At 67.0% G+C, this 55,903-nt stretch carries 54 protein-coding genes and 2 riboswitches (1 of these 56 cut by a window edge); of the genes, 34 read left to right on the top strand and 20 right to left on the bottom strand.

All coding sequences use genetic code 11. The features are described 5' to 3' along the window. The 10 genes from nthA to cobJ form a co-directional block, all read left to right on the top strand. Window positions 1-558 carry the 3' portion of a nitrile hydratase subunit alpha gene (gene nthA / locus V8324_RS08610; protein ID WP_336419525.1) on the top strand. 51 nt of this gene lie to the left of the window's left edge, so only the last 558 of its 609 coding nucleotides appear in the window; its start codon lies beyond the left edge, outside the window; the stop codon is at window positions 556-558. Then, window positions 555-1,214, top strand: coding sequence for a nitrile hydratase subunit beta (gene nthB / locus V8324_RS08605; protein ID WP_336419524.1), 660 nt, complete (start codon window positions 555-557; stop codon window positions 1,212-1,214). Before nthA ends, nthB begins: the two co-directional genes overlap by 4 nt. Beyond that, window positions 1,201-1,530, top strand: a complete 330-nt coding sequence (locus V8324_RS08600; RefSeq protein ID WP_336419523.1) for a nitrile hydratase accessory protein — start codon at window positions 1,201-1,203, stop codon at window positions 1,528-1,530. The genes nthB and V8324_RS08600 overlap by 14 nt, the downstream gene beginning before the upstream one ends. Window positions 1,531-1,667: 137 nt before the next feature. Then, a riboswitch (cobalamin riboswitch) is annotated at window positions 1,668-1,881 on the top strand. 85 nt (window positions 1,882-1,966) lie between these two features. Continuing rightward, window positions 1,967-2,341, top strand: a complete 375-nt coding sequence (locus tag V8324_RS08595) for a DUF1636 domain-containing protein (RefSeq protein ID WP_336419522.1) — start codon at window positions 1,967-1,969, stop codon at window positions 2,339-2,341. Between the two features lies 1 nt (window position 2,342). Continuing rightward, window positions 2,343-3,398: a cobalamin biosynthesis protein CobW gene (gene cobW, locus V8324_RS08590; RefSeq protein WP_336419521.1), complete on the top strand. Its 1,056-nt coding sequence runs from the start codon at window positions 2,343-2,345 to the stop codon at window positions 3,396-3,398. 16 nt (window positions 3,399-3,414) lie between these two features. Next, window positions 3,415-6,705: a cobaltochelatase subunit CobN gene (gene cobN, locus V8324_RS08585; RefSeq protein ID WP_336419520.1), complete on the top strand. Its 3,291-nt coding sequence runs from the start codon at window positions 3,415-3,417 to the stop codon at window positions 6,703-6,705. Further along, window positions 6,702-7,874, top strand: coding sequence for a precorrin-3B synthase (gene cobG / locus V8324_RS08580; protein WP_336419519.1), 1,173 nt, complete (start codon window positions 6,702-6,704; stop codon window positions 7,872-7,874). Before cobN ends, cobG begins: the two co-directional genes overlap by 4 nt. 3 nt (window positions 7,875-7,877) lie before the next feature. Further along, the gene (locus V8324_RS08575; protein WP_336419518.1) at window positions 7,878-8,507 is read left to right on the top strand and encodes a precorrin-8X methylmutase; all 630 of its coding nucleotides are present in this window, start codon (window positions 7,878-7,880) and stop codon (window positions 8,505-8,507) included. Next, window positions 8,504-9,244 carry a precorrin-2 C(20)-methyltransferase gene (locus V8324_RS08570; protein WP_336419517.1) on the top strand — a complete coding sequence of 247 codons (741 nt, stop codon included), beginning with the start codon at window positions 8,504-8,506 and terminating at the stop codon, window positions 9,242-9,244. The genes V8324_RS08575 and V8324_RS08570 overlap by 4 nt, the downstream gene beginning before the upstream one ends. After that, on the top strand, window positions 9,241-9,993 hold the full coding sequence (gene cobJ, locus V8324_RS08565) for a precorrin-3B C(17)-methyltransferase (RefSeq protein ID WP_336419516.1): 753 nt from the start codon (window positions 9,241-9,243) through the stop codon (window positions 9,991-9,993). Before V8324_RS08570 ends, cobJ begins: the two co-directional genes overlap by 4 nt. Here cobJ and V8324_RS08560 read toward each other — a convergent pair. Next, the gene (locus V8324_RS08560) at window positions 9,966-10,721 is read right to left on the bottom strand and encodes a cobalt-precorrin-6A reductase (RefSeq protein ID WP_336419515.1); all 756 of its coding nucleotides are present in this window, start codon (window positions 10,719-10,721) and stop codon (window positions 9,966-9,968) included. The two genes, cobJ and V8324_RS08560, sit on opposite strands and share 28 nt — an antisense overlap. Between V8324_RS08560 and cbiE the strand changes: the two genes are divergently transcribed. The 6 genes from cbiE to cobF are packed head-to-tail and all read left to right on the top strand — an operon-like array spanning window position 10,720 to window position 15,872. Then, the gene (gene cbiE / locus V8324_RS08555) at window positions 10,720-11,922 is read left to right on the top strand and encodes a precorrin-6y C5,15-methyltransferase (decarboxylating) subunit CbiE (RefSeq protein ID WP_336419514.1); all 1,203 of its coding nucleotides are present in this window, start codon (window positions 10,720-10,722) and stop codon (window positions 11,920-11,922) included. The genes V8324_RS08560 and cbiE overlap by 2 nt on opposite strands. Next, entirely contained in the window at window positions 11,919-12,299 is a 381-nt protein-coding gene (locus V8324_RS08550) for a cobalamin biosynthesis protein (RefSeq protein ID WP_336419545.1), read from the top strand. The genes cbiE and V8324_RS08550 overlap by 4 nt, the downstream gene beginning before the upstream one ends. Then, window positions 12,296-13,090, top strand: coding sequence for a precorrin-4 C(11)-methyltransferase (cobM, locus tag V8324_RS08545; protein WP_336419513.1), 795 nt, complete (start codon window positions 12,296-12,298; stop codon window positions 13,088-13,090). The genes V8324_RS08550 and cobM overlap by 4 nt, the downstream gene beginning before the upstream one ends. Further along, a complete protein-coding gene (locus V8324_RS08540) occupies window positions 13,083-14,411 on the top strand; it encodes a cobyrinate a,c-diamide synthase (RefSeq protein ID WP_336419512.1) in 1,329 nt (442 codons plus the stop codon). Before cobM ends, V8324_RS08540 begins: the two co-directional genes overlap by 8 nt. Beyond that, a complete protein-coding gene (gene cobA / locus V8324_RS08535) occupies window positions 14,408-15,145 on the top strand; it encodes a uroporphyrinogen-III C-methyltransferase (protein ID WP_336419511.1) in 738 nt (245 codons plus the stop codon). The genes V8324_RS08540 and cobA overlap by 4 nt, the downstream gene beginning before the upstream one ends. After that, window positions 15,138-15,872, top strand: coding sequence for a precorrin-6A synthase (deacetylating) (cobF, locus tag V8324_RS08530; RefSeq protein WP_336419510.1), 735 nt, complete (start codon window positions 15,138-15,140; stop codon window positions 15,870-15,872). Before cobA ends, cobF begins: the two co-directional genes overlap by 8 nt. A gap of 6 nt (window positions 15,873-15,878) precedes the next feature. Here the strand turns inward: cobF and V8324_RS08525 are convergent, their stop codons facing one another. After that, entirely contained in the window at window positions 15,879-16,553 is a 675-nt protein-coding gene (locus V8324_RS08525) for an energy-coupling factor ABC transporter permease (protein ID WP_336419509.1), read from the bottom strand. 37 nt (window positions 16,554-16,590) lie between these two features. Then, window positions 16,591-16,801, bottom strand: a riboswitch (cobalamin riboswitch). A 172-nt stretch (window positions 16,802-16,973) separates the two neighbouring features. Here V8324_RS08525 and V8324_RS08520 point away from each other — a divergent pair. Then, on the top strand, window positions 16,974-18,374 hold the full coding sequence (locus V8324_RS08520; protein ID WP_336419508.1) for a hypothetical protein: 1,401 nt from the start codon (window positions 16,974-16,976) through the stop codon (window positions 18,372-18,374). Window positions 18,375-18,399: 25 nt separating this feature from the next. On the opposite strand, the gene V8324_RS08515 is transcribed toward V8324_RS08520, so the two are convergent. The 3 genes from V8324_RS08515 to V8324_RS08505 all read right to left on the bottom strand — a co-directional run bounded on the left by V8324_RS08515 (window position 18,400) and on the right by V8324_RS08505 (window position 21,032). Continuing rightward, window positions 18,400-19,971, bottom strand: coding sequence for an SLC13 family permease (locus V8324_RS08515; protein WP_336419507.1), 1,572 nt, complete (start codon window positions 19,969-19,971; stop codon window positions 18,400-18,402). A 122-nt stretch (window positions 19,972-20,093) separates the two neighbouring features. After that, window positions 20,094-20,348, bottom strand: a complete 255-nt coding sequence (locus tag V8324_RS08510) for a GlsB/YeaQ/YmgE family stress response membrane protein (protein WP_336419506.1) — start codon at window positions 20,346-20,348, stop codon at window positions 20,094-20,096. A 72-nt stretch (window positions 20,349-20,420) separates the two neighbouring features. Then, on the bottom strand, window positions 20,421-21,032 hold the full coding sequence (locus V8324_RS08505) for a GcrA family cell cycle regulator (protein WP_336419505.1): 612 nt from the start codon (window positions 21,030-21,032) through the stop codon (window positions 20,421-20,423). Between the two features lie 176 nt (window positions 21,033-21,208). Between V8324_RS08505 and V8324_RS08500 the strand changes: the two genes are divergently transcribed. Continuing rightward, window positions 21,209-22,042 carry an ABC transporter permease gene (locus V8324_RS08500; protein WP_336419504.1) on the top strand — a complete coding sequence of 278 codons (834 nt, stop codon included), beginning with the start codon at window positions 21,209-21,211 and terminating at the stop codon, window positions 22,040-22,042. A gap of 400 nt (window positions 22,043-22,442) precedes the next feature. Here V8324_RS08500 and V8324_RS08495 read toward each other — a convergent pair whose 3' ends face one another. The 6 genes from V8324_RS08495 to V8324_RS08470 form a co-directional block, all read right to left on the bottom strand. Further along, window positions 22,443-23,300 (bottom strand): fumarylacetoacetate hydrolase family protein, encoded by an 858-nt coding sequence (locus tag V8324_RS08495; RefSeq protein WP_336419503.1) that lies wholly within the window; start codon window positions 23,298-23,300, stop codon window positions 22,443-22,445. 138 nt (window positions 23,301-23,438) lie between these two features. Continuing rightward, the gene (locus V8324_RS08490) at window positions 23,439-24,950 is read right to left on the bottom strand and encodes a sugar ABC transporter ATP-binding protein (protein ID WP_336419502.1); all 1,512 of its coding nucleotides are present in this window, start codon (window positions 24,948-24,950) and stop codon (window positions 23,439-23,441) included. Further along, window positions 24,947-25,948, bottom strand: coding sequence for an ABC transporter permease (locus V8324_RS08485; protein WP_336419501.1), 1,002 nt, complete (start codon window positions 25,946-25,948; stop codon window positions 24,947-24,949). Before V8324_RS08485 ends, V8324_RS08490 begins: the two co-directional genes overlap by 4 nt. Before the next feature lie 14 nt (window positions 25,949-25,962). Then, on the bottom strand, window positions 25,963-26,937 hold the full coding sequence (locus V8324_RS08480) for an ABC transporter permease (protein WP_336419500.1): 975 nt from the start codon (window positions 26,935-26,937) through the stop codon (window positions 25,963-25,965). Between the two features lie 267 nt (window positions 26,938-27,204). Continuing rightward, the gene (locus V8324_RS08475) at window positions 27,205-28,155 is read right to left on the bottom strand and encodes a sugar ABC transporter substrate-binding protein (protein ID WP_336419499.1); all 951 of its coding nucleotides are present in this window, start codon (window positions 28,153-28,155) and stop codon (window positions 27,205-27,207) included. 103 nt (window positions 28,156-28,258) lie between these two features. After that, a complete protein-coding gene (locus V8324_RS08470) occupies window positions 28,259-28,459 on the bottom strand; it encodes a hypothetical protein (RefSeq protein ID WP_336419498.1) in 201 nt (66 codons plus the stop codon). 7 nt (window positions 28,460-28,466) lie between these two features. Between V8324_RS08470 and V8324_RS08465 the strand changes: the two genes are divergently transcribed. The 9 genes from V8324_RS08465 to V8324_RS08425 all read left to right on the top strand — a co-directional run bounded on the left by V8324_RS08465 (window position 28,467) and on the right by V8324_RS08425 (window position 37,795). Beyond that, entirely contained in the window at window positions 28,467-30,206 is a 1,740-nt protein-coding gene (locus tag V8324_RS08465; RefSeq protein ID WP_336419544.1) for an extracellular solute-binding protein, read from the top strand. Between the two features lie 18 nt (window positions 30,207-30,224). Then, window positions 30,225-31,034, top strand: coding sequence for an SDR family NAD(P)-dependent oxidoreductase (locus V8324_RS08460; protein ID WP_336419497.1), 810 nt, complete (start codon window positions 30,225-30,227; stop codon window positions 31,032-31,034). A gap of 94 nt (window positions 31,035-31,128) precedes the next feature. Continuing rightward, window positions 31,129-32,427 (top strand): M24 family metallopeptidase, encoded by a 1,299-nt coding sequence (locus tag V8324_RS08455; RefSeq protein WP_336419496.1) that lies wholly within the window; start codon window positions 31,129-31,131, stop codon window positions 32,425-32,427. Window positions 32,428-32,429: 2 nt separating this feature from the next. Beyond that, window positions 32,430-33,194: an SDR family oxidoreductase gene (locus V8324_RS08450; RefSeq protein WP_336419495.1), complete on the top strand. Its 765-nt coding sequence runs from the start codon at window positions 32,430-32,432 to the stop codon at window positions 33,192-33,194. A gap of 10 nt (window positions 33,195-33,204) precedes the next feature. Next, window positions 33,205-33,948, top strand: a complete 744-nt coding sequence (locus V8324_RS08445; protein WP_336419494.1) for an SDR family oxidoreductase — start codon at window positions 33,205-33,207, stop codon at window positions 33,946-33,948. Then, the gene (locus V8324_RS08440; protein ID WP_336419493.1) at window positions 33,936-35,069 is read left to right on the top strand and encodes an alpha-hydroxy acid oxidase; all 1,134 of its coding nucleotides are present in this window, start codon (window positions 33,936-33,938) and stop codon (window positions 35,067-35,069) included. The genes V8324_RS08445 and V8324_RS08440 overlap by 13 nt, the downstream gene beginning before the upstream one ends. Window positions 35,070-35,193: 124 nt before the next feature. Beyond that, a complete protein-coding gene (locus V8324_RS08435; RefSeq protein ID WP_336419492.1) occupies window positions 35,194-35,391 on the top strand; it encodes a hypothetical protein in 198 nt (65 codons plus the stop codon). Between the two features lie 324 nt (window positions 35,392-35,715). Then, entirely contained in the window at window positions 35,716-37,116 is a 1,401-nt protein-coding gene (locus V8324_RS08430; RefSeq protein WP_336419491.1) for a selenium-binding protein SBP56-related protein, read from the top strand. A gap of 7 nt (window positions 37,117-37,123) precedes the next feature. Continuing rightward, window positions 37,124-37,795: a hypothetical protein gene (locus V8324_RS08425; RefSeq protein ID WP_336419490.1), complete on the top strand. Its 672-nt coding sequence runs from the start codon at window positions 37,124-37,126 to the stop codon at window positions 37,793-37,795. A gap of 13 nt (window positions 37,796-37,808) precedes the next feature. Here the strand turns inward: V8324_RS08425 and V8324_RS08420 are convergent, their stop codons facing one another. Beyond that, window positions 37,809-38,729: a calcium/sodium antiporter gene (locus V8324_RS08420; RefSeq protein ID WP_336419489.1), complete on the bottom strand. Its 921-nt coding sequence runs from the start codon at window positions 38,727-38,729 to the stop codon at window positions 37,809-37,811. 211 nt (window positions 38,730-38,940) lie between these two features. Between V8324_RS08420 and V8324_RS08415 the strand changes: the two genes are divergently transcribed. Beyond that, complete coding sequence (locus V8324_RS08415) at window positions 38,941-39,525, top strand: carboxymuconolactone decarboxylase family protein (protein WP_336419488.1); 585 nt, start codon at window positions 38,941-38,943, stop codon at window positions 39,523-39,525. A gap of 7 nt (window positions 39,526-39,532) precedes the next feature. Here V8324_RS08415 and V8324_RS08410 read toward each other — a convergent pair whose 3' ends face one another. Then, window positions 39,533-39,916 (bottom strand): metalloregulator ArsR/SmtB family transcription factor, encoded by a 384-nt coding sequence (locus V8324_RS08410; protein ID WP_336419487.1) that lies wholly within the window; start codon window positions 39,914-39,916, stop codon window positions 39,533-39,535. A gap of 268 nt (window positions 39,917-40,184) precedes the next feature. On the opposite strand from V8324_RS08410, the gene V8324_RS08405 reads away from it, so the two are divergent. Then, window positions 40,185-40,817, top strand: coding sequence for an ATP-dependent Clp protease proteolytic subunit (locus V8324_RS08405; RefSeq protein WP_336419486.1), 633 nt, complete (start codon window positions 40,185-40,187; stop codon window positions 40,815-40,817). A gap of 148 nt (window positions 40,818-40,965) precedes the next feature. After that, window positions 40,966-42,237, top strand: coding sequence for an ATP-dependent Clp protease ATP-binding subunit ClpX (gene clpX, locus V8324_RS08400; RefSeq protein WP_336419485.1), 1,272 nt, complete (start codon window positions 40,966-40,968; stop codon window positions 42,235-42,237). Window positions 42,238-42,506: 269 nt separating this feature from the next. Here clpX and V8324_RS08395 read toward each other — a convergent pair whose 3' ends face one another. Both V8324_RS08395 and V8324_RS08390 read right to left on the bottom strand, forming a co-directional pair. Next, window positions 42,507-42,833: an SH3 domain-containing protein gene (locus V8324_RS08395; RefSeq protein WP_336419484.1), complete on the bottom strand. Its 327-nt coding sequence runs from the start codon at window positions 42,831-42,833 to the stop codon at window positions 42,507-42,509. A 208-nt stretch (window positions 42,834-43,041) separates the two neighbouring features. Further along, complete coding sequence (locus V8324_RS08390; protein ID WP_336419483.1) at window positions 43,042-43,812, bottom strand: sulfite exporter TauE/SafE family protein; 771 nt, start codon at window positions 43,810-43,812, stop codon at window positions 43,042-43,044. A gap of 144 nt (window positions 43,813-43,956) precedes the next feature. On the opposite strand from V8324_RS08390, the gene V8324_RS08385 reads away from it, so the two are divergent. Together V8324_RS08385 and V8324_RS08380 are read left to right on the top strand one after the other, a co-directional pair. Further along, window positions 43,957-45,642 (top strand): acyl-CoA dehydrogenase family protein, encoded by a 1,686-nt coding sequence (locus V8324_RS08385; protein ID WP_336419482.1) that lies wholly within the window; start codon window positions 43,957-43,959, stop codon window positions 45,640-45,642. A gap of 210 nt (window positions 45,643-45,852) precedes the next feature. Continuing rightward, entirely contained in the window at window positions 45,853-47,034 is a 1,182-nt protein-coding gene (locus V8324_RS08380) for an MFS transporter (RefSeq protein ID WP_336419481.1), read from the top strand. A gap of 23 nt (window positions 47,035-47,057) precedes the next feature. Here the strand turns inward: V8324_RS08380 and V8324_RS08375 are convergent, their stop codons facing one another. From V8324_RS08375 to V8324_RS08365, 3 genes are all read right to left on the bottom strand, one after another. Further along, window positions 47,058-47,756: a fumarylacetoacetate hydrolase family protein gene (locus V8324_RS08375; RefSeq protein ID WP_336419480.1), complete on the bottom strand. Its 699-nt coding sequence runs from the start codon at window positions 47,754-47,756 to the stop codon at window positions 47,058-47,060. 59 nt (window positions 47,757-47,815) lie between these two features. Continuing rightward, complete coding sequence (locus V8324_RS08370) at window positions 47,816-48,568, bottom strand: alpha/beta fold hydrolase (RefSeq protein ID WP_336419479.1); 753 nt, start codon at window positions 48,566-48,568, stop codon at window positions 47,816-47,818. 75 nt (window positions 48,569-48,643) lie between these two features. Further along, on the bottom strand, window positions 48,644-48,889 hold the full coding sequence (locus V8324_RS08365) for a hypothetical protein (protein ID WP_336419478.1): 246 nt from the start codon (window positions 48,887-48,889) through the stop codon (window positions 48,644-48,646). 244 nt (window positions 48,890-49,133) lie between these two features. Here V8324_RS08365 and thrS point away from each other — a divergent pair, with 244 nt between their 5' ends. Further along, on the top strand, window positions 49,134-51,080 hold the full coding sequence (thrS, locus tag V8324_RS08360; RefSeq protein ID WP_336419477.1) for a threonine--tRNA ligase: 1,947 nt from the start codon (window positions 49,134-49,136) through the stop codon (window positions 51,078-51,080). Between the two features lie 310 nt (window positions 51,081-51,390). On the opposite strand, the gene V8324_RS08355 is transcribed toward thrS, so the two are convergent. Then, window positions 51,391-52,665 (bottom strand): DEAD/DEAH box helicase, encoded by a 1,275-nt coding sequence (locus V8324_RS08355; RefSeq protein ID WP_442970496.1) that lies wholly within the window; start codon window positions 52,663-52,665, stop codon window positions 51,391-51,393. Window positions 52,666-53,051: 386 nt separating this feature from the next. Then, window positions 53,052-54,017, bottom strand: a complete 966-nt coding sequence (locus V8324_RS08350; RefSeq protein WP_336419475.1) for a DUF3179 domain-containing protein — start codon at window positions 54,015-54,017, stop codon at window positions 53,052-53,054. A gap of 183 nt (window positions 54,018-54,200) precedes the next feature. Between V8324_RS08350 and guaB the strand changes: the two genes are divergently transcribed. Further along, window positions 54,201-55,649, top strand: coding sequence for an IMP dehydrogenase (guaB, locus tag V8324_RS08345; protein ID WP_336419474.1), 1,449 nt, complete (start codon window positions 54,201-54,203; stop codon window positions 55,647-55,649). Window positions 55,650-55,903: the final 254 nt, after the last annotated feature.

Below are 55,903 nucleotides of genomic sequence, written 5' to 3'. Positions count from 1 at the left end.
CGGGTGCGCGCGCTGGAGACGATCCTGACGCGCAAGGGGCTGGTCGATCCGGCGGCGATGGACCGCATCATAGAGGTCTATTCCGAAGAGGTCGGCCCGAAGAACGGCGCGCAGGTCGTCGCTCGCGCCTGGGCCGAGCCGGAGTTCGCCGAATGGCTGGCGCGCGACGCCACGGCGGCGATCGGATCAATGGGCTTCACCGGCCGGCAGGGCGAGCACATGCAGGCGGTGTTCAACACCGACCAAGTGCACAACCTCGTGGTCTGCACGCTGTGTTCGTGCTACCCGGGGGCGGTGCTGGGCCTGCCGCCGGTCTGGTACAAATCCCCCGCCTACCGCTCGCGCGCGGTGATGGAACCGCGCGCGGTGCTGTCAGAATTCGGCGTCACCCTGTCCCGTGAAAAGCAGGTGCGCGTCTGGGATTCCACCGCCGAACTGCGCTACCTGGTGATCCCGCAACGCCCTGCCGGCAGCGACGGCCTGTCGCAGGCCGAGCTCGCGGCGCTGGTCACCCGCGACAGCATGATCGGCGCCGGTTTGGCACAGGTGCCGGCATGAACGGCCCGCAGGACCTTGGCGGGCAGATGGGCTTCGGCGCGATCGCCCCCGAAGGCCCGGCGGAACCGCTCTTTCATGCGCCATGGGAGGCGCGCGCCCTGGCGCTGACGCTGGCCTCCGGTGCGTTGGGGCGCTGGACCATCGACGAAAGCCGCCACGTGCGCGAAAGCCTGCACCCGGCGGTCTATTACAATTCCAGCTATTACGAGATCTGGACCCGCGCGCTGGAACGCCTGCTGCTGGCCCACGACCTGATCACCGAGGCCGATCTCGCGGCGGGAACAGCCGCGCCCGGTGCGGCACACCCCCGGCAACTGGCCCCCGAGGCGGTGCGCCCGGCGCTGGCCCGCGGCACGCCCACCGACCGGCCCTTGCAGACACCGCCAAGCTTTCGCCCCGGCGACCCGGTGCGCGCACGCGTCGTGCATCCGCGCGGCCACACGAGGCTGCCGCGCTACGTGCGCGGCGCGCACGGCGTGATCGAGGCCGATCACGGCGGGCATGTCTTTCCCGACACCAACGCGCATGGCCTCGGCGAGGCGCCGCAGCGGCTTTACACGGTGGTCTTCGAGGGGCGCACCCTCTGGGGTCCGGATGTAGAGCCCGGTCTGCGGGTCTCTGTCGATGCTTGGGAAAGCTACCTTGACCCGGCCTGACCAGCCCTTCGAGGCCCCTTGGCAGGCGCAGGCCTTCGCGATGACGGTGGCGCTGCACGAGCGGGGCGTGTTCACCTGGCTTGAGTGGACCGAAACGCTGGGGGATGCGCTGGCCACCGCAGATGATCGCGACAGCAAGGCCTATTACCAGTGCTGGCTGCGGGCGCTGGAGATGCTTCTCGACCGCAAGCTGGGCACGACGGGCCTGGAACGCGCGGCGCTGGCGAAGGCTTGGCACCGCGCCGCGCACGCGACACCGCATGGCCAGCCGATCCGGCTGGAGAACGCCCGCGACGCCGACCCGCCCGAGGCATGACGGGGTCGGACATGAGGGTTTTGCGCTGTAAGCATCACGCAGGGTTACCCGAACCGCCGGCAGATCGCGCCCGACCGCCGCGAAAGGCGGCGCGCACCGCGTCAACGGATCTCTTTGCTTGACAGGCACGGGCGCTGCTGTAGGGAGAAGGGGCTGGTGCCTGATGTATCAGGTGAAAAGGGAATGTGCGACGCCCGCCTGCCGGGTCAAAGCGCAGCCGCCCCCGCGACCGTGACCGGAGAGGTCGCCCACAGCCACTGACGCCGCGCGGCGTCGGGAAGGCCGGGCGACCGGCAGGGATCCACCCTGACATCCGCAAGCCGGGAGACCTGCCAGCACGACGATCGAAACCGGGCGGGGTGATCCGGTGTCGGACAGGCGGCGGAAACGCCGCCCCTCCGGTACATGCCCTGTCCCCGAATTGCAGAGGTGTCGCATGCCGCGACCATCATCGCGCGTGGAGCTGCTGGTCTGCACCCGCTGCCGCCGCGAGCAGGATATCCCCGAGGGCGAAGAGCGCCCGGGCGCCGCCCTTTACCGCCAGCTCGCCGGCACGCCCATCGACGGGGTGACCGTGACGCCGGTCGAATGCCTGTCGAACTGTTCGCACGGATGCACCGTCGCGCTGCGCGGCCCCGGCCGCTGGACCTACGTATACGGCCGCTTCGACGCTGACACGCAGGCCGACACCCTGCGCGAGGGGGCCGCGAAATACGCGGCCACCCCCGACGGCCTGGTGCCGTGGCGCACCCGCCCGGAACATTTCCGCAAGAACTGCATCGCCCGAATCCCGCCATTGGAGGACATCTGACATGCCCGGCATCGAGAAACTTCCCGTCACCGTCATCACCGGCTTTCTCGGGTCGGGCAAGACGACGCTGATCACCCACCTGATGCGCAATCCCGGCGGGCGCCGGCTGGCCGTGGTGGTCAACGAGTTCGGCGATATCGGCGTCGATGGCGAGATCCTGAAGGGCTGCGCGATCCCCGATTGCCCGGCCGAGAACATCATGGAGCTTGCCAATGGCTGCATCTGCTGCACCGTGGCCGACGATTTCATCCCGACGATCGAGGCGCTGATGGCGCTCGATCCTCGGCCCGACCACATCCTGATCGAGACCAGCGGCTTGGCGCTGCCGAAACCGCTGCTGAAGGCATTCGACTGGCCCGACATCCGCAGCCGCATCACCGTGGACGGCGTCATCGCGCTGGCCGATGCCGAGGCGGTGGCGGACGGGCGCTTTGCCCCGGACGTGGCGCGCGTCGACGCACAGCGCGCCGCGGATGACAGCCTCGACCACGAAACCCCGCTGTCGGAGGTGTTCGAGGACCAGATTTCCTGCGCCGACATCGTGCTGCTGACCAAGCCCGACCTCGCCGGCCCGGACGGCGTTGCCCGTGCCCGCGCCGCGATCGCCGCCGCCGCCCCGCGCGACCTGCCGGTGATCGAGGTCGCCGAAGGAACGGTCGACCCGCGCGTGATCCTCGGGATCGGGGCAGCGGCCGAGGACGACATCGACGCGCGGCCCAGCCATCACGACGGTGCCGACGACCACGAGCATGACGATTTCGACAGCATCGTGATCCCGATCCCGGAATTTGCCGATCCGGCGGACCTCGTGGCGCGCATCACGACGCTGGCCGCGCGCCATAACATCCTGCGGGTCAAGGGCTACGCGGCGATCACCGGCAAGCCGATGCGCCTGCTGGTGCAGGGCGTCGGCGTAAGGGTCCGCCACCAGTACGACCGGCCGTGGCGCGCAGACGAGGCGCGGCAGGGCCGGCTCGTGGTGATCGCCGAGCATGACGATATCGACGCGAATACGATCCGCGAGATCCTCGTGCCCGACGCGACCGTAGCGGGCTGAGGGGCCGGGCGCCGCCATGCATGTGATCTTCCGCGAAAGCCACGGGCTGGACGAGACCGACACGCCCACGGATCTGGGGCAAAGCCCCGCCGATCTCGTGGTGCTGTCGCTGTCTGACAGTGACCTAGGGGCGTTCGCCGCAGCCTGGCATCGCGGCGGCGGACCCGATGCGCGGATGCCCTCGCTGCGGCTGGCCAATATCGCGGCGCTGAAACACCCGCTGTCGGTCGACACCTATATCGAGGCGACATTGCGCCATGCCAAGGGGATCCTCGTACGGCTGATCGGCGGCACGCCCTACTGGGAATACGGCCTGCAACAGGTGGCAGAGTTGGCGCGCGCGCGCGGTATCGCGCTGGCGGTGCTGCCGGCGGACGGGCGGCCCGACGCAAGGCTCGACGAGGTCTCGACCGTGCCGCTCTCGACTCTGCGGCGGCTCGCGCATCTCTGCGACGTGGGCGGGGCGGTCGCGACACAGGCGGCGCTGGCGCAGATGGCGCTGGCCGCCGGGCTTTACGCCGGGCCGGTCAAGGGCGCGAAATCGCTGCCGCAGGTGGGCGCGTGGACGCCCGAGGACGGGGTCGCCTGCCCGGTGCCCAGCGTGCTGGGCGCGACCGGCCCGCTGGTTCTGGTCACCTTCTACCGCTCGTATCTGGTTGCGGCGGATCTCGCCCCGGTTGAGGCACTGTTCAAGGCGCTGCGCGCGCGCGGGTTCCGGGTGCTGGGGCTGTTCGCCCCCTCGCTGAAGGCGCCGGATGCGCGGATGTGGCTGCAACGCCAGGTCGCGCATCTGCGCCCGGCGGCGATCGTCAACGCGACCTCGTTCTCGGGGCGCGGCGACGCCGGGCGCTCACCGCTCGACGCGGGCGGGGTGCCGGTCTTCCAGGTGGCGCTGGCCACCTCCAGCCGTGATGCCTGGGCCGAGGCCGCGCGCGGCCTCTCGCCCGCCGATCTCGCGATGCACGTGGTCCTGCCAGAGGTGGACGGCCGGCTTTTCGCCGGCGTCGCGTCCTTCAAACAACCGACAGAGCGGGATCCACATCTCGAATTCTCGCGCTTCGTCCATCAGCCCGTGGCGGACCGGGTCGAGGCAATCGCGGGCCGCGTCGCGGCGTGGCACCGGCTGGCGGCGACCCCGGCGGCGCAGCGCCGCCCGGCGCTGGTTCTGTCGACCTATCCCGGGCGCGACTGGAACATGGCGCATGCGGTGGGCCTCGACGCGCTCGCCTCGGCCGAGGCGATGCTGGACGACCTGCGCGACGCCGGCCACACCATCCCCGATGTCGCGCCTTTGGCCCGCGCTCTGCCCGAGGCCCGAATCCTTTGGCCAATGGAAGACTACAAGGCCGCGCTCGCGACCCTGCCGCAAACCCTGCGCTACGATCTGCACGCCGCCTGGGGCGCGCCGGAAACCGACGCCGACGCCACCGCCGACGGCTTTTTGTTCCGGGCCCTGCGGCGCGGACAGGCGCTGGTGGCGCTGCAACCCGAACGCGGCACGCCGAAGGCCCGCGAGGACGAGTATCACGACCTGGGCCGCGTCCCGCGGCACGCCTATGTCGCCTTCTACCTCTGGCTGCAATCGCAGGCGCAGGCGCTGGTGCATGTGGGCGCGCATGGCACGCTGGAATGGCTGCCGGGCAAATCCGTGGCGCTGTCGCGGGACTGCTGGCCTGAGGCGCTGGTGGGCGACCTGCCGGTGATCTACCCGTTCATCGTCAACGATCCGGGCGAGGCCGCGCAGGCCAAGCGCCGCATCGGGGCGGTGACGCTGGGGCATGTGCCACCCCCCATGAAGGCCTCGCAAACGCCGCAGCGGCTGACCCGGCTCGAGGCGCTGCTCGACGAGTTTTCGAATGCCGACGGGCTCGACCCGAGGCGCCGCGACCGACTGATCGGCGATATCCGGGCCGAGGCGCAGACGCTGGGCGTCGAATCCGAGCTCGGGCTCGACACCGCGTCCTGCCCCGCCGAGGCGATCACCCGGATCGACCGCTTCGTCTGCGACGTCAAGGAAAGCCAGTTCGGCGACGGGCTGCATGTCTGGGGTCGCGCGCCCGAGGGCGCGGGTGGCACGTTCGACACGCACGCCTCGGTCGCAGGCGAGCGGCAGGCGCTTCTCGATGCGCTCGACGGGCGGTGGATCGCGCCCGGTCCGTCGGGCTCGCCGTGGCGCGGGCGCACGGATGTGCTGCCCACCGGGCGCAACCTCTTCACCACCGATCCACGCAGCGTGCCGACGCGCGCCGCCTACCGACAGGGCCAGTCACTGGCCGAGGAACTGATCCGCCGCCACCTGCAGGACGAGGGGGACTGGCCGTGCGGGTTGGTCGTCGATCTCTGGGGGTCGGCGACGATGCGCACCGCCGGCGAGGAATTCGCGATGGCTCTGGCGCTTCTGGGCGTGCGGCCGGTCTGGGACGAGGGGTCCGAACGCGTCTCGGGCGTCGAGGTGCTGCCGATCGCGGAACTCGACCGCCCGCGCATCGACGTGACCTTGCGCGTCTCGGGCCTTTTCCGCGACGTCTTCCCGACGCTCTCGGCGCTGTTCCAGCAGGCGGTGCGGGCGCTGTCCGCGCGCGACGAGGCGCCCGACTGGAACCCCTATGCCGGCCTTGAGACCGCACGCGTCTACGGCCCCGAACCCGGGCGCTACGGCGTGGGCCTCGGCGCGCATCTGGCCGAGTATTCCGACGCGGGCCGCGAGGCGGCTGGTGCTGCGTGGCTCGCCGCGTCATCCTGGGCGCTCGACGGGGATCACAGCCAGAAGGACAGCGCCGGCCTGCACGCCCGCATCGCGGCGGCGGATGCCTTCGTGCATCCGCAGGACCTGCCCGAGACCGACCTGCTGCTGGCCGAGGATTACGCGAGCCACGAGGGGGGCTTTGCCGCCGCGCAGGCGATCACCGGGGGGGCTGCACGGCTCTACCACCTCGACAACACAGACCCGGCCCGCCCCCGCGCGCGCGGCCTGACCGAGGAAATCGCCCGCGTCGTGCAGGCGCGCGCGGCCAATCCCAACTGGATCGCCGGCATGCGGCGTCACGGCTTTCGCGGCGGGGCCGAGATCGCGGCGACGCTGGAAAACATGGCCGCCTTCGCGCATCTCGCGGGCGTTGTCCCTGCGCATCTCTTCGATCTCTACCACGAGGCGACGCTGGGCGACGCCGGCGTCACCGCCTTCCTGCAAGAGGCCAATCCCGAGGCGCTGCAGGCCATGCGCGCCCGGTTCGCCGCCTTGCACGAGGCCGGGCTGTGGCAGTCGCAGCGCAATTCGATCCTTGCCACGCTCGAGGTCGAGACATGAGAGCGGCACGGATCCGCGGCTGGTGCCCGGGCGCGCACCGCCCCATGGCCTCGGGCGACGGGCTGGTGGTGCGGGTGCGCCCAGCTTTGGGGCAGCTGACCCCCGATCAAGCGCGCGGGCTGGCCGATCTGGCGGCGCGCCACGGCAACGGCATCGTGGAACTGACCAGCCGCGCCAACCTGCAGATCCGCGGCGTGACCGAGGCCGCGCACGCGCCGCTAATCGCCGGGCTTGCCACGCTCGGCCTGCTCGACCCCGATGTAGCGGCCGAGGGGCGGCGCAACATCGTGCTCGATCCGTTCCGGTCGCATGCGAGCGACGACCGGCAGACGCAGGTGGCCGAGGGGCTGGCAAAGGCGCTGCAGGATCCCGGTCTTGCCGGCTTGCCCTCGAAATTCGGCTTCGTGGTCGATGCCGGTCCCCGGCGGCGGCTTTCGGGCGTCAGCGGCGACCTCCGCATCGAGGCGCAGGGCGACGACCTCATCCTGCGCGCCGATGGCCACGCGACCGGGCGGCGTGCGGCCAGCACCGCCGAGGCCGTGGCCATGGCCACGGATCTCGCGCATTGGTTCCTCGCCTCGGGCGGCGTCGGGCCGGACGGGCGCGGGCGCATGGCCCGCCACCTTACCGCGGGCGCGGTACTGCCGCCGGAGCTGACGGGCGATCTTGTGCCCAACCCGCCGGGGCCGCCCGCGCACCCCGGGACGGGGCCGGACGGGGCCTGTGTCGCCGCCGCGTTCGGACAGCTCGAAGCCGATGCGCTGCGCGCCCTCGCCCGCGCGGGGGCTTCGGTTCTGCGTATCACCCCGTGGCGCATGGTCTTTCTGCCGGGGATCGGGGATCTCGGGCAATTCTCGGACACCCCCGGACTGCTCACCCACCCCGGCGACCCGCTGCTGCGCGTCACCGCCTGCACCGGGGCGCCGGGCTGCAACCAGGCCAGTGTCGAGACGCGCGCGCTGGCCCGCCGCCTTGCCCAAGCGCTGCCGACGGGCAAAACGCTGCACGTCTCGGGCTGCGCCAAGGGCTGCTCGCATCCCGCGCCGGCGGATCTGACGCTGGTGGGTCGCTGCGGCGCCTTCGATCTTGTCCGCGGCGGGCGGGCATGGGATGACCCCGCGCGACGCGGCCTCGCGCCAGCGCAGATCACGCAAGCGGTTCGGGAATAGACCATGCCCTACACCTATGAAACCGACGGCGCCGCGATCTACGCGGAAAGCTTTGCCACGATCCGGGCCGAAGCCGATCTTGCGCGTTTCGACGCCGACTCCGAGCAGATCGCGGTGCGCATGATCCATGCCGCCGGGATGGTCGGGCTCGAGGCGCATATCCGCGTCTCGCCCGGCATGGTCCCCGCCGCGCGCACAGCACTCGAGACCGGCGCGCCGGTGCTGTGCGACGCGCGGATGGTAAGCGAGGGCGTGACCCGCAAGCGCCTGCCCGCAGGCAACCCGGTGATCTGCACGCTGCGGGACGGCGAGGTGCCCGCGCTGGCCGCAAAGCTCGGCACGACGCGCTCGGCCGCAGCGCTCGAACTGTGGCGCCCGCACCTCGCGGGCGCGCTGGTCGCGATCGGCAATGCACCCACGGCGCTCTTTCACCTGCTGGAGATGCTCGAGGATCCCGCCTGCCCGCGCCCGGCGGCGATCATCGGCTGTCCGGTGGGCTTTGTCGGCGCCGCCGAATCGAAGGCCGCGCTTTGGGCGGCGCAACCGGCGCCCTGCGTCATCGTCGAGGGCCGACTGGGCGGCAGCGCGATCACCGTCGCCGCCATCAACGCCATCGCGAGCCGCGCGGAATGAGCGGCGCGACCCTGCCCGGCACGATCCACGGCGTCGGCCTTGGCCCCGGCGACCCCGACCTGATGAGCGTGCGCGCCGACCGGCTGCTGCGCGGCGCGAGCCACGTGGCATACTTCCGCAAGGCGGGCCGCCGCGGACGCGCGCGCAGCAGCGTCGAGGGGATGCTACGCGCCGATGCGGTCGAGATCGCGATGGAATACCCCGTCACCACCGAGATCCCGCTGCACGACCCCGCCTATGCCGCGTGCCTGTCGGCCTTCTATACGGACGTGGCGTCGCGTCTGCGCGCCCTCGCCCAGAACGGCACCGACGTCGTGGTCCTGTGCGAAGGCGATCCGTTCTTCTACGGCTCGTTCATGCATCTCTACACAAGGCTGCGCGACGACGTGCCCGTCAAGGTCGTGCCCGCCATCACCGGCATGTCGGCGGCCTGGACGGCAACGGGGCTGCCGGTGACCTGGGGCGACGACGTGCTGACGGTGCTGATGGGCACCCTGCCCGAGGCCGACCTCACCCGCCGCATGGCCGATGCCGATGCCATCGTTGTGATGAAGATCGGGCGTCTGCTGCCCAAGGTGCGCGCCGCCCTCGCCGCCGCCGGCCGGCTCGAGGCCGCGTGGCTGGTGGAATGCGCCAGCATGGCCGAGGAGAAGGTCATCCCGCTGGCTGAGGCCGGCGACCGCACGGTGCCCTATTTCTCGATCGTCATCGTGCACGGGCAAGGGCGACGGCCATGAGCGGGACGCTGGTCATCGCCGGCCTCGGTCCGGGCGACGACGCGCTAGTCACGCCAGAGGTGTCGGCGGAGCTCGCCGCGGCCACGGATATCGTCGGCTACATCCCTTATGTCGCGCGCGTTGCGGATCGTCCGGGGCTGGTGAAGCACGCCAGCGACAACCGGGTCGAGATCGACCGCGCGCAACACGCCCTGTCGCTGGCGGCCGAGGGGCGCCGCGTCGTGGTCGTCAGTTCCGGTGACCCCGGCGTCTTCGCCATGGCCTCGGCGGTGTTCGAGGCGGTCGAGGCCGGCCCGCGGCAATGGCGCGACCTCGACATCCGGGTGCTGCCCGGCATCACCGCGATGCTCGCCGCCGCCGCCCGCGCGGGCGCGCCGCTTGGGCATGATTTCTGCGCCATTAATCTCAGCGACAACCTCAAGCCGTGGGCGGTGATCGAGAAACGGCTGCGCTTGGCAGTCGAGGCCGATTTCGCTATCGCGCTCTACAACCCCCGCTCGACCGCGCGGCCTGAAGGGTTTGCGCGCGCACTGGATCTATTGCGGCAGACCTGCGCGCCCGACCGCGTGATGATCTTCGCGCGCGCCGTCTCGACCCCCGAGGAAGCGCTGCGCGTCGTGCCGTTGTCGGAGGCCGCGCCCGAAATGGCCGACATGCGCACCGTGGTGCTGATCGGCTCGTCGGCGACCCGGGTCATCGCGCGCGACGGCCCGCCACTGGTCTACACCCCGCGATCGGTGCCGGTATGAGCCAACCAGTCGAGCGCCGCCGCGACATCATGCACCTCGGCCCGCGCCGGGGTTTCCGGGCGGTCGATCATCACCACCGGCAGGCCGAGCGCGCGCGCCGCGGCGATCTTGGCATAGGCCCCGCTGCCGCCGGAATTCTTGGACACCACCAGTTGCGTGCCATGCCGCACGATCAGCGCGCGGTCCGCGTCTGCGGTGAACGGCCCGCGATCCACCACCACCTCGGCCTCGGGCAGGGGCAAGGGGCCGTCCGGCGGATCGACCAGCCGCAAAAGGTAGGCGTGCTGCGGGTTGGGCGCGAAATCGGCCAGATGCATGCGCCCCACGGCCAGCATCACCCGCGTTCGCGGGCGGTCGAGCGCCGCGACGGCCCCCGCGATGTCCGCCACCCGGATCCAGTCATCGCCCGCTTGCGGCGTCCAGGGCGGGCGCGTCAGCGTCAGCAGGGGCACGCCGACCTCGGCACAGGCAGCGGCGGCATTGCGGCTCATCTGCGCGGCGAAAGGATGCGTCGCGTCGATCACATGGGTGACGCGTGCGGCGTGCAAATAGGCCTTCAGCCCCGGAACCCCGCCGAACCCGCCGACGCGGCGCGGCAGGGGCTGGTCGGCCGGGTGCGCCACACGGCCGGCGAAGGACAGCGTGGCCTGAAGGCCGCGATCCGCCACGGCGCGGGCCAGCGCCGTTGCCTCTGTCGTACCGGCGAGGATCAGAAGGTTCGGGCGCATGGCTGATCTTCCGTGGCTGACGATCCTGGGTCTGGGCGAGGATGGCCCCGACGGGCTGCCGCCCGCAAGCCTGCGCGCGCTGCACGAGGCGGAAATCGTGATGGGGCCGCCGCGTCACTTGTCGCTGCTGCCAGATCTGGATGCAAGCCGGGTCGAATGGCCGGTGCCCTTTGCCGACGGGTTGAAGATCCTGCGGGAGTACCGTGGGCGGCGCGTCGTGGCGCTGGTCTCGGGCGATCCGTTCTGGTTCGGCGCGGGATCTGTGATCGTGCGCGCGTTTGAGCGAACCGAATGGCAGGCGCTGCCCGCACCCTCGACCTTCTCGCACGCCGCAAGCCGCCTTGGCTGGCCGCTCGAAAGCACGCTGTGCCTCGGGCTGCACGCCGCCCCGCTGGCGCGGCTGCGCCCACATCTCGCCCCCGGCGAGCGTATCATCGTACTGCTGCGCGACGGTGCGGCGGTGACAGATCTGGCGGCGTATCTTTCGGATCAAGGTTTTGGCGACAGCCCTCTGACAGTGCTCGAGGCCCTTGGCGGCCCGCGCGAGCGGATCACCGATGCCCGCGCCGATGCCCTCCCGGATACCGCCTTCGTGCGTCCCGTCGCGGTCGCCATCGAGGTTGCGGGATCGGGACCCGCCCTGCCCCGCGCCTCGGGCCTTTTGGACGATTTCTTTGCGTCGGACGGGCAGATCACCAAGCGGCCGGTGCGCGCGCTGGCGCTATCGGCGCTGGCCCCGCGGCCGGGCGAGGTCTTGTGGGATATCGGCGGCGGCTCTGGCTCGATTTCCGTGGAATGGTGCCTGTCGCATCCGCGATGCCGCGCCACCAGCATCGAGACGCGCAGCGACCGCGCGGCACGAATCCGCGAGAATGCCGAGACCTTCGGCCTCGACCACCGGATGAGGGTCGTCGAGGGCACGGCGCCCGAGGCCCTTTCGGGGCTGCCGGCCCCGGATGCGGTGTTCATCGGCGGCGGCCTGTCCGAGGCGCTGCTGCTCGACCTGTACGCGCGCCTTGCCGCCGGCACGCGGCTTGTCGCGCATGCGGTAACGCTTGGCTCGGAATCGGTGCTGACCGACTGGTCCGGGCGGCTCGGCGGCGACCTAATGCGGATAGAGCTGGCGGATGCCGCGCCGCTGGGACGGATGCGCGGCTGGACGCCGGCGCGCCCGGTTGTGCAATGGCGGGTCGTGCTGTGATCGCGGCGGGCTTCGGATTTCGCGCGGCGGCCACGACTGCCAGCCTGCGCGATGCGCTGGACCTTGCGCGCGCGAGGACGGGCGCGGGCCCCACCCTCGTCGCGCTAGCCACCGCCGCCGACAAGGCCGGGGCCGCGCCGCTTTGCGCACTGGCACAGGCCCTCGGCCTGCCGATACACGCTGTTGACACCGCGCGCCTGACGGCACAGCACACCCCCACCCGGTCACACGCCTCGCAGGCGGCGCACGGCACCGGCAGCGTGGCCGAGGCCGCGGCGCTGGCCGCAGCCGGACCAGAGGCCCGGATCGTCGCCCCGCGCGTGATCTCCGGCGACGGGATGGCGACCTGCGCACTTGCGGAAGGAAAAGACCCATGACGGTACATTTCATCGGCGCAGGCCCCGGCGCGCCCGACCTTCTGACGCTGCGCGGGCGCGACCTGATCGCCGCCTGCCCGGTCTGTCTTTATGCCGGATCGCTGGTGCCCGAGGCGGTGTTGGGCCATTGCCCGCCGGGCGCGCGGGTGCTCAACACCGCGCCGATGGACCTCGACGCGATCATGGCCGAGATCGCCGCGGCCCATGCGGCGGGCCAGGACGTCGCACGGCTGCATTCGGGCGATATGTCGGTCTGGTCGGCGATGGGCGAACAGATCCGCCGGCTGAAGGACATGGGCATCGCCTACACCGTCACCCCCGGAGTGCCGTCGTTTTCGGCCGCCGCCGCCACGCTCGGGGCCGAGCTGACCCTGCCGGGCGTCGCGCAATCGGTGGTGCTTACGCGCACGCCGGGCCGCGCCTCGTCGATGCCCGCGGGCGAGACTCTGGCCGCCTTCGGCGCGACCGGCGCGACGCTGGCCATTCACCTGTCGATCCAGAACCTCGACACGGTCACCGCCGATCTGATCCCGCATTACGGTCCTGATTGCCCGGTGGCGGTGGTCTGGCGCGCGAGCTGGCCGGATGAGCGGGTCGTGCGCGCCACGCTCAGCACCGTCGCGGACCAGATGCCCGAGGGCATCTCGCGCACCGCGCTGATCCTTGTCGGGCGGGCGCTGGCGTCGTCGGATTTCGACGAAAGCCGACTTTACGCCGCCGATTACGACCGCCGCTACCGGCCGCAATCGGCCGACAGCCCCTGGGCCGATTGGAGCGAGCATGATGACTGAGACCCAAGGCGCATGGCCGCCGGGCCTGATGGTGTCCGCCCCGGCCTCGGGGACCGGCAAGACCACGGTGATGCTGGGGCTGCTGCGCGCCCTCAGCGATGACGGGGTGTGCGTGCAGCCCTTCAAGTCCGGCCCCGATTACATCGACCCGGCCTTTCACCGCGCGGCGAGCGGGCGGGCGTCGTTCAACCTCGAAACCTGGGCGATGAACCAGGCGCTTTTTAGCGCCATCGCGCATCACGCCAAGGGGGCGGATCTGTGCCTCGCCGAAGGGTCGATGGGGCTGTTCGACGGCGTCGCCACGCGCGGGCTGGCCGGGTTCGGCTCAAGCGCGGAGACCGCCAAGGCGATGGGCTGGCCGGTGATCCTCGTGCTCGATGTCAGCGGGCAGGCGCAATCGGCGGCGGCCTCGGCGCTCGGCTTTGCCACCTACGACCCCGATCTGCGCGTGGCCGGCGTGATTCTCAACCGCGTGGCCAGCCCCCGGCACGAGCGGCTGACACGCGCCGGGATGGACCGCGCGGGCGTGCCGGTGCTGGGCGTGCTGCCGCGGCGCGGCGACCTGACCCTGCCCGAACGCCATCTCGGCCTTATCCAGGCGGTCGAGCATCCCGATCTCGACGCGGCGATTGCCGGCTATGCCGAATTCCTGCGCGCGCATGTTGATCTGGACGCCATCCGCGCCGCCGCGCGCGGCGGCGCCGCGCCGGTCGAGGGCCGGCTGCCCGCCCCGCCCGCACAGCGCATTGCGCTGGCGCAGGACGCCGCGTTTTCCTTCACCTACCCGCATATCCTTGCCGGCTGGCGCGACGCCGGGGCCGAGATCCTGCCATTCTCGCCGCTGGCCGACGAGCCGCCCGATCCCTCGGCGGATCTGGTCTGGCTGCCGGGCGGCTACCCCGAACTGCATGCCGGGCGTCTCGCCGCCGCGACCACGTTCCTGACCGGGCTGCGCACCCATGCGGCGACGAAACCCGTGCATGGCGAATGCGGCGGCTACATGGCGCTTGGCGCAGGCCTGATCGACAAGCAGGGAACCCGGCACGAGATGGCGTGCCTTCTGGGGCTGGTCACCTCTTACGAAACGCGCAAGTTCCACCTCGGCTACCGGCGCGCCGTGCTCGCCGCCCCGATGCCGGGCCACGCGCCGGGCGCGGTCCTGCGCGGGCACGAGTTTCACTATTGCAGCATCGTCGATCAGCCCGACGCGCCACTCGCAAATGTCGCCGATGCCGACGGCACGGAGGTCCCAGAGACCGGGTCCTGCCGGGGCCACGTGACCGGCACGTTCTTCCACCTGATCGCGGAGGAGACGACGTGAGCGGCACGGGTTTCGTCAGCTTCGTGGGTTCGGGTCCGGGCGACCCGGAGCTTCTGACGCTCAAGGCCGCGGACCGGCTGAAACGCGCCGACGCGGTGCTTTACGACGACCTGTCGTCGGGGCCGATCCTGTCCTACGCACGGACCGGCGCAGACCTTGTCGGGGTCGGCAAGCGCGCCGGTCGCCCCTCGCCGCGGCAGCACCATGTCAGCCGCCTGCTGGTGGATTACGCGCGCGGCGGGCAGCGCATCGTGCGGCTGAAATCCGGCGATGGCGGGCTTTTCGGACGGCTGGAGGAAGAGCTGATCGCGCTGCGCGAGGCCGGGATCGGGTTCGAGATCATCCCCGGCATCGCCTCGCCCTTCGCCGCCGCCGCCGATCTGGGCATCCCGCTGACCCGGCGGCTGACCGCGCGGCGCGTGCAATTCGTCACCGGCCACGATGCCGGCGGGCAGTTGCCCGACGACCTGAACCTCGACGCGCTGGCCGATCCGCGCGCCTGCACTGTGGTCTTCATGGGCAAGCGCACCTTCCCGGCGCTCGCCGCTGCGCTGATCGCGCGGGGCCTGTCGCCCGACACGCCCACCATCCTCGCCGAATCCGTGGGCACGCCCGAGGCCGCCTCGCGGCGCAGCACGGTCGCAGCATTGGCCGCGGACCTGTCTACCGGGATTGGTACGAAACCTGCCCTCATATTGTACGGCTCGCTGGCCGGGCAGGACGGCGATGATTGATCTGTGGCTGATCGGGATCGGCACCGGCAACCCCGACCATGTCACGCTCGAGGCGCGCGCGGCGCTGCGCGACGCGGCCCTCGTGCTGGTGCCCCGCAAGGGGCCAGACAAGGCGGATCTGGCGGATCTGCGCCACAGCATCCTGCGCGCCTGCGACAGCCCCGCACGCGTTGTCGAGTTCGACATGCCGGTCCGCGACGAAAGCCTGCCCTACGCCACCCGCGTCACCCGCTGGCATGACGAGATCGCGGCCATCTGGGCCGACACCATCGCGGCGGCCCAGCCCGAGGGCGCCGTGGCGCTGCTGGTCTGGGGCGATCCGGGGCTCTACGATTCGACGCTGCGCATCGCCGCGCGGCTGGACCCCGCGCCGCGGCTGCGCGTGCTGCCGGGGATCACCGCGCTACAGGCGCTGACCGCCGCGCACGCGATCCCGTTCAACAGCGTCAACGGCGCCGTCACGGTGACCACCGGGCGTCGGCTGACCGATCACGGCTGGCCGGGCGAGGCCGACACGGCTGTCGTCATGCTGGACGGCAATTGCGCGTTCCGGCATCTCGACCCGTCGGGCATCCATATCTGGTGGGGGGCCTATCTCGGCATGCCCGAGCAAGTGCTCGAGGCCGGCCCGCTTGCCGAGGCCGGACCGCGCATCATCGATAAAAGAGCCGTGGCGCGCACGCGCCACGGCTGGATCATGGACACTTACCTGATGCGACGGGCCTGACGCGGCTTACGCCGCCGGGTGATGCAGGCGGTTGACGAAGAGGCCGCTGCCCTCGAACCGCCGCAGCGTCTTGGCCACTGCCAGCGCGCCCAGATCGATAATCGGCTCGATCAACACGATCAGCATGTAGGCCGCGCCGAAGCTCGCCACGTCCGACCAGACGGCAAAGCCCTGTCCGTAGAAAACCCAAAACGCCACCCACAGGACGATTCCGCCCTGGAACGCCACCGACAGCCGCAGCACCTCGTTGTAGCTCAGATCGACATAGGCCTTCTTGGCCGGGATCGTGCGCTTGGCGATCTCGTGGATGGCGAAAAGCGGGAACAGCAGCGTCGAGAGGTTCACGGTGTACATCATCAGGTCGCTCGGCGCAAAGATCATCCCCTGGATTGCCATGCCCGCGGCCATGCCGACCGCCGCCGGCCCGACGCCGAGGATCAGCAGCATGGTCGTGCCGACGATCATGTGCACCTCACTGACGCCCATCGGCGGGTGCGGCAGGACCTCGAAGCAGAACAGCGTGATGACCACGGCGATGATCGTGCGCAGGACGAAGGATCTCGGGTTGTGGTCGGACAGGTCGTCGGCGACCAGTTTCAGTGACCAGCCCGCCGCGGCCGCGGCCGTGCCATATGACAGCGCCATCTTCGCGCCGTCCACTATCCCGGGTTCGATATGCATTTATGTCTCTCCTTGCCGCCCCACCCGGCGGCTGCGTGGTTGCGTTGCGTGACCGGCAGGTCTCCTGGCTTGCGCATCATCGCCCGGACTGGCCTTCCCGGATCTCTCCAGTGGCATGTTCAGCCGGGCTCGTCGCTCACAGTTGCGGGGGCAGCCGCGGTCTTGACGCATCAGCGCATCGCACCGCATTCCCTCTTTTCTTCCCCGGCCGGATATCGAACGGGGAAACCGTTCACGCCCCAGTGATGCGGCTTCTGGGCGCGCGCGTCAATTCCAATTTCGCGTCCTCGCGCATGCTGCGACCCCCGAGACACGGGTGGCCACGCTGGTCCCGCCAACGATCGGCACGCCCGCCCTGCCCTTGCCGCCGCGCGCTTGCGCAGTCACAAGGAACGGATACGAGGCGCGGGGTGTGCAGGAATGGTCAAGCGGCTACGCCATCAGGTCGATCGCCTCTCGGGGATCGCACTGGTTGCGATCACCGGGCTGGTGATCCTCGACGAATGGCACATCGCGGCATGGGCGGGGGTGGCGACGCCGGTGCTCGTGGTCTTCTTGCTGGGCGTTTTCGCAGCACAGGTCCGGCTGTCGCGCAAGGCCTTCGCCGCGGTGGCACTGGCGCTGACGCTGGCGCTCGCGGCGGGCACCGAGGGCTGGCAGGGCCCGGTTCTCGACGGGCTGGGCGCGGCGGCCTTCATCGCCGCGTTCTTCTCGGCGCTGTCGACATTGCGCAACGTGGCGCAGACCTCGCCCGCCGTACAGTCGGCGGGGCGGTTCCTGTCCGGTCAGCCGCCGGGGCGGCGCTACGCGGCGCTGACCGTCGGCGGGCAGGGATTTGCGCTGCTGCTCAATTACGGCGCGATCCAGCTTCTGGGCGCGCTGGCGATGACCAATGCCAGCGCCGAGCCCGACGAGGTGATCCGCGGCCACCGCATCCGCCGGATGCTTCTGGCCATCCAGCGCGGGTTCGTGTCCACCCTGCCATGGTCGCCGCTGTCATTCGCGATGGCGATTTCGGTCAGCGTCGTGCCGGGGGCAAGCTGGGCGCAGGCGCTGGTGCCGGGGCTGGTCACCTCGGCGCTGCTGGCGGGGATCGGCTGGGGGCTGGATACCGCGTTCAAGCCGCGCTTGACCGTGCGACCCCCGCGTACCCCGCCCGAAGGATCCTGGGCGCTGATGCTGCCGCTCCTGGGGCTGCTGGGCGTGCTGGTGGTCAGCGTGATTGGCCTCAACGCGGTCAGTGATGTGCGCATCGTCGGGTTGGTCGTGGTCATCGTGCCGTTGATCGCGCTGGCATGGCTGACGATCCAGCACTGGGCGCAGGCCCCGGCCCGGTCAGTGGCGCGCCGGGTGGGGGATTACGTGCTGACGGAACTGCCCGGCTACCGCGAGGAACTGACGCTGCTGATGATGGCGGGCTATATCGGCACCGTCGGGTCGGCCCTGCTGGGGCCGCTGATGCAGCGCGCCGGGCTGGACCTGTCGGTGCTGCCGGCCTGGGTGATCCTGGTCAGCTTCGTGTGGCTCATCCCGGCGGCGGGGCAGATCGGCATGAACCCGATCCTCGCGGTGACGCTGATCGCGCCGCTCATTCCCGGCGCGGACGCCTTGGGCGTTTCGCCGACGGCCATCGTCGTGGCCCTCGCCGCCGGCTGGGCGCTGAGCGGCGCCAGCTCGCCCTTCACCGCCACCACCCTGCTGATCGGGTCGTTCGCGAAGATCAGCGCATTGCGGGTCGGCTTGATATGGAACGGCGCTTACACGCTGCTATGCGGCATGATTCTGTCGATCTGGGTGGTGATCCACGCCTTCTTGCTGTGACGGCGCGACCATACGGCCCGTAGCTTCAGATCCCCAGAACCAGCCCGCCCAGAAGGTAGAACAGCCCGGTGATCAGCACCACGCCCACGACGTTCAGCACCACCCCGCCGCGGATCATCTGGCCGATGGTCACCTTGCCCGTGCCAAAGACGATGGCATTGGGCGGCGTGCCCACCGGCAGCATGAAGGCGCAGGTCGCAGCAAACGCCGCCGGGATCAACAATTGCAACGGCACCGCCCCGATGCCGACCGCGACACCGCCAAGCACCGGGATGAACGTGGCCGCCGTCGCGGTGTTCGAGGTGATCTCGGTCAGGAACAGCACGATCAGCACCACCGACCCGATCAGAAGGATCGTCGGCAGACCCTCCAGCCCGCTGACCTGCGCGCCGAACCAGTCGTCGAGGCCGGATGAGGCGACGCCGCTGGCCAGGCTCAGCCCGCCGCCGAACAGCAGCAGCACACCCCAGGGCAGGCCGCGCTCTGCGTCATTCCATGTCAGGACCATCTCGCGGCGCCCGCGCCCGGGCAGGAAGAACAGCATCAGCCCCGCGAAGATGGCGATCGCGGTGTCGTTGAACGCGTCGAGAAACCCGAGGCCCGGGATATTCGCCAGCAGCCCCGGCACGATCCACAGGAAGGCCGCGCCGATGAACACCGCCGCGACCATCTTCTCGGCCTGGCTCATCGGGCCGAGCTGGTCGATCTGGCCGCGGATCATCTCCTGCCCGCCGGGGATCGCATCCAGCTTGAAACGGTAGAGCACGTTGACCATCAACGCCCAGCCGATCAGCATGAAGATCGCGGCGAGCGGCACGCCCAGCATCATCCATTCGAGAAATCCGATCGGCCGGCCCAGCTCGTCGGCGGCGTAGCCCGCCACGATGGCGTTCGGCGGCGACCCCAGAAGCGTGCCAAGCCCGCCCATCGATGCCGACCACGCGATCGCCAGCACCAGGCAGATCCCGAACATCCTGACATTCGGATCCGCGACCGCCTCGGAAATCGTGGCGCCTTTCAGATCCTCGTGCAGATCCGCGCCGGTCTGCGCGCCGGAACTGCGCTCGACCACCAGCGCCAGGACCGACAGGCCGATGGGCAGCATCATCAGCGTGGTCGCGGTATTGGACACCCACATCGACAGGAAGGCGGTGGCGATCATCATGCCCAGCACGATCCGCTTTGGCGACACGCCCACGCGCTCCAGCACCAGAAGCGCGATGCGGCGGTGCAGTTCCCATTTCTCCATCGCGATGGCGATCAGGAAACCGCCGAGGAACAGGAACACCAGCGAGCTTGCATAAGGCGCCGTTGCCTCGCTCACCGTCGCGCCGGTCAGCGCGGGCAACAGCACGATCGGCAAAAGCGAGGTGGCCGGCAGCGGCACCGCCTCGGTCATCCACCAGACCGCCATCAGCGTGGCGACCGCCGCCACGGCGCGGGCATCCCCGCTCAGCCCTTCGGCATTGCCCAGAAGGATCCAGACCAGCAGCGCCAGCCCGAGGCCAAGCCCCCGCAACGCCCACGTGAACCGGCCCGCGCCGCGCTGACCCTCCTCGGTCTCGCCAAGTCCCTGCGCCTGTGGTCGATCGGTCATCGGATCTACCTTCTTCGTTCAAGGAAACCCTGCCGCGACGGATCCGGGCGGGCCTAGATTCAACCGTGCGTTATCCGGAAACCTTCGTCAACGCGGATGCAAACACCGCCCGGTCCCGCGCCTCAGACGCGTTTGATCAGCCGGATGAGAACCAGCAGGATCACCGCGCCGATCGTTGCCTGCAGGATCACCGCGAAAAGCCCGCCGCCAAGGCCAAGGCCCAGCCGCGGCAGGATCAGGCCGGCGATGAACGCGCCGACGATCCCGACGACGATATTGCCAAGCAGCCCGTAACCGGTGCCGCTGACGATCAACCCGGCCAGCCAGCCCGCGACGGCCCCGACAAGCAGCGCGACCAATATGCTTTCAAGACCCATTTTCGAAACCTTTCATTTGCATGCTCGCAGGACCGCGGCCACGGCCGCGCCGATGACCCCGATGCCTCGGGCTTATCGCTTGCGGTCGCGGCGTCCCGAAACCGGCTGGAACGCGACCCCGACATGCGCCTCGCAATAGGGCTTGCCGGACTGGACGGGCAGACCGCAGAACCAGAAATCCGAGGTCGCCGGATCGCCGACGGGCCACTTGCAGGTGCGTTCGGTCAACTCCATCAGGCTCAGTTTCTTCGCCTTCTTCTCGATCTCGCTGACCTTGGCGAGGGCCTCGGGGTCGATCTCGTTGGCCGAAGGCTGTGGCGGTAGCGGCTGGCCGGCGGGCACGATGGTGCGCACCCGCGTGATGTTCGCCTGCGCGGGGGCGGCCTCGGCATCGTCCATCTCGGCTGCTGCGTGCTCTGCCACGGGATCGGGTCCCGGCGGCGCGGTGGGCTCGGCAGGGGCGTCCGCCTCGGCCTCGTCCGGGGCGTCGGTCTCGACCTGCACGACCTCGACCTCTGCGGCGATGACGCCCGCGCCGGTGCGATTGGACAGGCCGAGGCGGTGCACCTTGCCGATCACCGCGTTGCGCGTGACGCCGCCCAGTTCCTTCGCGATCTGGCTTGCGGACTGGCCTTCGCTCCACATCCTCTTCAACAGATCCACGCGTTCGTCATTCCACGCCATGAAGGGTTCCTTGCATCCTGATGCCTTGAGAGGCAGCAAGGGCGCTGCCCCCCCGCCTTGTCATTTCCGTCGAACTGCTATTGTAGTGATGCACGCCCGAGATACAAGGGATCGGGCCGGTCGGCACAGCCGGCGGCGCCGCTTTCCCCTCATGATACACGCACCGAGAGGTTCGCATGCGCGATCACACCGCCGATACATCCCCGCCCGAGATGACGCTGCCGATGGGCACGCGCCGCTTCGGACGGGTGAACTGGCTGGGCCTGATGACGCTGGCGGAACGCGAGAACCGCCGGTTCCTCGCGGTCTGGACGCAGACGCTGATGGCACCGCTGATCACCGCAGGGCTGTTCATGGTGATCTTTTCCATCGCCATCGGGCCGAAGCGCGGCGCGGTGATGGGCGTCGATTTCACCACCTTCATCGCCCCCGGCATCCTGATGATGACGCTGATCCAGAACGCATTCGCCAACACCTCGTCGTCGATCGTGATCTCCAAGGTGCAGGGCAACATCGTCGACACGCTGATGCCGCCGCTGTCATCGGGCGAGATGCTTCTGGGCTACCTCGCCGGCGGCATCGGGCGCGGGGTCTTCGTGGCGGTGGCCATCGCCGTCGCACTGACGGCAGTGCTGGGGATCGTGCCGGCGCATCCAGCCTGGGCGCTGGTGTTCATCTTTCTTGGCGCCGCCTTCATGAGCGCGCTTGGTATCGTCGCGGGCATCTTCGCGAACAAGTTCGACCAGATGGCGGCGATCACCAATTTCGTCATCACGCCGCTGGCCTTCCTGTCGGGCACCTTCTACTCGGTCGAGGCGCTGCCGCCCGTTCTGAACACGATCACCCATTACAACCCGGTCTTCTACCTGATCGACGGCGCGCGCTTCGGCGTGCTCGGCGTCTCCGACAGCACGCCCATGCTGGGCCTCGCGGTGGGGGCCGGATCGACGCTGGCGGTGTGCCTGCTGGCCTGGCGGATGTTGGCCACGGGATATCGCCTCAAGGCCTGAGACGGAACAGTCCGGACCTGCGCATCGGACAAATTGCCCCCTTCTGGGCGGCTCGTGCGTTGTGGGTTGTTCTCTCGCTGTCTGCGGAAGTCTCGGACGCGCGACCCTTACGCATGTGGTGCCGCATCGGCAAATATGCGATCACGCATCGCTGCCGATAGCATGGTCTTTCACCTTGAACATGCGTCCGACCTGCCGCCGCAAGACCGCGCCATTCATCCGGAAAGTTTGTTCTTTTAACGTTCGCCGCAACGAGAAGAACAGACCATGCGCACATCACGCTTTACCGGGGAACAGATCGTGGGGATCTTGCAGGAGTATGCGGCCGGGGCCAAGGTTTCGGAATGTGCCGCAAGCGCGGGAGTTCGGACGCCATCGTCGGCCAAGCTATCCGCGACACTCAATCGGCTGGCAAGACCCTCGATTTCTGCTCGCCCAGACCCGCGATCCCCAGCGTCACGACCTCTCCGCCATGCAGATAGCGCTGCGGGGATTGGCCCATGCCGACGCCCGGAGGCGTGCCGGTCGAGATCACATCGCCGGGCTGCAGGCTCATGAATTGGCTGCAGTAGGACACAAGGTGCGGGATCCTGAAGATCAGTGTTGCGGTCGTGCCTGTCTGCATCCGCTCGCCGTCCACGTCCAGCCACATGTCGAGCGCGTCGATATCGGCGATCTCGTCCAGCGTCACGAGCCACGGCCCCGTCGGCCCGAACGTATCGCAGCCCTTGCCCTTGTCCCAGGTGCCGAGGCGTTCGATCTGGAATTCGCGCTCGGAGACATCGTTGACCACGCAAAGGCCGGCCACGTGGCGCATCGCGTCTGCCTCGTCGATGTAGGATCCCGGCTCGCCGATGACGACGCCCAGTTCGACCTCCCAATCGGTTTTCACCGAGCCGCGGGGGACCTGGATCGGATCGTTCGGACCGACGATGGCAGAGGTCCATTTGTTGAAGATGATCGGCTCTGCGGGGATCGGCATGCCGGCCTCTTCAGCGTGATCGGCGTAGTTCAGCCCGATACAGACGAACTTGCCGATGTCGCCGATGCAGGGTCCGAGCCGAAGATCCTCCTGAGGGATGCCATCCACCACGGGCAGCGTATCGATATCGAGATCCTGCAAGGCCTGCAGGCCGGCGGGCCGCAGCGTCTGTCCCGCGATATCCGGAACCTTGCCGGAGAGATCACGCACGCGTCCCGACGGGTCGAGCAAGCCCGGCTTTTCGGCCCCGGGCGCGCCATAGCGGAGAAGTTTCATAAGGTTTCCTTACCTTCGAATAGTTGGCGTTTTCATCGTTCTGGCCCGCGTCCGGCGACCCGACGAGCGCCCCGGCGGAGTGTTTCGGTGAACTGCGGGGCACGGCGATCCTTCACCGCCCGGCGTCGACCACTCGCATCAGGCGGCCTGGCCGGCATTGAGACCGGAAATGGCCTGGATCAGATTGTCCTCGGTGACCTCCTCGGAGGTGAAGGTGCGCATGACCCGACCCGAATACATCGCCACGATGCGGTCCGAGACGTGCAGCACCTCGGGCATTTCCGAGCTGATGACGATCACTGCATAGCCGTGCGCCGCGAGGTCGCGGATGAGGTTGTGGATCTCCGACTTGCTGCCCACGTCGATGCCGCGGGTCGGCTCGTCCACGATCAGCACTTCGGGATGCATCGACAGCCATTTGCCGATCACGATCTTCTGCTGATTGCCGCCCGAGAGATTGCCCACCTTCTGTTTCCAGCCCGGCGTGCGGATGTCGAGCTTGTCGCGATACTGGTCGAAGATCGCGATTTCCGAGCCCTCGGCCACGAAGGGCCCGGCCTTGAGATCATCGATCTGCGGCAGGGTCATGTTGTCGCGGCAATTCATGCCCAGCACCAGACCTTGCGCCTTGCGATCCTCGGGGACCAGGGAGATGCCGCGCGCGATGGCATCGGCAGGGGAATGGATGCGCACCTCTTGGCCGTTCAGATGAATGGTCCCGGCAGAGGGGTCGCGCAGGCCGAACAGAGTTTCGGCGATCTCGGTGCGCCCGGCCCCGACGAGGCCGTAGAATCCCAGTACTTCACCGCGGCGCACGGCAAAGCTGACATCCTCGAAGAGATGGCCGCAGGACAGCCCGCGCACTTCGAGCGCCACCTCGCCCATCTGGTGATGGCTCTCGACGCGGCTGAGATCGAGGCTGCGCCCGATCATCAGCTGGGTGACCGCTTCCTCGTCGGTCTCGGCGGTGACAAGCGTGCCGCGATACCCACCGTCGCGCAGCACGCTGATCCGGTCGGTGATCTTGAAGATTTCCTCCATGCGGTGCGAGATGTAGATGATGCCCACGCCGCGCGACCGCAGATCCGAGATCACGTCGAAAAGCACCACCTTCTCGGCATCGGTGAGCGAGGCGGTCGGCTCGTCAAAGATCACCGCCTTGGCGTCGACGGTGAGTGCGCGGGCGATCTCGACCATCTGCTGGTTGGCGATGGACAGGTCACCGACGCGCGTGCGGGCGTTGAATCCCACCCGCAGGGTTTCGAGGATCGCGTCGGTCCGCTGGTAAAGCGTGGCCCAATCGACCAGCCCGAAGCGCTTGCGCGGCAGTTCCCCGAGATAGATGTTCTCGGCCACGCTCAGCTCTTCGGCAAGGCTGAGCTCCTGATGGATGAAGACGATGCCCTTGGATTTCGCGTGCAGCGGCGAGATCATGACAGTCGGGGTCTCGCCCACGAGGATCCGGCCCTCGTCGGGCTGATGGATCCCGCCCAGCACCTTCATCAGGGTGGATTTGCCGGCGCCGTTCTCGCCCATCAGGGCGTGGACCTCGCCCGGCATGACGTCGAGGGACACACCGTCGAGCGCACGCACCCCGGGAAAGGTCTTGACGATTCCTTCGAGCCGCAGCGCGGGGGTTTGGCCTGTCATATCTTCAACTCCTCCTTGCCCTTCACGTTCAGCTGCCGGTCGAGAAGCAGCACCGCGATCAGGATCAGGCCGATCACGAGGTTCACGGTCGAGGTGTCCGCGCCGATATGCGCCAGCCCCTTGCGCAGCAACTGGATCGCGATCACCCCGCCGAAGGTCGAGATGATCGACCCCGCCCCGCCGCTGAGCTTGGTGCCGCCCAGCACGACCGCGGTGATCACCCAAAGCTCGTAAAGCTCGCCGTCATTGGGATTGACCGAGCCGCTTTCGGCATAGAACACGACGGCCGACAGCGCGGCCAGAAAGCCGATGATCATGAAATTGATCAGCATGTGCGGCCCGACCCGGATGCCCGCATTCACCGCCGCCTCGCGGTTGTTGCCGATGGCATAGGCGTTGCGCCCATGCACCGTGCGGTTCATCAGGAACCAGATCGCCGCGGTGACCAGCAAGAGGAACCACGTGGCCGTGTGCAGCCCGAGGAATTGCGCCTCGGCGAAATCCACCAGTGTCCAGTTGAGGTGGCTGGTTGGCTGTTCGCCGTTGTACATGAAGACCAGGCCGCGATAGCCAAGCATCGCGCCGAGCGTGACGATGAAGGCATCGACGCCGGTCTTCCACACGATCAGCCCGTTGATCGCGCCCAGCACCACACCGGTCAGCAAGGCCAGCAGGCAGGCCACGGGGATGACCCAGTCGCCGAGGCCCGCAAACATCGGCCAGGTCATGGAGTCGAGCAGCACGACGGCGGCGAGAGCATAAGTCGCGCCGACCGAAAGGTCGATATTGCCGTTGATCATGACGATGGTCATGCCCATCGCGATGATGCCGATCGGGGCCGACTGCTTGAACAGAAGCAGCATGTTGTCGGCATCCATGAATGCGTTGTCGCTGATCGACAGGAACTGCCCCGCCACGGTGAAGAAGACCAGTTCCAGGACGATGAAACCCCAGATCGCGCCGTATTTGAGAAATCCGCTGAGAGTACCGGGTGCCATTGCTGTTCTCCTGTTCACGCGATGGGGGACCAGAGGCGGCCGCGCTTGGCGGCGATATCGAGCCAGACCGCAAGGATGATGATGACCCAGGTCACAACATACTGGACGTAGAACGGCAGCCCGACGAGCAGCAGCCCGTTCTGGATGAAACCGAGGATCAGCACGCCGATCACCGTCTTGAATATCGTGCCCGAGCCGCCCATCAGCGAGGCACCCCCGAGGATCACCGCGGCAAGCACTTCGAGTTCCAGCCCCTGGCCAACGGTGTTCTGCGACCCCATGGAGCGGCTGGCCTGCAAAAGCCCGGCGGTCGCCACGCAGAAGGCCGAGACGAGATAGCAGCTGAACACGACCCGGGCGCGCGGAATGCCCGAAAACGTCGCCGCCATGCCATTGCCGCCCACGGCATAGACCTTTCGCCCGAACGGCGTCTTGGCAAGCAACATGCCAAGCCCCAAGGCGAGCAACAGGAAGATCAGGATCGGCACCGGAATGCCAAGAGCCTCACCGCGACCGAAGACGCTGAACCAGGTGCCTTCCTTGTCGGCGATATCCATGTTCTTGCCGCCCGAATAGGTAAGCGTCAGACCGTGAATGGCCGACAGCATCCCCAGCGTCACGATCAGCGAGTTGAGCTTGAGGTAGCCGACAAGAAACCCGATGAAGGCCCCGAGCGCGAGCGTCATCGCGAACATGGCCGGGATCGCCAGCGCCGGGCCGATCTTGTCATGCAGGTCGAGCACGACGATGGTGGAGAACGACATCATCGACCCGACCGAGAGATCGAGATTGCCGCTGATCACGACGAAGGTCACGCCAAGTGCCATGACCCCGAGGATCGCCGAAGACCGGATGACCCCCATGACGTTGTCAGGATCGAGGAACTGTCCGTTGGCCAGCGTGAAGCCGATCATGAACAGCACGAAGGCCACCAGGATACCCTGTCGGGCCAGCAAGCCTCCGATATCCTTTTTCGTGAGTGCCACCATCTTTTCCTCCGTCGGGGCCCATCCTTTGCCCCCTGAATCTTGCATCGAAACCGGCACTGAACGGTGCAGCGCGGGTGGATCACCTGCCTGCGCCGATCCTCGATCTCGTCCGGTCGTCACGCTTCGCGCTCTACCGGCGCAACATGCCGGCGCAGCGTGCGCGGATCGCGATGTCAGCATGTCCTGCCGGATCACGCGCCACGGATCCGGCCGACACCGGGCCGGCGCGGCATCCGCCGCACCGCCCGGTAAGGCGGCCAGGATACGTCAGAAGACCGGCTTGCTGAACTCGTCCATGTTGTCCTGAGTGATCTTCGGCGTGTCGAAGTAGTTGAGGAAGGGCCCGTCCTCGCCGTCAAGCACGTCTATGGCGGTCTGCAGGGCGGCCTCGGCGTCATCGACGGGCGACTGGTAGATCGAGCCCCAGTATTCGCCGCGCTCCATCGCCTCGTAACCCACCGCAAAGTTGGTGGCACCAACGAAGACGATGCCGTCGCGCCCGGCTGCCTTGGCGGCGTTGAGCGCGCCAACGCCCATGTTGTCATCGCCGGCATAGACACCGTCGATATCATCATACTTGGTCAGGAATGCCTCCATGACCTGTCGGGCCTTCTCGCGGTTCCAGTCGCCCGGCTGAGTGTCGATGACGCTGACATCGGGGCAGATCTCGGGCAGGCGATCCTCGAACCCCTTGGCGCGTTCGATCGCGGTGGTGTAGCCCGGCTGGCCGGTGATGTGGGCGACCCGCGCCTCGTCCGCGATGCCCAGGTCCTTGAACTTGTCACACATGATCTCGGCAGCGCTTGCACCCTGCTGAATGTTGTCGGGTCCCGAGAATGACGAGATGAAGTCGAACCCCTGCTCGTCGATATTGGAATTGGTCACGATCACCGGGATGCCGGCCTTCTTTGCCTTGCGCACCGCCGGGATCACCGCCTCGCCATTGGTCGGCCAGATGATGATGGCATCGACCCCCTGCTGAATAAGGTCCTCGATCTGTGCGATCTGGCGCGCCACGTCCCCGCCGGCGTCGAGCACCACGGCCTCGATGCCGTCATCCTCTTTTGCGGCCGCGATGAACGCCTGTTCATAGGTCGTCTGGTAGCTGTCCACGCCGACATTGTTCTGGGTGATGCCGATCCGGTAGCCATCCGCCTGGGCGGCACTGACCATCGCGGCGCTGGCCGCGGTCGCTGCGAGAACTGTGCGTAGTCTCATCAGGTACTCCTCCCCGAGTGTTCCTGTCATGTCCGTTCCCCCGCCTCCTCCGAAATGGGGGAATCATCATCCGGAATCCCGAACGACTTTGCCAAGTCTGCCCTCAAAGCCTGCCCCGTAATGCGGGAAATATCTCCATTCTGGAAAAATTTTTATCCATTTCGGATATATCGGCGATATTCTGCGCCTGCCAATTTGGACAATCATGAGGGAGCAGCGCGATGGTGAAATCGAATCCATCCAATCTGAACAGGTCTTTGGCGGGATCCCCGCACCGACCGGCAAGGGAGTCTTCCGCCGTCATGACCGCAATGAGCGCAAACGCGGACAAGACGATGCAGGCGTCGCTGGCGACGGGAGACCTGCTGCGCCTTCTGGCCTTTCTGGAGGATTGCAGCAACGAGCTGGAGACCGCCGTCGACCTGCATGATCCCAACCCGGTCTTCCGCATGGCGCTGCAGGCGATAAAGGGACATCTCGAAGCCCGGGTGATGACGCCCACCTCGCTGATCGCCGCGAGCAACGTGCCCTATGCCACCGCCAACCGGCGGCTTCGCGAGATGATCGAGGCCGGTCTGATCGACCAGCGCCCGCGCACGAAATCGGGCAAGAGCTTCTCCATGCATCCCAGCGAAAGGCTGCTGGAGCAATGGAGCCAGATGTCGGGGCGGGTGCGGCGGCTGGCCGAAGTCTATTTCGACAGTCACAGCGATCGTGAGGACGCGCGGGATTACTATTTCGGCGGCTCCTACATGACCGCCCACGCGATTCCGCCGATCCAGGTTCTGCCCGAACCGCTCAAGCTGACGGGCGGCATGCGCGTCCTCGTGCACGGCGACCCCACTTTCATGGTGATGGAAAACCTCAAGCGCCAGTTCGAACAGGTGATCGGCACGCAGATCAATCAGCGCGCCTTTTCCATCGACCGGCTACGCGACGAGGCGCTGCGCAATGCCGAGCGGACGTCCAGCCGCTACGACATCATCGCGCTGGACCTGCCCTGGATCGGCGAGTTCGTCGAAAGGAACATCCTGATGCCGCTGGACGAGATCATGGATGTCGCACGGCTCGACCCGGCAGATTTTCACACCGCCGGATGGAAGGCGGCGCATTGGGGCGGGCGGCCTTACGGCGTACCCGCGCAGACCACGCCCGAGCTTCTGTTCTATCGCCGCGATCTGCTGACCGCGGCGGGGCTCGAGCCGCCCGCGACCACCGATGAGGTGCTCGAGGCCGCGCGCAGGATGCACGCGCCGCAAACGGGCCGCTACGGGATCGGCTGGAACGCGGCGCGCGGCACCGCTCTGGGCCATACCGTGCTGATGACGATGGCCGATTTCGGCCAGCCGGTGCTCGATCTGCCCGAGGTGGCGGGGAGCTTTGACACGGACCGCTTGGCCGAGCGCGATTACCGCGTGACCATCGACACCGAGAAGGGGCTGAGGGCGGCGGAATTCCTGATGGACCTGCTGCGCTATTCGCCGCCCGACATCCTGTCGATGTCCTGGTACGAGCGGGTGCGCCCCTTCGCGGCGGGCCGGATCGCCATGGCCTATGGCTACACGTTGCTGGCCCCGTATTTCGAGCTTGACCCGTCCTCGCCCGCGTATGGGCAGACCGGTTATCTGCCGCACCCGCACGGTCCGGGTGCGGGCAATGTGGCGCCGGTCGGGGGCTACGTGATGGGCATTCCGGCCAATCTCGCGCCCGACCGGGTGGCGGCCGCGGTCGAGGCGCTGCGCGTCTTCACCAGCCCCGAGGCGCAGAAGCTTTATGTCCAGAACGGCAGCCGAACCAACCCGCGCTATTCCGTGGGCGCCGATGCCGAGGTGCGCCGTGCCTCGCCGATATTCGAGGCCGTGGACGCCATGTCCTGGCGCGACGAGCTGCAATTCTGGCCGCGCCCGCCGGTGCCGGAGATCAACGGGATCATACAGGTCTGCGGCGAGGAATTCCACGACATGCTGCGCGGCCTGATCAGCCCCCGCACCGCCCTGCGCCGGGCCCAGGAAAGGGCCGAGGCGCTGATCGAGAGACCCGGACCATCGTGATTTGAGGAGGAGAAACTCATGGATCCCAACCGCCTGAAAGGCAAGAACATCCTGATCACCGGGGCCGCCCGCGGCATGGGTGCCGCCAACGCCGAGAGCTTTGCCGCACAGGGCGCCAATATCTGTCTTGGCGATCTCGACCGCGAGGAGGCACAGAAGGTGGCCGACCGCATCAACAATGCCGACAATGGGCAGGCGATCACGGTAAAGATGGATGTGTCCAAGCGCGAAGACAATGCCGCCGCCGTCGCGGCCACGGTCGAGGCGTTCGGCTCGATCAATGTCGGCCTGTTCAACGCGGGTCTCAACAAGCCCAAGTTCTTCATGGATATCGACGAAGACAATTGGGACATGATCATGAACGTCAACACCAAGGCGATGTGGCTGGGCATGCAGGAGGTCGCCCGCCAGATGATCGACCAGGGCCCGATGGACGGGCATCCTTACAAGCTGATCAACGTGGGCAGTATCGCCTCGCGCAAGCCGCTCATCGACGTGACCGTCTACTGTACCTCGAAATACGGCTGCCTCGCGCTGACCCATTGCGGGGCCCTCGGCCTCGCCGAACACAATATCACCGTCAACGGCTATGCGCCCGGCGTCGTGGTCACACCGCTCTGGGAACAACTCGACAAGGACCTCGTGAACATGGGCTTCAAGGAGCGCGCGGGGCAGGCCTATGACGACATCGTGGAGAATTTCCTGCAGATCAAGCGGGTCAGCTACCCCGAGGACGTCACCGGCACCGCCTCGTTCCTCGCAAGCAATGACAGCGACTACATGACCGGCCAGATGATCCACGTCGATGGCGGCTGGTGCATCCAGTGACACGCAAGGGCACGGACCCTGCTGCACCACACAGTCATCGCGATCCCTCTATCCAACGGCGCAAACTTTCAGACGCCTAACCGGAGTTATATCCATGTCACGAGCGCTCATGCCGAACCTGCTGACCCCGCAGGATCTTGAACCCAACTGGCAGTGGGAGGCCAAGCTGCCATCGCCAGGCCACATGTCCGTGGATTTCGAACGCCGCATCGATCACGACCGCCTGCGCCGCTACCGGCTGGCGCGCACGCGGCAATCCCTGCAGGAGTCGCAGGCGGGCTCGCTGCTGCTGTTCGACGTCAACAACATCCGCTACGTCAGTGCCACCAAGATCGGCGAGTGGGAGCGCGACAAGATGTGCCGCTTCTGCCTGCTGACCGGCGATGACAGCCCCTATGTGTGGGATTTCGGCTCGGCCGCGGTGCACCACCAGAAATATTCCGACTGGCTGGAGCCCAGCCATTGCCTGGCAGGCGTGGTCGGCATGCGCGGAACCATCCCGCCCGAGTTCGGCCTGATGCGCAAATATGCCAAGATGATCGCGGAAATGATAAAGGACGCGGGCATGGCCGACATGCCGGTCGGCGTGGATTACGCCGAAACGGCGATGTTCCATGCCCTTCAGGAAGAGGGCATCAACGTCATCGACGGGCAGCAGATCATGCTGGCGGCGCGCGAGATCAAGAACTGGGACGAGATCCAGCTTCTGACGCAGGCCGCAAGCATGGTCGACGGCGTCTATCACATGATCTACGAGGAACTTAAGCCCGGCGTGCGCGAGAACGATATCGTCGCGCTGTCCAACAAGATGCTCTACGAGATGGGCAGCGACGATGTCGAGGCGATCAACGCGATCTCCGGCGAGCGCTGCACACCGCACCCGCACAACTTCACCGACCGGCTCATCCGGCCGGGCGATCAGGCGTTCTTCGATATCCTGCAAAGCTACCAGGGCTACCGAACCTGCTACTACCGCACGTTCAACGTGGGCCGCGCCACACCGGCGCAGAATGACGCCTACGTGAAGGCCCGCGAATGGATCGACGCCTCGATCGAGCTGATCAGGCCCGGCGTGAGCACCGACACGGTGGCGAAGGTGTGGCCGACAGCCGAAAGCCTCGGCTTCCCGTCCGAGGATGCGGCCTTCGGCCTGCAATTCGGCCACGGTCTGGGTCTGGCGCTGCACGAGCGCCCGATCATCAGCCGCGCCGTAAGCCTCGACCACCCGATGGAGATCAAGACCGGCATGGTCTTTGCGCTAGAGACCTACTGCCCGGCCGCGGACGGATTCTCAGCCGCGCGGATCGAGGAAGAAGTGGTTGTGACCGAGAACGGCTGCGAGGTCATATCGCTCTTTCCCGCCGAAGACCTGCCTATCGCGAACCGGTACTGATCATGGACAATCCGTTTGATCTGACAGGTCGCAAGGCCCTGGTCACCGGCGGCGCGACCGGCATCGGCGAGGGCATTGCCCTCGGCCTTGCCGCCGCCGGGGCCGATGTGGCGCTGACGTACCGCAGCCACCAGCCCGAAGACACTCTTGCCAGGATCGAGGGCATGGGGCGCACGGGCGCGGCCGTGAAGGCTGATTTCACAGGCATGGATCAGGACGGTGCCGAGAAGGTCGTGCGCTTTGCCGCGGACGCGCTCGGCGGTCTGGATATCCTGGTCAACAATGCCGGGATCATCCACCGCGAAGACAGCATCGACATGGCCCTCGAGGACTGGCAGCGCGTGCTGTCGGTCAACCTCGACTCCGTCTGGCTGCTGTCTCAGGCGGCGGGCAAGCGCATGGTCGCGCAAGGCTCGGGCAGGATCATCATTGTGTCATCGGTGCTGGGCGCGCAGGGCGGGCTGCGCGTTCCGGCCTACGTCTCCAGCAAGCACGCTGTAATAGGCCTGACGAAAGCGCTGTGCAACGAATGGGCGCCGCACGGCGTCAACGTCAACAGCATCGCGCCCGGCTACACGGCGACCGACAACACGCAGGCGCTGCGGGACGATCCGGACCGCTCCAAGGCCCTGCTGGACCGCATCCCCGCGGGGCGCTTCGCAGACCCTTCGGAAATCGCCGGCGCCGCTGTCTTTCTGGCCTCAAACGCCGCCACCTATTGCCACGGAAGCGTGGTCACCGTCGATGGCGGCTGGCTCGCACGATGAAAGGGACATCATGGAACAGACACTTGCCGGAAAAACCGCGCTGGTCACGGCGGCGGCGAACGGGATCGGGCGCGCCAGTGCCGAGGCGATGGCCGCACGGGGCGCGCAGGTGATCGCCACCGATATCGACGGCGCGGCGGTCGAGGCGCTCGCGCAGGCAACGCCCAACATCACCGGTCACCAGCTCGACGTGCTGGATGGTGCTGCGGTCGAGGCGCTTGTCGCCTCCGTCTCGCCCGTACAGATCCTGCTGAACTGTGCCGGTTGGGTGCATGACGGCACGATCCTCGATTGCGACGAGACGGTCTGGGACCGGGCCTTTGATCTGAACGCCAAGGCGATCTTCCGCATTACCAAGGCGGTTCTGCCGGGCATGCTCGACGCCGGGACCGGGTCGGTGATCAACATCGCCTCGATCGTCTCCAGCGAAAAGGGCGCGCCGCGCCGCTTTGCCTACGGGTCCTCAAAAGCCGCCATCATCGGCATGACCAAGTCCATCGCCGCGGATTTCGTCAAGGACGGCATTCGCTGTAACGCGATCTGCCCCGGCACGGTCCAGAGCCCGTCGCTGAACGACCGTCTTGCCGCGACAGGCGACTTAGACAAAGCACTCGCCGCCTTCAAGGAGCGCCAGCCGATGGGGCGGCTGGGCCAGCCCGAAGAAATTGCGGAAATGGTCTGCTACCTTGCCGGTGACATGTCGGGGTTCACCACCGGTCAGGCCTTTGCCATAGATGGCGGATGGTCGATCTGATGGGGCTGGACCGTGCCGCCTCGATCGACGATCTGCGCCTGCGGGCCAGGCGGCGCATTCCCCGCTTTGCCTTCGACCTTGTCGATGGCGGGGCGGAAAGCGAGCGCAACATGCGCCGCAATATCGAAGCTTTTGAGGAGGTCGAACTGACGCCCCGCTACATGGTCGATGTCTCCGACATCGATATGCGGGCCACGCTGTTCGGTCAGACCTACGGTGCGCCATTCGGCATGGCGCCGATCGGTATGCTCAATGCCTTCTGGCCGGGTGCGGACCTGACGCTGGCAAAACTCTGCAAGCGTCGCAACATCCCCTATGTCGCGAGCTCTGCCGCCTCCACCACTTTGGAGGCCCTGGCGACGGCCGCAGACGGCAATGGCTGGTTCCAGCTCTATGTCTCGAGCGATGCAGACGTGACCGAAGGCCTGATCGCGCGCGCCGAGGCGGCGGGCTACACCACAATGCTGGTCACCGCCGATGTCCCGGCGGCTGGCAAGCGCGACCGCGACATCCGCAACCAGCTTGCCGTGCCGTTCAGGATCACGCCAGAGGTCGTCGCCGGGCTGATCGCCAATCCGCGCTGGTCACTGGAAACGCTGATCCATGGCAAGCCGAATATCGCCAATTACGCGGACCTTCTGCAAGGCGCGACATCCTACGCGGATGTCCAGAAAACCCTCATCACACCGGGCTTTACCTGGGAGGACCTGAAACGCCTGCGGGCGCGCTGGAAAGGCAAGCTTCTGGTCAAGGGCATCCTGCATCCGCAAGACGCCGCGCAATGCGCGGAACTGGGCTGTGACGGCATCGTCGTCTCCAACCATGGCGGCCGGCAGGTCGCCTTCGGCCCGGCCACCATCGACGCGCTGCCAGCGATTGCAGAGACCGTTGGAGGGCGCATGACGATCATCCTCGACAGCGGCATCCGCCGTGGCGCGGACATGTTTCGGGCCAAGGCACGCGGCGCGGATTTTACCTTTGCCGGTCGGGCATTGGCCTTTGGCGTCGGCGCCGGCGGCCAGCGCGGCGCCGAGCGCGCCTTCGATATCCTGCAACTGGAATTGATCCGCGCCTTGGGTCAACTCGGCGTTCCCTCTTTCGCGGCTGTCGGGTCATCTTGACCGCGCCCCGCCAACGGAAGCGACGGCCACAGGCAGCGTCGTGAAATCGGCAGGGCACGTGGGCCGCACGCAATCCGCGGTCAGCCGCGCGCTGTTCAGGTTGCACGAAGAGGCGTGTGACCGCTTGCTGGGGAACACCGGCGGCAAGATGCAGCCCGCCGCCGTGCGGGTCCAGATCGAAGGCATGCGCTTCAGTATGCTCCAGCCCGAACCGTGGCCCGCCTTTCGCGTGGACCTGCAGCGCGCCGTTCCTGGCGCGCAGGATCGCGGACAGCCAGCCCGGGCCCCGTTCCCCGCGCAAATCCATGTGAAGGTCAGTTGATCCGGCCCGACCGTCCGGCCTGGCAGCGTGGCGACGTTCGGCACGAGCCTCGCGTCTGAACCCTTCCGGTCACGAGACTCCGCGACCGCGCCCTGGTCGCGGAGCCCGATTTTTCTTGTTTTCCGAACATCGTTTATCATAGCGTGGATCACGGTAACGTGACACGTGACGGCGCGCCACGGACCGGGACGGCGACAGTCCGATGCAGCCGCGATTGGAGGATCGCGCGGTCGCATAACGGGGGCGAGCCGGGCAAAGCCGTCGGACTGGCCCGTCCGTTCAAGGCGCTTTCATTCAAGGCCCGTTCATTCAAGGGAGGACATCATGACCTTGCGACCCGATCCGACATTTCATGCCACCGCGCAGCTCGCCATGCGGGCGCCCGCGGAAAACTACGGCTTCACCGTCATGCTCAGCCCCGATGGCAGCCAGCCAGACGGGATCGCCGTCGTCAGCCTCGACCCGAACTCCGACAGCTACGGCACCATCGTTCACACGCTGATCATGCCCAACACGGGCGACGAGTTCCACCATTTCGGCTGGAACGCCTGCTCGGCCTCGCTGTCACCGCTGTCGGGGCACGCCTTTCTGGAACGGCGTTACCTGATCGTTCCGGGCATCCGGTCCTCGCGGATCTACGTGATCGACACCAAGGACCCGCTGGACCTGAAAATCCACAAGACCATCGAACCCGAGGAAGTCTTCGCCAAGACCGGCTATTCGCGCCCGCACACCATCCATTGCGGCCCCGAGGGGATCTATGTCTCGACCCTTGGCGGCGGCGGCAAGGACGGCACCGACGGGCCGCCGGGCATCTTCATCATGGATTGCGAGACCTTCGAGATCATCGGCCAGTACGAGATGGACCGCGGCCGCCAGGACAAGCATTACGATTTCTGGTGGAACCTGCCGCAGGATTACATGGTCAGCTCCGAGTGGGGCCTGCCGCCGCAATACGAGAACGGCCTCGTGGCCGAGGATCTGCTGTCCAACAAGTACGGGCATTCGATCCATTTCTGGGATCTGCGCCGGCGCAAGAACATCCAGACCATGGATTTCGGCGAGCAGTACCAGATGGCGCTGGAAATCCGGCCTGCCCATGACCCGAAGAAATCCTACGGCTTCTGCGGCGTGGTGGTCGACACCACGAACCTGCAGGGCGCGATCTTCACCTGGTGGCGCGGCGAGGACGGCACGTGGCAGTCGAAGAAGACCATCACCATCGACCCGCGCCCGGAAAAGCCCGAGAACCTGCCGCCGCTGCTAAAGGGGTTCGAGGCGGTGCCGCCGCTGGTGACGGACATCGATCTCAGCCTCGACGACAAGTACCTCTATGTCGCCTGCTGGGGCCTGGGCGAGATGCACCAGTACGACGTGACCGACCCGATGAACCCCAAGCTTGCCGGCAAGGTCGAGCTCGGCGGCATCGCGCGCGGCACCAGGCATCCCGGCGGCGGCGAGTTCGCCTTCGGCCCGCAGATGGTCGAGATCAGCCGCGACGGCAAGCGCGTCTACTGGACCAACTCGCTTTATTCCACATGGGACAGCCAGTTCTATCCCGACGACGAAGGCGGGCAGATGGTGATGGCGCATGTTGGCGAGGGGGGCGGGCTGACGCTCGACCCCGATTTCTACGTCGATTTCCCCAAGGGCTACCGCGCCCACCAGATCCGGCTTGAAGGGGGCGACTGCTCGACCGACAGTTTCTGCTATCCGAACGTCTGAGGTCTGAATGGGGCTCGACGCGGGCACGATGACGGCCCTTTGGGGGGCCGTCATCCTTTCGGGGCTCTATCATGGCGTCAATCCGGGCATGGGATGGCCGCTTGCGGTATCCGCCGGCTTGATGGACGGGCGGAGCCGCGCCTTGGTCAAGGCGCTCGGGGCGCTCGCGGCGGGCCATCTGCTGGCGATGCTGGCGATCCTGCTGCCGTTTTCCATGCTGACCGTGCTGCTCGACTGGCAGACAGAGATCCGCGTCGGCGCCGCCACGCTGGTAATCGCCGCGGGCGTCTACCTTCTGATCAATCGACGGCACCCGAGGATCCTCGCCCGCGTGCATCCGTCGAAGCTGATGCTGTGGTCGTTTCTCGCCGCGATGGCGCATGGGGCCGGGCTGATGCTGGTGCCGATCTATCTGGGGATCTGCGGCGTGGATGCGGGCGAGGCCGGCCATGCCGCCGCGCGCGACCTGATGGGGCGCAATATCGGCTCTGCCGTCGTGGTGGCCGCGGCGCATACTCTCGCCATGACGCTGGCCGGGGGCGTCATCGCCGCGGTGATCTATTTCTGGCTGGGGCTGAAGTTCCTGTCGCGCACGTGGTTCAACCTCGACCTCGTCTGGGCGCTCAGCCTGATCCTCGTCGGGCTGGCGGGGCTATACCTCGCGCTTTACGGCCACTGAGGCGGCGCGCGCCTCAGCCCTGCGCCGCCCAGATATAGGCCGCGTAGGCGACCAGCATCGTCACGCCGACGCCGCGCCCGATCACCGGGCGCATCACCAGCAGCACGGCCAGCAGCAGCGACACAGCGATCAGCACCGGCAGATCGAAACCCAGGAACCGCGGCGCCACAGGGATCGGCGTGATCATCGCCGTCAGGCCGAGGATGCCCAACACGTTGAAGATGCCCGATCCCAGGATATTGCCGATGGCGATCTCGGACTGGCGGCGCAGCGCGGCGATGAGCGAGGTCGCAAGCTCGGGCAGCGAGGTGCCGACGGCGACGATCGTGAGACCGATGAACGCCTCTGATATGCCGTAGCCGCGCGCGATCGCCACCGCTCCGTCCACGAGGAACCGCGCGCCCAGCATCAGCGCGACGAGACCGCCCAGTACCCACAGCGACGAGACCAGAACCGAGGACGGCGCGGGCACGCCCTCTTCCTCGAGCGCGACGATCCCCGGCCGCAGGTAGGCCCACACGAGGTAGGCCACCAGACCGGCCACCAGCAGCGCGCCCGACAGCCGTCCCACTTCCCTCATCGCGAAGATCGGCATCAGCACCAGCACCGCCGCCATCATCACGGCCGTGTCGCGGCGCAGCGTCGCGCCCATCACCTTGATCGGCCAGACCAGCGCCGACACGCCGATGATCAGCAGGATGTTGGCGATGTTCGACCCGACGATATTGCCGACCGCGATGTCCGGCACGCCGCGCCACGCCGCCTCGACAGAGACCAGAAGCTCGGGCGTCGAGGTGCCGAAGCCCACGACCGTCAGGCCGATCAACAAGGGCGGGATCGCCATGCGCCGGGCCAGGCCGACGCTGCCGCGCACCAGGAACTCGCCGCCTATGAAAAGCCCGATCAATCCGGCCAGCAGAAAGAGATAGTCCAAGTTTCCAAGTCCCTTGCAAGCGGGTCATCCGTCTCGCGTGCAGATGGCGCTTTCGTGCCACGACGTGCAAGGGGCGGCGCGAAATAAACCCCCCGGACCTGGCCGGGTCGCCCCGGGTCACGCCGGCTTCACGGTGAGGTGACCGATCCCGCGGTTACATCCGCGCAGCCGAGCGATTACGTTGCCGGTGGAACGAACACAGGAGGTTTCCATGTCTGCCGAATACAAGATCGACGCAACGCCGGTGACCGACGATCAGGCCGAGGGTCTCGCCAAGGAACTGCTTGACGAGGCGCGCGAGAAACTGGGCTTCGTGCCCAACATGTATCGCGCCATGGCCATCAACCCGGGGGTATTGTCGACCTATCTGCACGGCTACGAGCATTTCCGCACGCAGGACAACTTCACCCCGCCCGAGCAGGAGACCGTGCTGCTGACCATCTCGCTGGCCAATGGCTGCGACTATTGCACGGCGGCGCATTCGATGCTGGCGATCAACGTCTCGAAACTCTCTGCAGAGCACACGCAGACGCTGCGCGACGGCAAGCCGCTATCGGATCCCAAGCTCGAGGCGCTACGCAAGTTCACCCACCACATGTGGGAGACGCGCGGCCTGCCCACCAAGGCGGAGGCCGAGGCGTTCAAGGATGCGGGCTATACCGACCAGCACGTGCTGGAAATCATCCTGGCGCTCGCCGTCAAGACGGTGAGCAACTACGCCAACCACGTCAACCACACCGAGGTCGATGACGCCTTCGCGCCCTATGCCGTGGACAAGACCGTGAAGGCCGCCTGAGCCCGGATCAGCCTCGATCGTCGCCGTCGGCGTCCCGCGTGGCGCCGTCGGTGGCGTCGTCCGGGGCGCAGAACAACTCGTACACGACTTCGAGCACGCGGCGCGGCCGCTCGTCGGCAAGGCGGTAATAGATCGCCTTGCCCTCGCGTCGCGTCGTCACCAGCCCTTCAAGCCGCAGACGCGACAATTGCTGCGACACCGCGGCCTGCCGGGCCGATAGCAGTTCTTCCAGCTCGGTCACGGATTTCTCGCCCGACACCAGGTGGCACAGGATCATCAGCCGCCCCTCGTGGCTGATCGCCTTGAGGAAATTCGCCGCCGTGGTCGCGTTCTCGACCATGCGATCCATTTCTTCTTCTTTGATACTGTCGTCGAGGACCGGAAGGGGCATCGCGGGTGATCTCTCTGTGAACCTTGCACATCTCATAAGATGTTTCGTGCCGGGCTGCAAAGCAAGCCCCGCAATGGCGGTAAAAAAACACGCGAGCGGGGCGCGCAAGCGGGCGCGGCCGCCCGGTTGCGCGGCACAAATTGATGCGATGCCCTTGCAGGCCCTCGGACGCAACACTAAGACTCCGCAGCAACGCGCAGGTCGGCAAGTGCCGGCCGATCATGAAAACCGGACGCAACGCCCCGGGCAGCAAAGCAGGCAGGCCACGATGAATGATCCTATGGAAACCTACATGAACAACCTCGTGCCGATGGTCGTCGAGCAGACCAGCCGCGGCGAGCGGTCCTACGACATATTCTCGCGCCTGCTGAAGGAACGCATCATCTTCCTCAGCGGCCCGGTGCATGACGGCATGTCCAGCCTGATCATCGCCCAGCTTCTGCACCTCGAGGCCGAGAACCCGAAAAAAGATATCAGCATGTACATCAACAGCCCCGGCGGCGTGGTGTCGAGCGGATTGTCGATCTACGACACGATGCAGTATATCCGCCCCAATGTCAGCACGCTGGTCGTCGGACAGGCAGCGTCGATGGGCAGCCTTCTGCTCGCCGGCGGCGCGCCGGGCATGCGCTTTTCGCTGCCCAACAGCCGGATCATGGTGCACCAGCCCTCGGGCGGCTACCAGGGGCAGGCGACCGACATCATGATCCATGCCAAGGAAACCCAGAAGCTCAAGGACCGGCTCAACGAGATCTACGTCGCCCATACCGGCCAGACCATCGAGATCGTCGAAGAGGCGCTTGAGCGCGACAATTTCAAGTCGCCCGCTGAAGCCAAGGAGTGGGGCCTGATCGATGAAATCGTGAGCAATCGGACCAAGGGCGAGGACGAAGATAAATAACCGGTGACGGGCCCGCGCGACGGTCAGGCATTTTCGCATTGTGGTGTTCCCCTGCCTGACTTAAGCTGCGGAACTAGATGCAAGACAAAGGAAAGGCCCCGACCGGGCCGCACGGGCGAGCCGCGGCACAGGGTCTGAAAGGTACGTGATGGCGAACAATTCCGGCAGCGACAGCAAGAATACGCTCTATTGCAGTTTTTGCGGCAAGAGCCAGCACGAGGTGCGCAAGCTCATCGCCGGGCCGACAGTGTTCATCTGCGACGAATGCGTCGAGCTTTGCATGGACATCATCCGCGAAGAGACCAAGGGCTCCGGCATCAAGTCGAGCGAGGGGGTGCCGACGCCGCAGGACATCTGCAAGGTGCTTGATGATTACGTGATCGGCCAGGCGATCGCCAAGCGCGTGCTGTCGGTCGCGGTGCACAACCACTACAAGCGCCTCGACAATTCCGGCAAGAGCGATGTCGAACTCAGCAAGTCCAACATCCTGCTGATCGGTCCCACCGGTTGCGGCAAGACGCTGCTGGCGCAAACGCTGGCGCGGATCCTCGACGTGCCCTTCACCATGGCCGACGCCACCACCCTCACCGAGGCCGGCTATGTCGGCGAGGATGTCGAGAACATCATCCTGAAACTGCTGCAATCGTCGGAATACAATGTCGAGCGCGCGCAACGCGGCATCGTCTATATCGACGAGGTCGACAAGATCACCCGCAAGTCCGAGAATCCCTCGATAACCCGCGACGTCTCGGGCGAGGGCGTGCAGCAGGCGCTTCTGAAGCTGATGGAAGGTACCGTCGCCGCGGTCCCGCCGCAGGGCGGGCGCAAGCATCCGCAGCAGGAATTCCTGCAGGTCGACACCACCAACATCCTGTTCATCTGCGGCGGTGCCTTCGCCGGTCTCGACAAGGTGATCTCGCAGCGCGGCAAGGGCAGTTCGATGGGCTTCGGCGCCGATGTCCGCTCCGAGGACGAGCGCGGTGTCGGCGAGGTGCTGACCGATCTCGAACCCGAGGACCTGCTGAAATTCGGCCTGATCCCGGAATTCGTGGGGCGTCTGCCGGTGCTCGCGACCCTCGAGGATCTTGACGAGGATGCGCTGATCACCATCCTGACGCAGCCCAAGAACGCGCTGGTCAAGCAGTACCAGCGCCTGTTCGAGATCGAGGATGCCAGGCTGACCTTCACCGAGGATGCGCTGAAGGCGATCGCCAAGCGCGCCATCGCGCGCAAGACCGGCGCCCGCGGTCTGCGCTCGATCCTCGAGGATATCCTGCTCGACACGATGTTCGACCTGCCGGGGCTGGAAAACGTCGAAGAAGTCGTCGTCAACGAAGAGGCCGTGACCTCCGACGCGGCACCGCTGGTGATCTACGCGGAGTCCTCGTCGAAGAAGAAAGAGGGCACGCACGCCGGCTGACGTTGCGTGCGGGCGTCATTGGGCCGCAAACCTGCCGGGAATCACAATGGGTCCGTGCCGCGCACTGACGCATTCCATGCGATTAGAGCTTTGGAGACACAGACGTGTCGCGGGATGCGCGGCAGGGCTTTGCAATTGGTTGATAAATCGATGCAGTCGAGCCTGGACATAAGGGCCGGAAGTCCGAGACTTTTTCCTCAAGGGCAGTCAATCTGTCGGTCTGAACGAAGACGCTTCGGGGATCTCGGACAACTCCTCTTGCTGGTACGCTATCCTGCCCATCCCCCCAACCAGTTTCCGTGAACCCAGCCTTTACGGCGGGGATTGCCGTAATACACGCCCCACCATTTGCCTCTCTGGGCACATGGGCGAACGCCGTCACCATTGTGCAATTCGTCGATCTTGCGGTAATTCGTCCCCGGCCCCGAGCGAACGGCCAAGAAGCCATCTCCGTTCGGATCAAGCCCCTGAACCCTGGCTCCGAAACATCCAGCTGCCTGGTTATCCTCCACAATCTGGAAGTCCATATCCAGCTGTTGTGCTGAAAGTGAAGTGCAGGATAGCGTGAGTATCGTGGCGACAGCATACATTTTCATTCCAACATCCTCTCCTTCAAAAATGAAAGTATTCTACGCTTTCAGCCGGTCACCCTGCAACAACGTTGTTAGTCGGAGCCTGGTGGTAAGCCTACCATGACCATATCAAACGTTTGATTGACCTGATGCTGTGGTCGGCCCCTGCACGAGCGTAAGGCTCGCACCGGAAGGAATGCGTCAGCCGCGCACGGGCCCTTTCCCAAGCGCGTCACATCACCAGCCCGCGGCGGATCAGGTTCGCCCCGGCAATCAGCAGCACCCACAGCGTGGCGTTGCGAAACGCGGCCTGGTCAAGCCGGTCCTGCAACCAGAATCCCAGCCAGACCCCGGCCATCGCCGGCACCATCAGCCACAGCGACAGCGGCAGCGTCGCGGCGCGCAGCACGCCCGAGCCCAGATGCGACAACAGCAGCAACACGGAACCGAGCGCGAAGATCACCCCCTGCACGCGCATCTGCTCGCGCTTTTCGGTCTGGCGGGCGGTCAGCATCGCCACCGTGGGCGGGCCCCAGATGCCCGACACCCCGCCGAACAGACCGGCCAGCGCGCCCATCGCCGCCTCTCCCCGGCGCCCGCCCTTTGCGGCGACGTGGAGACCGCGCCCCAGCAGCGTGGCGACCGCGTAAAGCGTAATGGCGATGCCGAGGATCAGGAACATCATCGCCGGCGGCAGCACCGGCACAAGCTGCGCCGAGCCGGCCATCACCAGCGCACCGGTCACCAGGAACACCGCGTAGCGCCGCATCGAGGCGAGCGCGGCGCGCGGCCCCTCGCGCAACGCCTGCCAGGTATTGGTGGCAAGCGTCGGAAGGATCAGCCCCGCCAGCGCCAGATCGGGTGCCATTACCGCGCTCAGCCCCGCCATCAGCAGCATCGGCATCGCAAAGCCGACGACCCCCTTGACCACGCCCGCGCACAGCGCGAGCCCAGTGGCGAAGACCATCCCCCATTGCGAAACACCGTCGAAAATCATATCCATGGCGGATGGTTAGCACGGCCCCGGCCAAGCTGCATCGGAAAATGGCACGCAACTTTAGAACAAAAACCTGCGACATTTGGCATAATTGTTGTGCTGCACTTGCGAAATAGATAAAAGGGCCGAAACGGAGAAAGGATTCGAACGATGCATGACGGACAGGACATCGCCCAGACCCAGCCGGTCATCCTGCGCGACCTTTTGGCGCTGACCGCCGCGGCGCTGCAACCCGCCGAGACACTGCTGGCGAAGGCCAAGGAGTCGGTGGCCGAAATGGTGACGGTCGACGGGCGCGTCTCGGGCAGCGCCATCGAGGCGCACCAGACCGCCGCACACGGGCTGGCCTGGCTGGCAACCTATGTCGAATCCCTGCGCCAGATGCAGAACTGGGCGCGGAACCTTGACTTGCAAGAGCGTTTCGGCGAGCCCGAGCAGTTGATCCACCAGATCGCCTACGGCGAGTACCTCAACCAGATCGCCGGTGGCATCCAGATGAACCAGGGCGAGATCGTGCGCCTGCAGGACATGGGCCTTGCCGCCGACGACGCCGCGCTGACGATGACCGCGGCGGCGACGATGCTGATGCAGGCCGGCAACACTCAAGGAGCGCGAACCCGTCTGGTCGAGCTGATGCAGGAACGCTCGGCCGAGATCACCGTGGGCCATAGCGGCCTCGACGACGAGCTCGAGATGATCCGCGAGCAGTTCCGCCGCTTCGCCATCGACCGGATCAACCCCTACGCGCATGACTGGCATCTCAAGGACGAGCTCATCCCGATGGCGATCATCGACGAGCTGGCGGAAATGGGCGTGTTCGGTCTGACCATCCCCGAGGAATATGGCGGGCTCGGCATGTCGAAGGCGTCGATGTGCGTCGTCTCCGAGGAACTCAGCCGCGGCTATATCGGCGTGGGTTCGCTCGGCACCCGGTCCGAGATCGCCGCAGAACTGATCCTCGCCGGCGGCACAGAAGAGCAGAAACAGAAATGGCTGCCCGAGATCGCCAGCGCCGAGACCCTGCCGACGGCGGTCTTCACCGAACCCAATACCGGCTCGGATCTCGGCAGCCTGCGCACCCGCGCGGTCAAGGACGAGAACGGCGACTGGAAGGTGACCGGCAACAAGACCTGGATCACCCACGCGATGCGCACCCGGGTGATGACGCTGCTGGCGCGCACCGTGCCCGACACCACCGATCACCGCGGCCTGTCGATGTTCCTCGCCGAGAAGACGCCGGGCACCGCCGACAACCCCTTCCCCACCGAGGGCATGACCGGCGGCGAGATCGAGGTGCTGGGCTATCGCGGCATGCAAGAACACGAGCTTGCCTTCGACAATTTCCACGTCAAGGGTGAGAACCTGCTGGGCGGGGAAGAGGGCAAGGGTTTCAAGCAGCTCATGGAGACGTTCGAGAGCGCCCGCATCCAGACCGCGGCGCGCGCCGTGGGCGTCGCGCAATCCGCGCTCGACGTGGCCATGAAATACGCGCAGGACCGCAAGCAGTTCGGCAAGCCGCTGATCGCCTTCCCGAGGGTCAGCGGCAAGCTGGCGATGATGGCGGTCGAGATCATGATCGCCCGGCAACTGACCTATTTCTCGGCCTGGGAAAAGGACAATGGCCGCCGCTGCGATCTCGAGGCCGGGATGGCCAAGCTACTGGGCGCGCGCGTGGCGTGGGCCGCGGCCGATAACGGCGTGCAGATCCATGGCGGTAACGGCTTTGCGCTGGAATATTCCATCAGCCGCATCCTGTGCGACGCGCGCATCCTCAACATCTTCGAAGGCGCGGCCGAGATCCAAGCACAGGTCGTCGCCCGCCGGCTGCTCGGCTAGGGCGCGCTCCCCGGGCGGAATTGCATCGCCCCGGAAGTGCCACGGACAACAAGACGCGGCCCGGTGACATCGCCGGGCCGCGTTTTTTATCGGGCACATGCAAGGCCGGGACAGCAGACCGCGGCCAGGCGGCGTTGAAACAGCGAAAGCTCGGACCAATGTCGCAGGGAATGCGCTCGATCCGACCGCCGACCCCGACAGAGGTGTGCCATGGCATCATTCTGGAAACTCTCCGCCGCGGGCTTTGCCGCCACCGCGATCACCTACGGGCCGGCGCGCATGGGGTTCGGGCTGTTCCTGTCGCAGTTCCGGGATGATTTCGCGCTCTCGACTGAGGTCGCGGGCCTGATTTCCAGCCTCGGGTTCTTCGGCATGCTGGTCGGGCTGGTGGCCGCTTATGCGACGCTGGCGCTCGCCGGGCCGCGCCCGCCGGTCCTGCTGGGGCTGGGGCTGGCCACATCCGGGACCGCGCTGGTCTCGGGCGCCACCACCGTGCCGGTGCTGACGCTCGGCATCGTGCTGGCAATGACCAGCGCGGGCTTCGCATGGACCCCCTTCAACAGCATCGTCAGCCGCCGCCTGCTTGACGAGACGCGCCCCTCGGCTCTGGCGATCATCAGTACCGGCACCAGCCTCGGGATCGCGGCCGCCGGGGCCACCGCCATCGCCGTCAGCCTGATCGGTCTGCCATGGCGCATCGCCTGGGGCGCATTCGGGGTGGCCAGCGCGCTGGCGCTTCTGGCCAATGTCGTGGCGTTGCGCGAGCCGTCCGGCCCGCTCGGCGCCAGCACCCCGCAGGAGCCGTGGGGCACCTTGCTGCACCCCGCAGCCATGCCGCTTTACGCGATCGCGCTGTCATTCGGGATCACCACCGCAATCTACCTGTCGTTTGCCGCGGACCGAATCGCGCAGGCGGGCGGCGTGCCCGGAATGCCAGCAGCCAGCGCCCCGGCGATCATGTTCGTCTGCTACGGGATCTTCGGGCTGCTCGGGCTCGCGACCGGACGCCTGAAGGGAATCGTCGGCCTCTCGGCGCTCCTGCGGCTGTTGCTGCTCGGCTCGGCCCTGTCGCTGAGCCTCGTGGCGTTGGTGCCGACCTCGTGGCCCGGGCTGGTGCTGTCGGCGGGGATGCAGGGGGTCTTCGTCATGATGATGAGCGCGATCCTCGCCTTTTGGTCAGAGCGCCTCTTTCCGCAGATGCCCGCGCGCAGCTTCACCGCCGCGCTGATCGCGGTGGCCATCGGCAGCGTGCTGGGCCCGGGGATCGCCGGCACAGTCTCGGACCGCTGGGGCGGCGACGTGATGTTCCTGACCACCGCCGCGCTGTCGCTGACCACGCTGCCGGTGATCCTGCCGCGCTTCGTCAAGGAGCGCCCCGGCCCCGCCTCCTAGCGGTGCACCCCGTCACGCCGGCGTCACTCCGGCGAGGTCACGGTCAGGTGCAGCGGGGTCAGCCCTTCGATCTCGCCCAGCAAGACGTTGCCGGGCGCGACCGGCCCGACCCCCGCCGGGGTGCCGGTATAGATGAGGTCGCCAGCCGCCAGATGGTAATAGCGCGAGAGGTCGGCAATCATTTCGGGCACCGACCAGATCATGTCCGACAGATGCGCGTCCTGACGAAGCACGCCGTCCACCGACAACCGGATCGCCTGGTCGCCGAGGTCGCCGAACTGCTCCTTCCGGGTGATCTCGGCGATGATCGCCGAGGCCTCGAAATCCTTGCCCAGGTCCCACGGCCGGCGCTTGTCCTTGGCCGCGGCCTGCAGATCGCGCCGGGTCAGGTCGATACCGCAGGCATAGCCCAGCACCGCGCGCATCGCTTGCGCCTCGGTCACGCGGAAGGCATCGGCGCCAAGGGCCACGACCAGCTCCATCTCGTAATGACAGTCCTTGGTGCCCGGCGGATAGGCGATATCGGCGCCGCTTGGGCAGATCGCCTGCGCCGACTTGGTGAAATAGAACGGTGCCTCGCGGTCCACCTCGTTGCCCATCTCGGCGGCATGGGCGGCGTAGTTGCGCCCGACGCAGAAGATGCGCCGCACGGGGTATCCCGCGCGCTCGCCCGCGACGGGGACCTGCGGCGCGGACGGGACGATGAAAAGCGGGTCGGTCATGGGGCGGCTCCGGGTTGGCGGTCAGGTTGCGCTAGGTCTGCGCCGCGCGGCCGCGAAGGTCAAGACAGGGCGCGCGTCGTAACATCCGCGATCGCCGTGCCGATCAGATCGAGGCAGTCGGGATCCGAGAACCTGTGATCCGCGCCCTTGACCAGCAGCAGCCGCATGTCCGGACCAGTTGCATGATCCAGCAGCGCAAGAGCCACCGACTGCGCAACATCCGCATCATCGGTGCCCTGCAGGAGGCGCACCGGGAACGGCAGATCGAGGGGCGCGCGCAGGACAAGATGATCGCGCCCGTCCTCGATCAGGCGGCGGGTGATCGTGTACGGCTCGCCATAATCCGACGGCAGATCCACCTGCCCTTCGGACATGAGCGTCTCACGCTGGTCCGCATCGAGGCCGGCCCAGATCGAATCCTCGGTGAAATCCGGTGCGGCGGCGACGGTGACCAGACCCGCCACCCGGTCCGGCATCGCCCGCGCCAGCAACAGCGCGATCCAGCCGCCCATCGAGGACCCGACGAGGATCTGCGGCCCGGTCGTGACTGCGTCGATCACCGCGCGGGCATCCGCGGCCCAGCCGCCGATCGTCCCGTCGGTGAAAGCGCCCGACGACTGCCCGTGCCCCGAGTAATCGAACCGCAGGAACGCCCGGCCCGCATCGCGCGCCCAGTCTTCGAGCCAGAGCGCCTTGGTGCCCTCCATGTCGGACTTGAACCCGCCCAGGAACACCAAGCCCGGCCCGGTTCCAGGGCTGTCGTTGTAGGCAATCCTGCGGCCTTCAGGTGTGGTCAGGTAGGATGACGGCATGCGACCCCCGTTGCATGGTTTCGCACGATCATGCCCAAGCCATCGCCGCGGCGCAAACGGGTTCTGTCGCGCGCCTCAGCCGCCGATATAGGCGCCGCGGCGCGGGCGGTAGAACACCTTCTGGTTGTGCAGCCGACCCAGAAGATCGTGGATGTGGCGCAGCGTCTTGTCGGCCTCCGCCGCGTCTTCGGCCACCGACGGAGAAGCCGCACCGGGCTTGACCACGCGCTCCGAAAGATTGGCGCGCTGCTGTTGCAGCGCCGCCTCGATCAGGTCGATATCCGACACCGACAGATGGAAGTTGGAGTTGTAGCCCGGCATGGTGCAGTCCCCCTTGCTGAATTGATGTGCGGTTCCGCGCGCAAGCCCGTCGCGCGCCCTGAACGACGGTATAGCCTTCATTCGCGACGGATCCAACGGTTTTTCTTTCGGTGTCAGCGGGTTATTTCCATACCGTCGTATACCGCCCCAGGCCCTCTTGACGCGGTGTTCCGCCGCGGGCATTAGGCGGTCTCACCCGCAACCGGGCGTTTCGTAGGCGCCGAACCGACGAGGAGCCGGACCCATGACCGACATCTCCCTGACATTTCCCGATGGCAATGCCCGCAGCTACCCCGCCGGAGTGACCCCGGCCGAGGTCGCCGCGGACATCTCCGGCTCGCTGGCGAAAAAGGCGATCTCGGCGCATGTCGACGGCCGGCACTGGGATCTTCAATGGCCTGTGTCGCACGATGCCGCCATCGCGATCAACACCATGAAGGACGAGGCCCCCGCGCTCGAGCTGATCCGGCACGATCTCGCGCATATCATGGCTCGCGCGGTGCAGGAAATCTGGCCCGAAGTGAAGGTCACCATCGGCCCGGTGATCCAGAACGGCTGGTATTACGATTTCGACCGGGCAGAGCCCTTCACCCCGGAGGATCTCGGCCGGATCGAGGCGAAGATGAAGGAAATCATCGCCGCCCGCGATCCGGTCACGACGGAGGTCTGGGACCGTCCCCGGGCCATCGCTCATTACGAGGCGCAGGGCGAGCCGTTCAAGGTCGAACTGATCGATGCGATCCCCGGCGACGAGCCGCTACGCATGTATTGGCACGGGCATTGGCAGGATCTGTGCCGCGGCCCGCACCTGCAGCATACCGGACAGGTCCCCGCCGACGCCTTCAAGCTGATGAGCGTGGCGGGCGCCTACTGGCGCGGGGATTCCAGCCGCCCGATGCTGCAACGCATCTACGGCGTCGCCTTCCAGAACCGCGACAAGCTCAAGGCCTATCTCAACTTTCTCGAAGAGGCCGAGCGCCGCGATCACCGCAAGCTGGGGCGCGAGATGGATCTCTTTCACATGCAGGAAGAGGCCCCCGGCCAGATCTTCTGGCACCCCAATGGCTGGAGCATCTACACCACGCTTCAGGACTACATGCGCCGCCAGCAGAGCCGCGGCGGCTATGTCGAGGTGAACACGCCGCAGGTCGTCGACCGCAAGCTGTGGGAGGCGTCGGGACACTGGGACAAGTACCAGGATCACATGTTCATCGTCGAGGTCGACGAGGAACACGCCCGCGAAAAGGCCGTCAACGCACTCAAGCCGATGAACTGCCCCTGCCACGTGCAGATCTTCAACCAGGGCCTGAAATCCTATCGCGACCTGCCGCTGCGCATGGCCGAATTCGGGTCGTGTGCACGGTACGAGCCATCGGGCGCGCTGCACGGCATCATGCGGGTGCGCGGCTTCGTGCAGGACGACGGGCACATCTTCTGCAGCGAGGATCAGATCGAGGCAGAGACCGCACGCTTCATCGAATTCCTCTCGCGGATCTACGCCGATCTCGGCTTCCACGACTGGACGATCAAGCTGTCGACACGCCCTGAGAAACGCATCGGCAGCGACGAAAGCTGGGATTTCGTGGAAAAGGCGCTTGGCGATGCGTGCCGGGCGGCAGGCTACGCCTACGAGTTACTCGAGGGCGAGGGGGCATTCTACGGGCCAAAGCTGGAATTCACCCTGACCGACGCCATCGGGCGCGACTGGCAATGCGGCACGCTGCAGGTGGATTCGAACCTGCCGGAACGGCTCGACGCCACCTATATCGGGCAGGACGGGGCCAAGCACCGGCCCTACATGCTGCACCGTGCGACGCTTGGCAGCTTCGAGCGGTTCATCGGCATCCTGATCGAGGAACATGCGGGCCGTCTGCCCTTCTGGCTGGCGCCGCGGCAGGTTGTCGTCGCCTCAATCATCTCCGAGGCCGATAGTTATGTGCAGGAGGTCGTCGCGCGGCTGACCGCCCTCGGCATCCGCGCCGAGGCCGATACCCGCAACGAAAAGATCAACTACAAGGTGCGCGAGCATTCCGTCGGCAAGGTGCCGGTGATCCTCGCCTGCGGCCCGCGCGAGGTCGCGGAACGCACGCTGTCGGTCCGCCGCCTGGGCGAGAAACAGACGCAGGTCCGCGGTCTCGACGAGATGGCGCAGGAACTGGCAACCGAAGCGACCCCGCCGGATCAGCGCTAGGCGATCCGGCGGGACCGCCCGGAGCGGACGGCGAACAGCACCGCCACCGCATCCCCGCGAGCAGGCGATCCAACGCGTGTTCAGCGCGCTTTATCCCGGCAATCCCGCAAATACCCAAATCGCTGCGGCGCGTCACGCCGCGTAACGCGCCCCGGTTGCAGCCTGAACGGCGCTCAGGCCGCACGCCCAGATGGTCAGGCCGCGTTGGCGCGCGCGCCACCGCCGCCGCGCCGCCGCCGACCGCCGGCCTTGCCCTGCGGCTTGCCGGCCNTTGCAGCCTGAACGGCGCTCAGGCCGCACGCCCAGATGGTCAGGCCGCGTTGGCGCGCGCGCCACCGCCGCCGCGCCGCCGCCGACCGCCGGCCTTGCCCTGCGGCTTGCCGGCCCCGCCGCCGCCACCGCCAAAGCCGCCGCCACGCCGGCGCGGCCCGCCCGACCCGGCGGGTTTCTTGGCCGCAGGATCGGGCAGCACTTCCCACGGACGCCCCGAGGCCACGGGGATGGTCATCCCCAGGATTTTCTGGATGTCCTTGAACTCGCCCATCTCCTCGGGTGCGCAGAACGCGATGGCGGCCCCGTCACGCCCGGCCCGCGCGGTGCGGCCGATCCGGTGGACGTAATTGTCGGCCACGTTGGGCAGCTCGAAATTGTAGACATGCTTCACGTCCGGGATGTCGAGGCCGCGGGCCGCCACATCCGTGGCCACCAGCACCTTGACCCGCCCGTCGCGGAACGCCTGAAGCGCACGCTCGCGTTGGCCCTGGCTCTTGTTGCCGTGGATCGCGGCGACCGCGAACCCGGCCTGTTCCAGCTTGCGCGCCAGCTTGTCGGAGCCGTGCTTGGTACGGCCGAAGACCAGCGCCAGCTCGTCCTTGTGCTTGGCTAGACACTCGATCAGCAGGTCGGGCTTGGCGGCCTTGGCCACGAAATGCACCTCTTGGGTGACCTTGTCGGCGGCCTTGCCCGGCGGGCTGACAGCGACGCGCCTCGGGTTCTTGAGGTACGACCCGGCGATCTCTTCCATCTGCTTGGGCATGGTGGCCGAGAACAGCATCGTCTGGCGCTCGGGCGCGACCAGCCCGGCGATCCGCCGCAGCGCGTGGATGAAGCCGAGGTCGAGCATCTGGTCGGCCTCGTCCAGCACGAGGAACTTCGCGGCATCCAGACGCACCGCGCGCCGGTCGATCAGGTCGAGAAGCCGTCCCGGTGTCGCCACGAGGATATCGGTGCCGCGCTCAAGCCGCTTGATCTGCGGATTGATCGAGGCGCCGCCGACCACGAGGTTGATCTTTATGGGGCTGTCCTTGACCAGCGGCAGCAGCGCGTCGCGGATCTGGGCGGCCAGTTCGCGCGTCGGCGCGAGGATCAGGCTGCGCACCGATTTCGGCACGGGCTGACCCGGTTCCTCCATCAGCGCGGTCAGCAGCGGCAGCCCGAACGCCATAGTCTTGCCGGTGCCGGTCTGCGCCAGCCCCATCACGTCATGGCCGTTGAGGGCATGCGGGATGGCATGGGTCTGGATCGGCGTCGGCTCGGTGATGCCGGTCTGGCCAAGCTTGCGGGTCAGCGTGTGGGGCAGGCCCATTTCGTCGAAGAGGTTCAAATCGTATCCTTTCGGGGCGCGCCGGTCTGGGCCGCACCCTGTCGTCGAGGTTGCACCCGCGCGCATGAAAGGGACCGCATGCCCCGTGCACCGCAAAACAGGTGTCTGGCCCCACGCGTGATTTCGGGAACATATCCGCGACATTTCATAAGGAACGCCCCGGTGTGCGGGGACCGTGCTGCTCACGCGGCAGGAAACGTCGGTTGATCGTCGTATGACCGCGCAGACGGCAAAAGTCAAGCGCGGGGAAGCGTACGTCATTGCCTTCAAAGACGCGGGATCTCCTCATGGGACCCGACATTGTACTCCACGGGCCTGACGAGAGATCCTCGGGTCGAGCCCGTGGGTGACGCGGACGGTGCCGCGTCCTAGCGCACCATCCAGGTGCCGTCCGGCCAGAAGGCGTGAAAGGCGAAAGCGAACATCACGTCATGCGGCACGTCGCGCCCCTGCACGTCGCGCACTCGCACCATGCCCACGTCGCGCCCCTTTTCGATGATGCCGGCATCCAGCGCCGAAGCCTGCCCCGGCTGCCAAGAAATCGACACACCGGCTTCGCGAACGCCGCCCGCGTCGCGGATACGGGCCAGCGGCCACGCCCGGTCGCCGACGCGCACCACGCGCGCCAGCGGCGGAATGCCGTGCGGCGGGTCCTCGCCGCGATAGAGAAACGGCTGACGCGAGCTGTCATATCCGGCATAGGGGTTGCGCTCGTAGGCACGGTCATGATCGGGCTCTGCCATCACCAGACCTTGCGGGTTGCGCGACCGGAACTGATCCCAGCTTTCCATCCAGCTTGGCAGTGATCGAAGCTCGACCCCGGTCATCTCGCCGACGATGCCCTGCCCGATCGCCTGCTGCCACCAGTTCTGGGTTTGCCGGTCATACATGATCATGTCGGAATGACGTAGCTTGCCCGACACGCCGAAGCTCAGCACCCGGCCCTTGACCCGCCGGTCGAACGTCATGCCGGAATTGCACATCGGGCAGAAGGTGACGGCGACGGGCACGCCGCCGATCCGGTCGTTCACGATCTCGTGCCATGTCATGTAGCGGATCGGATAGGCACGCGGCGTCCGGCCATCGATCTCGACGGTGATGACCGGCTCGCGTCCGCCGATGCGGCGCTCGTCCCCGGCGCGCAGGAAGCCTGGGGCGCCGATGGCGGGGATGCCGTCCTTGGGCGGCCCGCACGAGATGATCTCGGACCAATCATGGATGCTGGTGCGCGCGAAATTCGTCTCGGGCCATTCAGGGCGCCACCGCGCCGGGTCGGCCTGCGCCAGCCCGGCGATCAGGACGCCCGCGGCGAGAAGGCTGAACACTCTGGTCATCGCGGCACCTCGCATCTTCCTGCATCCACCCCGCATCCTGCCGCCCGCACCCGCGTCGCGCCAGAGGCGCGCATGCAGACGTGACGGCGTGTCATCGCGCTGCACCCGCCCAGAAGGGCCTTTCACCGGGGCGCCATCCGTGCAATAGGGACATGCCAAACGAGAGATCCATGGAGAACCGGAATGGAGATTCGCGAGGCGCTCACCTTTGATGATGTTTTGCTGGTACCCGCGGCATCGGACGTGCTGCCCAGCAGCGCCGATACCCGGACGTGGGTCACCAGGTCCATCGCCCTCAACATCCCGTTGCTGTCCTCGGCGATGGACACCGTGACCGAATCGGACATGGCCATCAGCATGGCCCAATCGGGCGGCATCGGGGTGGTCCACCGCAATCTCACCATGGCTCAGCAGGCCAGCGAGGTGCGCCGCGTCAAGCGCTTCGAATCGGGCATCGTCTACAATCCCATCACCCTGCGCGCCGATCAGACGCTTGCCGATGCCAAGGCCCTGCAGGCGCGCTATCGCGTCACCGGCTTTCCGGTGATCGACGAGGCCGGCCGCGTCGTCGGCATCGTCACCAATCGCGACATGCGCTTTGCCGAGGATGACGCGACGCCGGTGCGCGTGATGATGACCTCCGACCGCCTTGCGGTGCTGCGCGAACCCGCCGACCGTGACGAGGCCAAGAGCCTGATGAAGGCGCGCCGCATCGAGAAGCTGCTGGTCACCGACGCCGACGGCAAGCTGACCGGGCTGCTGACGCTGAAGGACACCGAACAGGCGGTGCTGAACCCCACGTCCTGCAAGGACGATCTGGGGCGCTTGCGCGTCGCCGCGGCCTCGACCGTGGGCGATGCCGGGTTCGAGCGCAGCCAGGCGCTGGTCGAGGCGGGCGTGGACATGATCGTGATCGACACCGCGCATGGCCATTCCGACGGCGTGGCCCGGGCCGTGGAGCGCCTCAAGGCACTGTCCAACGACGTGCAGATCGTCGCCGGCAACGTCGCCACCGCCGAGGCCACGCGCGCGCTGATCGACGCGGGCGCCGACGCGGTCAAGGTGGGTATCGGGCCGGGCAGCATCTGCACGACGCGGATGGTCGCCGGGGTCGGCATGCCGCAGATGACGGCTGTGATGGAATGCGCCGGGGCCGCTGGCGACGTGCCGGTGATCGCCGATGGCGGCATCAAGTTCTCGGGCGATTTCGCCAAGGCGATCGCTGCGGGCGCCTCCTGCGCGATGGTCGGCTCGATGCTGGCCGGGACGGACGAAGCGCCAGGCGAGGTGATCCTCTACCAGGGCCGGTCGTTCAAGTCCTATCGCGGCATGGGCAGCCTCGGGGCGATGGCGCGCGGCTCTGCCGACCGGTATTTCCAGGCGGATGCGGCCAGCGACAAGCTGGTCCCCGAGGGCGTCGAGGGCCAGGTGCCCTACAAGGGCGCGTCGAGCACGGTGATCCACCAGCTCGTCGGAGGACTGCGCGCTGCCATGGGCTATACCGGCTGCGCCACCGTCGACGAGATGCGCCGCAACTGCCAGTTCGTGCGGATCACCGGAGCAGGCCTCAAGGAAGGCCACGTGCACGACGTGCAGATCACCCGGGAAAGTCCTAACTACCGCGTTGGATAACGAAGCGTTAGGCAATAACGAAATATACATCCTGCTCCTAAATGGCAGGAACGTACGAAGAACTGCCCGCCCCTAACAGGCTGCTTCTGTGGTTGCCGCCCGTAGTGCAAGAAGTTTTTGACCCTATTGGCATGTGGTCGAGTGCGAACTTCTGTGAAGCCTTGTCTTATCAATTTCGCGGGTTCCCGGAGTAGACGGGAGGCACTGCCGGCCACGCCATTTATGGCGGGCAGTGGCGGCGGTTGGATCGAGGA

Source organism: Roseovarius sp. D22-M7, from assembly GCF_037083785.1.
Taxonomy (GTDB): domain Bacteria; phylum Pseudomonadota; class Alphaproteobacteria; order Rhodobacterales; family Rhodobacteraceae; genus Roseovarius.
This window is presented reverse-complemented; position numbering and strand designations above follow the sequence as displayed.

Bases quoted from the DNA above. Each gene is read 5' to 3' on its own strand.
- nthB (WP_336419524.1), top strand. From the start codon at position 555: ATGAACGGCCCGCAGGACCTTGGCGGGCAGATGGGCTTCGGCGCGATC.
- V8324_RS08595 (WP_336419522.1), top strand. From the start codon at position 1,967: ATGCCGCGACCATCATCGCGCGTGGAGCTGCTGGTCTGCACCCGCTGC.
- cobW (WP_336419521.1), top strand. From the start codon at position 2,343: ATGCCCGGCATCGAGAAACTTCCCGTCACCGTCATCACCGGCTTTCTC.
- cobN (WP_336419520.1), top strand. From the start codon at position 3,415: ATGCATGTGATCTTCCGCGAAAGCCACGGGCTGGACGAGACCGACACG.
- cobG (WP_336419519.1), top strand. From the start codon at position 6,702: ATGAGAGCGGCACGGATCCGCGGCTGGTGCCCGGGCGCGCACCGCCCC.
- V8324_RS08575 (WP_336419518.1), top strand. From the start codon at position 7,878: ATGCCCTACACCTATGAAACCGACGGCGCCGCGATCTACGCGGAAAGC.
- V8324_RS08570 (WP_336419517.1), top strand. From the start codon at position 8,504: ATGAGCGGCGCGACCCTGCCCGGCACGATCCACGGCGTCGGCCTTGGC.
- cobJ (WP_336419516.1), top strand. From the start codon at position 9,241: ATGAGCGGGACGCTGGTCATCGCCGGCCTCGGTCCGGGCGACGACGCG.
- cbiE (WP_336419514.1), top strand. From the start codon at position 10,720: ATGGCTGATCTTCCGTGGCTGACGATCCTGGGTCTGGGCGAGGATGGC.
- V8324_RS08560 (WP_336419515.1), bottom strand. From the start codon at position 10,721: ATGCGCCCGAACCTTCTGATCCTCGCCGGTACGACAGAGGCAACGGCG.
- cobM (WP_336419513.1), top strand. From the start codon at position 12,296: ATGACGGTACATTTCATCGGCGCAGGCCCCGGCGCGCCCGACCTTCTG.
- V8324_RS08540 (WP_336419512.1), top strand. From the start codon at position 13,083: ATGACTGAGACCCAAGGCGCATGGCCGCCGGGCCTGATGGTGTCCGCC.
- cobF (WP_336419510.1), top strand. From the start codon at position 15,138: ATGATTGATCTGTGGCTGATCGGGATCGGCACCGGCAACCCCGACCAT.
- V8324_RS08525 (WP_336419509.1), bottom strand. From the start codon at position 16,553: ATGCATATCGAACCCGGGATAGTGGACGGCGCGAAGATGGCGCTGTCA.
- V8324_RS08520 (WP_336419508.1), top strand. From the start codon at position 16,974: ATGGTCAAGCGGCTACGCCATCAGGTCGATCGCCTCTCGGGGATCGCA.
- V8324_RS08515 (WP_336419507.1), bottom strand. From the start codon at position 19,971: ATGACCGATCGACCACAGGCGCAGGGACTTGGCGAGACCGAGGAGGGT.
- V8324_RS08510 (WP_336419506.1), bottom strand. From the start codon at position 20,348: ATGGGTCTTGAAAGCATATTGGTCGCGCTGCTTGTCGGGGCCGTCGCG.
- V8324_RS08505 (WP_336419505.1), bottom strand. From the start codon at position 21,032: ATGGCGTGGAATGACGAACGCGTGGATCTGTTGAAGAGGATGTGGAGC.
- V8324_RS08500 (WP_336419504.1), top strand. From the start codon at position 21,209: ATGCGCGATCACACCGCCGATACATCCCCGCCCGAGATGACGCTGCCG.
- V8324_RS08495 (WP_336419503.1), bottom strand. From the start codon at position 23,300: ATGAAACTTCTCCGCTATGGCGCGCCCGGGGCCGAAAAGCCGGGCTTG.
- V8324_RS08490 (WP_336419502.1), bottom strand. From the start codon at position 24,950: ATGACAGGCCAAACCCCCGCGCTGCGGCTCGAAGGAATCGTCAAGACC.
- V8324_RS08485 (WP_336419501.1), bottom strand. From the start codon at position 25,948: ATGGCACCCGGTACTCTCAGCGGATTTCTCAAATACGGCGCGATCTGG.
- V8324_RS08480 (WP_336419500.1), bottom strand. From the start codon at position 26,937: ATGGTGGCACTCACGAAAAAGGATATCGGAGGCTTGCTGGCCCGACAG.
- V8324_RS08475 (WP_336419499.1), bottom strand. From the start codon at position 28,155: ATGAGACTACGCACAGTTCTCGCAGCGACCGCGGCCAGCGCCGCGATG.
- V8324_RS08470 (WP_336419498.1), bottom strand. From the start codon at position 28,459: ATGACGGCGGAAGACTCCCTTGCCGGTCGGTGCGGGGATCCCGCCAAA.
- V8324_RS08465 (WP_336419544.1), top strand. From the start codon at position 28,467: ATGAGCGCAAACGCGGACAAGACGATGCAGGCGTCGCTGGCGACGGGA.
- V8324_RS08460 (WP_336419497.1), top strand. From the start codon at position 30,225: ATGGATCCCAACCGCCTGAAAGGCAAGAACATCCTGATCACCGGGGCC.
- V8324_RS08455 (WP_336419496.1), top strand. From the start codon at position 31,129: ATGTCACGAGCGCTCATGCCGAACCTGCTGACCCCGCAGGATCTTGAA.
- V8324_RS08450 (WP_336419495.1), top strand. From the start codon at position 32,430: ATGGACAATCCGTTTGATCTGACAGGTCGCAAGGCCCTGGTCACCGGC.
- V8324_RS08445 (WP_336419494.1), top strand. From the start codon at position 33,205: ATGGAACAGACACTTGCCGGAAAAACCGCGCTGGTCACGGCGGCGGCG.
- V8324_RS08440 (WP_336419493.1), top strand. From the start codon at position 33,936: ATGGTCGATCTGATGGGGCTGGACCGTGCCGCCTCGATCGACGATCTG.
- V8324_RS08430 (WP_336419491.1), top strand. From the start codon at position 35,716: ATGACCTTGCGACCCGATCCGACATTTCATGCCACCGCGCAGCTCGCC.
- V8324_RS08425 (WP_336419490.1), top strand. From the start codon at position 37,124: ATGGGGCTCGACGCGGGCACGATGACGGCCCTTTGGGGGGCCGTCATC.
- V8324_RS08415 (WP_336419488.1), top strand. From the start codon at position 38,941: ATGTCTGCCGAATACAAGATCGACGCAACGCCGGTGACCGACGATCAG.
- V8324_RS08410 (WP_336419487.1), bottom strand. From the start codon at position 39,916: ATGCCCCTTCCGGTCCTCGACGACAGTATCAAAGAAGAAGAAATGGAT.
- V8324_RS08405 (WP_336419486.1), top strand. From the start codon at position 40,185: ATGAATGATCCTATGGAAACCTACATGAACAACCTCGTGCCGATGGTC.
- clpX (WP_336419485.1), top strand. From the start codon at position 40,966: ATGGCGAACAATTCCGGCAGCGACAGCAAGAATACGCTCTATTGCAGT.
- V8324_RS08395 (WP_336419484.1), bottom strand. From the start codon at position 42,833: ATGAAAATGTATGCTGTCGCCACGATACTCACGCTATCCTGCACTTCA.
- V8324_RS08390 (WP_336419483.1), bottom strand. From the start codon at position 43,812: ATGGATATGATTTTCGACGGTGTTTCGCAATGGGGGATGGTCTTCGCC.
- V8324_RS08385 (WP_336419482.1), top strand. From the start codon at position 43,957: ATGCATGACGGACAGGACATCGCCCAGACCCAGCCGGTCATCCTGCGC.
- V8324_RS08380 (WP_336419481.1), top strand. From the start codon at position 45,853: ATGGCATCATTCTGGAAACTCTCCGCCGCGGGCTTTGCCGCCACCGCG.
- V8324_RS08375 (WP_336419480.1), bottom strand. From the start codon at position 47,756: ATGACCGACCCGCTTTTCATCGTCCCGTCCGCGCCGCAGGTCCCCGTC.
- V8324_RS08370 (WP_336419479.1), bottom strand. From the start codon at position 48,568: ATGCCGTCATCCTACCTGACCACACCTGAAGGCCGCAGGATTGCCTAC.
- V8324_RS08365 (WP_336419478.1), bottom strand. From the start codon at position 48,889: ATGCCGGGCTACAACTCCAACTTCCATCTGTCGGTGTCGGATATCGAC.
- thrS (WP_336419477.1), top strand. From the start codon at position 49,134: ATGACCGACATCTCCCTGACATTTCCCGATGGCAATGCCCGCAGCTAC.
- V8324_RS08355 (WP_442970496.1), bottom strand. From the start codon at position 52,665: ATGGGCCTGCCCCACACGCTGACCCGCAAGCTTGGCCAGACCGGCATC.
- V8324_RS08350 (WP_336419475.1), bottom strand. From the start codon at position 54,017: ATGACCAGAGTGTTCAGCCTTCTCGCCGCGGGCGTCCTGATCGCCGGG.
- guaB (WP_336419474.1), top strand. From the start codon at position 54,201: ATGGAGATTCGCGAGGCGCTCACCTTTGATGATGTTTTGCTGGTACCC.